Source organism: Pseudomonas sp., from assembly GCF_030150285.1.
Lineage (GTDB): Bacteria > Pseudomonadota > Gammaproteobacteria > Pseudomonadales > Pseudomonadaceae > Aquipseudomonas.
In genome coordinates, this window is the sequence record NZ_JASLGE010000043.1 from 1 (window position 1) to 57,671 (window position 57,671).

General features: G+C 59.7%; 43 protein-coding genes. 27 read left to right on the plus strand and 16 right to left on the minus strand.

The genetic code is table 11. The features are described from left to right. Positions 1 to 418: 418 nt before the first annotated feature. Positions 419 to 970 carry a cytochrome b gene (locus Q1W15_RS09895; protein ID WP_300727134.1) on the minus strand — a complete coding sequence of 184 codons (552 nt, stop codon included), beginning with the start codon at positions 968 to 970 and terminating at the stop codon, positions 419 to 421. 93 nt (positions 971 to 1,063) lie between these two features. Continuing rightward, the gene (locus Q1W15_RS09900; protein WP_300727136.1) at positions 1,064 to 2,020 is read right to left on the minus strand and encodes a DUF1853 family protein; all 957 of its coding nucleotides are present in this window, start codon (positions 2,018 to 2,020) and stop codon (positions 1,064 to 1,066) included. A gap of 116 nt (positions 2,021 to 2,136) precedes the next feature. Here Q1W15_RS09900 and Q1W15_RS09905 point away from each other — a divergent pair, with 116 nt between their 5' ends. The 6 genes from Q1W15_RS09905 (at position 2,137) to pepN (ending at position 8,711) form a co-directional block, all read left to right on the plus strand. Continuing rightward, positions 2,137 to 3,027 (plus strand): NAD(+) kinase, encoded by an 891-nt coding sequence (locus tag Q1W15_RS09905; RefSeq protein WP_300727138.1) that lies wholly within the window; start codon positions 2,137 to 2,139, stop codon positions 3,025 to 3,027. Continuing rightward, entirely contained in the window at positions 3,027 to 3,998 is a 972-nt protein-coding gene (locus Q1W15_RS09910; RefSeq protein ID WP_300727140.1) for a metallophosphoesterase, read from the plus strand. The genes Q1W15_RS09905 and Q1W15_RS09910 overlap by 1 nt, the downstream gene beginning before the upstream one ends. Beyond that, a complete protein-coding gene (locus Q1W15_RS09915; protein ID WP_300727142.1) occupies positions 3,995 to 4,864 on the plus strand; it encodes a rhomboid family intramembrane serine protease in 870 nt (289 codons plus the stop codon). Before Q1W15_RS09910 ends, Q1W15_RS09915 begins: the two co-directional genes overlap by 4 nt. A gap of 89 nt (positions 4,865 to 4,953) precedes the next feature. Beyond that, positions 4,954 to 5,214, plus strand: coding sequence for a DUF1315 family protein (locus Q1W15_RS09920; RefSeq protein ID WP_300727144.1), 261 nt, complete (start codon positions 4,954 to 4,956; stop codon positions 5,212 to 5,214). After that, on the plus strand, positions 5,211 to 6,041 hold the full coding sequence (locus Q1W15_RS09925; RefSeq protein WP_300727146.1) for a DUF2797 domain-containing protein: 831 nt from the start codon (positions 5,211 to 5,213) through the stop codon (positions 6,039 to 6,041). Before Q1W15_RS09920 ends, Q1W15_RS09925 begins: the two co-directional genes overlap by 4 nt. A 12-nt stretch (positions 6,042 to 6,053) precedes the next feature. Beyond that, positions 6,054 to 8,711: an aminopeptidase N gene (gene pepN, locus Q1W15_RS09930; RefSeq protein WP_300727148.1), complete on the plus strand. Its 2,658-nt coding sequence runs from the start codon at positions 6,054 to 6,056 to the stop codon at positions 8,709 to 8,711. A gap of 212 nt (positions 8,712 to 8,923) precedes the next feature. Here the strand turns inward: pepN and Q1W15_RS09935 are convergent, their stop codons facing one another. Together Q1W15_RS09935 and Q1W15_RS09940 are read right to left on the minus strand one after the other, a co-directional pair. Next, positions 8,924 to 9,637, minus strand: coding sequence for a FadR/GntR family transcriptional regulator (locus Q1W15_RS09935; RefSeq protein WP_300727150.1), 714 nt, complete (start codon positions 9,635 to 9,637; stop codon positions 8,924 to 8,926). A 130-nt stretch (positions 9,638 to 9,767) separates the two neighbouring features. Next, positions 9,768 to 11,504 (minus strand): IlvD/Edd family dehydratase, encoded by a 1,737-nt coding sequence (locus Q1W15_RS09940; protein ID WP_300727152.1) that lies wholly within the window; start codon positions 11,502 to 11,504, stop codon positions 9,768 to 9,770. 188 nt (positions 11,505 to 11,692) lie between these two features. Between Q1W15_RS09940 and Q1W15_RS09945 the strand changes: the two genes are divergently transcribed. The 8 genes from Q1W15_RS09945 to Q1W15_RS09980 all read left to right on the plus strand — a co-directional run bounded on the left by Q1W15_RS09945 (position 11,693) and on the right by Q1W15_RS09980 (position 24,333). Further along, on the plus strand, positions 11,693 to 13,015 hold the full coding sequence (locus Q1W15_RS09945; RefSeq protein WP_300727154.1) for an MFS transporter: 1,323 nt from the start codon (positions 11,693 to 11,695) through the stop codon (positions 13,013 to 13,015). 23 nt (positions 13,016 to 13,038) lie between these two features. Then, positions 13,039 to 14,031, plus strand: a complete 993-nt coding sequence (araD1, locus tag Q1W15_RS09950) for an AraD1 family protein (protein ID WP_300727156.1) — start codon at positions 13,039 to 13,041, stop codon at positions 14,029 to 14,031. 12 nt (positions 14,032 to 14,043) lie between these two features. Continuing rightward, positions 14,044 to 15,627, plus strand: coding sequence for an aldehyde dehydrogenase (NADP(+)) (locus Q1W15_RS09955; RefSeq protein WP_300727158.1), 1,584 nt, complete (start codon positions 14,044 to 14,046; stop codon positions 15,625 to 15,627). A gap of 94 nt (positions 15,628 to 15,721) precedes the next feature. Then, positions 15,722 to 17,038, plus strand: coding sequence for an MFS transporter (locus Q1W15_RS09960; RefSeq protein WP_300727160.1), 1,317 nt, complete (start codon positions 15,722 to 15,724; stop codon positions 17,036 to 17,038). A 20-nt stretch (positions 17,039 to 17,058) separates the two neighbouring features. After that, a complete protein-coding gene (locus Q1W15_RS09965) occupies positions 17,059 to 18,024 on the plus strand; it encodes a D-glycerate dehydrogenase (protein ID WP_300727162.1) in 966 nt (321 codons plus the stop codon). 119 nt (positions 18,025 to 18,143) lie between these two features. Further along, the gene (locus Q1W15_RS09970) at positions 18,144 to 22,814 is read left to right on the plus strand and encodes a DUF6543 domain-containing protein (RefSeq protein WP_300727164.1); all 4,671 of its coding nucleotides are present in this window, start codon (positions 18,144 to 18,146) and stop codon (positions 22,812 to 22,814) included. 72 nt (positions 22,815 to 22,886) lie between these two features. Beyond that, on the plus strand, positions 22,887 to 23,186 hold the full coding sequence (locus Q1W15_RS09975; protein WP_300727166.1) for a DUF5629 family protein: 300 nt from the start codon (positions 22,887 to 22,889) through the stop codon (positions 23,184 to 23,186). Beyond that, a complete protein-coding gene (locus Q1W15_RS09980) occupies positions 23,152 to 24,333 on the plus strand; it encodes a lactonase family protein (RefSeq protein ID WP_300727168.1) in 1,182 nt (393 codons plus the stop codon). Before Q1W15_RS09975 ends, Q1W15_RS09980 begins: the two co-directional genes overlap by 35 nt. A 160-nt stretch (positions 24,334 to 24,493) precedes the next feature. Here the strand turns inward: Q1W15_RS09980 and Q1W15_RS09985 are convergent, their stop codons facing one another. Then, the gene (locus tag Q1W15_RS09985) at positions 24,494 to 25,246 is read right to left on the minus strand and encodes an anti-sigma factor (RefSeq protein ID WP_300727170.1); all 753 of its coding nucleotides are present in this window, start codon (positions 25,244 to 25,246) and stop codon (positions 24,494 to 24,496) included. Next, positions 25,243 to 25,749, minus strand: coding sequence for a sigma-70 family RNA polymerase sigma factor (locus Q1W15_RS09990; RefSeq protein ID WP_300727172.1), 507 nt, complete (start codon positions 25,747 to 25,749; stop codon positions 25,243 to 25,245). The genes Q1W15_RS09985 and Q1W15_RS09990 overlap by 4 nt, the downstream gene beginning before the upstream one ends. 179 nt (positions 25,750 to 25,928) lie before the next feature. On the opposite strand from Q1W15_RS09990, the gene Q1W15_RS09995 reads away from it, so the two are divergent. After that, complete coding sequence (locus Q1W15_RS09995) at positions 25,929 to 27,011, plus strand: catalase family peroxidase (RefSeq protein WP_300727174.1); 1,083 nt, start codon at positions 25,929 to 25,931, stop codon at positions 27,009 to 27,011. Further along, positions 27,008 to 27,550, plus strand: a complete 543-nt coding sequence (locus tag Q1W15_RS10000; RefSeq protein WP_300727175.1) for a cytochrome b/b6 domain-containing protein — start codon at positions 27,008 to 27,010, stop codon at positions 27,548 to 27,550. Before Q1W15_RS09995 ends, Q1W15_RS10000 begins: the two co-directional genes overlap by 4 nt. A 141-nt stretch (positions 27,551 to 27,691) precedes the next feature. Here the strand turns inward: Q1W15_RS10000 and Q1W15_RS10005 are convergent, their stop codons facing one another. The 8 genes from Q1W15_RS10005 to Q1W15_RS10040 all read right to left on the minus strand — a co-directional run bounded on the left by Q1W15_RS10005 (position 27,692) and on the right by Q1W15_RS10040 (position 39,524). Then, the gene (locus Q1W15_RS10005; protein ID WP_300727177.1) at positions 27,692 to 31,333 is read right to left on the minus strand and encodes an AAA family ATPase; all 3,642 of its coding nucleotides are present in this window, start codon (positions 31,331 to 31,333) and stop codon (positions 27,692 to 27,694) included. Beyond that, positions 31,330 to 32,574 (minus strand): exonuclease SbcCD subunit D C-terminal domain-containing protein, encoded by a 1,245-nt coding sequence (locus Q1W15_RS10010; RefSeq protein WP_300727179.1) that lies wholly within the window; start codon positions 32,572 to 32,574, stop codon positions 31,330 to 31,332. Before Q1W15_RS10010 ends, Q1W15_RS10005 begins: the two co-directional genes overlap by 4 nt. A gap of 121 nt (positions 32,575 to 32,695) precedes the next feature. Continuing rightward, complete coding sequence (locus tag Q1W15_RS10015; RefSeq protein ID WP_300727181.1) at positions 32,696 to 34,330, minus strand: BatD family protein; 1,635 nt, start codon at positions 34,328 to 34,330, stop codon at positions 32,696 to 32,698. Beyond that, on the minus strand, positions 34,327 to 36,060 hold the full coding sequence (locus Q1W15_RS10020; RefSeq protein WP_300727183.1) for a VWA domain-containing protein: 1,734 nt from the start codon (positions 36,058 to 36,060) through the stop codon (positions 34,327 to 34,329). The genes Q1W15_RS10015 and Q1W15_RS10020 overlap by 4 nt, the downstream gene beginning before the upstream one ends. Beyond that, complete coding sequence (locus Q1W15_RS10025) at positions 36,057 to 37,133, minus strand: VWA domain-containing protein (protein ID WP_300727185.1); 1,077 nt, start codon at positions 37,131 to 37,133, stop codon at positions 36,057 to 36,059. The genes Q1W15_RS10020 and Q1W15_RS10025 overlap by 4 nt, the downstream gene beginning before the upstream one ends. Then, complete coding sequence (locus Q1W15_RS10030; protein ID WP_300727186.1) at positions 37,126 to 37,620, minus strand: DUF4381 domain-containing protein; 495 nt, start codon at positions 37,618 to 37,620, stop codon at positions 37,126 to 37,128. The genes Q1W15_RS10025 and Q1W15_RS10030 overlap by 8 nt, the downstream gene beginning before the upstream one ends. Then, entirely contained in the window at positions 37,617 to 38,561 is a 945-nt protein-coding gene (locus Q1W15_RS10035; RefSeq protein WP_300727189.1) for a DUF58 domain-containing protein, read from the minus strand. The genes Q1W15_RS10030 and Q1W15_RS10035 overlap by 4 nt, the downstream gene beginning before the upstream one ends. Before the next feature lie 3 nt (positions 38,562 to 38,564). Beyond that, positions 38,565 to 39,524 (minus strand): MoxR family ATPase, encoded by a 960-nt coding sequence (locus tag Q1W15_RS10040; RefSeq protein WP_048364979.1) that lies wholly within the window; start codon positions 39,522 to 39,524, stop codon positions 38,565 to 38,567. 412 nt (positions 39,525 to 39,936) lie between these two features. Between Q1W15_RS10040 and Q1W15_RS10045 the strand changes: the two genes are divergently transcribed. The 9 genes from Q1W15_RS10045 (at position 39,937) to Q1W15_RS10085 (ending at position 49,946) form a co-directional block, all read left to right on the plus strand. Then, complete coding sequence (locus Q1W15_RS10045; protein WP_300727199.1) at positions 39,937 to 40,671, plus strand: DUF1120 domain-containing protein; 735 nt, start codon at positions 39,937 to 39,939, stop codon at positions 40,669 to 40,671. A gap of 138 nt (positions 40,672 to 40,809) precedes the next feature. Continuing rightward, positions 40,810 to 41,517: a DUF1120 domain-containing protein gene (locus Q1W15_RS10050; RefSeq protein ID WP_300727202.1), complete on the plus strand. Its 708-nt coding sequence runs from the start codon at positions 40,810 to 40,812 to the stop codon at positions 41,515 to 41,517. A 21-nt stretch (positions 41,518 to 41,538) separates the two neighbouring features. Further along, the gene (locus Q1W15_RS10055; protein WP_300727205.1) at positions 41,539 to 42,369 is read left to right on the plus strand and encodes a DUF1120 domain-containing protein; all 831 of its coding nucleotides are present in this window, start codon (positions 41,539 to 41,541) and stop codon (positions 42,367 to 42,369) included. Between the two features lie 694 nt (positions 42,370 to 43,063). Next, positions 43,064 to 43,774 carry a DUF1120 domain-containing protein gene (locus tag Q1W15_RS10060; RefSeq protein WP_300727208.1) on the plus strand — a complete coding sequence of 237 codons (711 nt, stop codon included), beginning with the start codon at positions 43,064 to 43,066 and terminating at the stop codon, positions 43,772 to 43,774. Positions 43,775 to 44,239: 465 nt separating this feature from the next. Further along, positions 44,240 to 44,986, plus strand: a complete 747-nt coding sequence (locus Q1W15_RS10065) for a DUF1120 domain-containing protein (RefSeq protein ID WP_300727211.1) — start codon at positions 44,240 to 44,242, stop codon at positions 44,984 to 44,986. A gap of 416 nt (positions 44,987 to 45,402) precedes the next feature. Beyond that, positions 45,403 to 46,071, plus strand: a complete 669-nt coding sequence (locus tag Q1W15_RS10070) for a DUF1120 domain-containing protein (RefSeq protein ID WP_300727214.1) — start codon at positions 45,403 to 45,405, stop codon at positions 46,069 to 46,071. 95 nt (positions 46,072 to 46,166) lie between these two features. Continuing rightward, positions 46,167 to 46,865 carry a fimbria/pilus chaperone family protein gene (locus Q1W15_RS10075; protein ID WP_300727218.1) on the plus strand — a complete coding sequence of 233 codons (699 nt, stop codon included), beginning with the start codon at positions 46,167 to 46,169 and terminating at the stop codon, positions 46,863 to 46,865. 3 nt (positions 46,866 to 46,868) lie between these two features. After that, positions 46,869 to 49,337 (plus strand): fimbria/pilus outer membrane usher protein, encoded by a 2,469-nt coding sequence (locus Q1W15_RS10080; RefSeq protein WP_300727220.1) that lies wholly within the window; start codon positions 46,869 to 46,871, stop codon positions 49,335 to 49,337. Between the two features lie 12 nt (positions 49,338 to 49,349). Further along, the gene (locus tag Q1W15_RS10085; protein ID WP_300727223.1) at positions 49,350 to 49,946 is read left to right on the plus strand and encodes a fimbrial protein; all 597 of its coding nucleotides are present in this window, start codon (positions 49,350 to 49,352) and stop codon (positions 49,944 to 49,946) included. Here the strand turns inward: Q1W15_RS10085 and Q1W15_RS10090 are convergent. Further along, positions 49,939 to 50,826 (minus strand): LysR substrate-binding domain-containing protein, encoded by an 888-nt coding sequence (locus Q1W15_RS10090; protein ID WP_300727226.1) that lies wholly within the window; start codon positions 50,824 to 50,826, stop codon positions 49,939 to 49,941. The genes Q1W15_RS10085 and Q1W15_RS10090 overlap by 8 nt on opposite strands. A 224-nt stretch (positions 50,827 to 51,050) precedes the next feature. Between Q1W15_RS10090 and Q1W15_RS10095 the strand changes: the two genes are divergently transcribed. Further along, positions 51,051 to 51,881 (plus strand): DMT family transporter, encoded by an 831-nt coding sequence (locus Q1W15_RS10095; protein ID WP_300727743.1) that lies wholly within the window; start codon positions 51,051 to 51,053, stop codon positions 51,879 to 51,881. Between the two features lie 27 nt (positions 51,882 to 51,908). Here the strand turns inward: Q1W15_RS10095 and Q1W15_RS10100 are convergent, their stop codons facing one another. After that, positions 51,909 to 52,268: a hypothetical protein gene (locus tag Q1W15_RS10100; RefSeq protein ID WP_300727228.1), complete on the minus strand. Its 360-nt coding sequence runs from the start codon at positions 52,266 to 52,268 to the stop codon at positions 51,909 to 51,911. Between the two features lie 490 nt (positions 52,269 to 52,758). Between Q1W15_RS10100 and Q1W15_RS10105 the strand changes: the two genes are divergently transcribed. After that, a complete protein-coding gene (locus tag Q1W15_RS10105) occupies positions 52,759 to 57,615 on the plus strand; it encodes an NAD-glutamate dehydrogenase (RefSeq protein ID WP_300727231.1) in 4,857 nt (1,618 codons plus the stop codon). Positions 57,616 to 57,671 lie beyond the last annotated feature (56 nt).

Genomic DNA, 57,671 nt, shown 5'->3' on the forward strand with positions numbered 1-57,671 from the left:
CGTTCGGCCTTCGCTGCGCTCAGGTTCCCTCGCTCCGGTCCCGCTCCGAGGGCACGCCGAGACGGGCCATCCTTGGCCCGACACGGCTTTCCCGGCATCCATGCCGGTCAACCCTCTACGCAGAACCTGCTCTCGGCCTGCCGAAAGGGGCTTGTAGATCAAGATCAAGATCAAGATCAAGATCAAGATCAACGGCGCGTGCGGCGTGTTCCGTAGCAGTTGCCGAGCCTGGCGAGGCTACGTCCGATTGCGTAGCGATCGTAAAACCTAAGTCCCGGATCTATCAGGAACACTGCGCTGCATGGTTTCACGACGCCTTTGGCACCGGACGTAGCCTCGTTCTACTCGTCAACGACTCTATGTAGTCGCTGCCGCAGGCTGCGATCGATTGCGCAGCGATCGTCAACCCTGATGCCCATTAGCCGCGGCGCTCTGGCAGCATGCGCAACAGGGTGTTGTCTTTGATGAGGTAGTGGTGCGCCAGGCCAGCCACGGCGTGGAGGCCGATCAGCCAGTAGCCGAGGGTGCCGCCCAGTTCATGCCAGCTTTTGATCTGCCGGGCAAAGTCGGGGTCTTTGGCGGTGAGTACGGGCAGGTCCAGGCCGTAGAAGAATACCGGTTTGTCGTTGTAGCTCAGTACCAAATAACCCAGCACCGGCATGCCAATCATTAGTGCGTACAGGGCCCAGTGCATCAAGGTAGCAAGGGCGCTTTGCCAGGCCGGTGGCGGTGGGGTGATTTTGGGGGCAACGCCCAGTGTGCGGGCCAGCAGCCGTAACCACACCAGCGCGAAAACGGTCAGGCCGAACATAAAGTGTGCGTCTTTCATCAGGTTGCGGCCGATGCTGTCTTTCGGAAAGATTCCGCGCAGTTCTATCGAGGCGTAGATCAGGATAAAGAGCACGACGGTCACCCAATGCAGGGCAATGGACAGGCGGCTGTAGTGGTTGACGGTGCTTTTCCAGGACATGGTGTTTCCTCACAGGTCAGGGGTGAATCCCCGCTCTTGCTGACGGGGTACGTATCACTGTAACCGTACTGCGGGCAATTGCACTGCGGTGTGTCAGTTGTCGACGTGGGCCGGCAGGTTGGGCCATTGGTCGGATACCAGGAACAGGCGTTGCGCTTCTTCCCAGTCGCCGTGGCCGGTGGCCGTGAGGCGCACCATGAGTTGGGCGGGGGCCAGCGGGTGCAGTTCGGCCAGCCAAATGTGCAGTTGTTCTGTGCTCCATAACCCTTCGGGCCCGTAATGCGCGGGGGCCAGCCAGGCGTGCCGTGGCAGCGGTTGCCAGCAGCCCGGTTCGCTCTGGCGTATAAACGCCGGCCAGTCCCGCTGATGCAGCCAGTGCCCGCGCAAGTGCTGCGGGTGCGCGCCGGTGGGGGGCAGGGCGTGTCTGGGCCAGGGGTACAGCAGGTAACCGCCCAGCCAGACATGGGTCTGGAACGTGTGTACCCCCAGTTCAGCCAGGATGCGGCGGCTTTCGGGGCGGCTGGACATGGGCAGTTGGTGCTGGCTGAAGTGTTTGAGTTTGCGGTCCAGCCGGTCGTTGCTGCCAGGCCCCAGCCATTGCGCCGGGTCGCTGCCGTTGCCGTACGGGGGGCCCAGGTAGAGTTTGATCGCCAATTCGAAGTGGTGAGCGCCGTCGCGGTCACGCAGCACCAGGTCCAGTTCGCCCAGGGTATGGCCACGCTCACGGATGGGCAGGTTGGCCGCTATCAGTTCGACACCCGGTGCGTGCTGTATAGCAAATTGCCAGAGCCGCTCGTAGTAGCGGCCCAGGCGTCGGGTGGTGGCCAGGGCCAGCCAGGCTTGCAGCGGTTCGCTGTGTTGGTCCAGTGCGTGTAGCCAGTGCGCCAGTTGTTCGGGCGCGCGCACCCAGTCGCTGCCCGCCAGCGGGTGGCGCTGTGGCCAGGGCGTGTGGTCGAGCATGGGCGGGGCGAGGATCACCCACGCCAAATCGCGCACCTCGGGGTGACGCAATTGGCGGGGCAGGTTGAGCAGGTCGGGGAACAGGATCATCCTGCGAGCATAGCTGTTTGCCCGGCTGTTTGTCCGACAACTGAAAGGGTTTTGTCTATCGTCATCTTTCGCCCATAATCGCTGCTTTAGCACGCCTTGAACCCCGCAGGAGCCTCATGGAACACTTTCGTAATATCGGCATCATTGGTCGTTTGGGCAGTTCTCAAGTGCTCGACACGGTTCGCCGACTGAAAAAATTCCTGCTCGCGCGGCATATGCATGTGATTCTCGAAGACACCATCGCCGAGGTGTTGCCCGGCCACGGCCTGCAAACCTCGTCGCGCAAGATGCTCGGTGAAGTGTGTGACATGGTGATTGTGGTAGGCGGTGACGGCAGCTTGCTCGGTGCGGCCCGGGCGCTGGCCCGCCACAATGTGCCGGTGTTGGGCATTAACCGGGGCAGCCTGGGCTTTTTGACCGATATCCGCCCCGATGAGCTGGAAGTCAAAGTGGCCGAAGTGCTCGATGGCCATTACCTGGTTGAAAACCGCTTTCTGTTGCAGGCCGAAGTGCGTCGCCACGGCGAAGCCATCGGCCAAGGCGACGCCTTGAATGATGTGGTGCTGCACCCCGGCAAGTCCACGCGCATGATCGAGTTTGAGTTGCACATCGACGGGCAGTTTGTATGCAGCCAGAAGGCCGACGGCCTGATCGTGGCCACGCCCACCGGCTCTACGGCTTATGCCATGTCGGCGGGCGGGCCGATCATGCACCCCAAGCTCGACGCTATCGTGATTGTGCCGATGTACCCGCACACCCTCAGCAGCCGGCCGATTGTGGTAGACGGCAACAGCGAACTGAAAATCGTCGTGGCCAAAGACATGCAGATCTACCCGCAGGTTTCGTGCGACGGTCAGAACCATTTCACCTGTGCGCCGGGTGACACCATTACCGTCAGCAAAAAAGCCCAAAAGCTGCGCCTGATTCACCCGCTGGACCACAACTACTATGAGGTGTGTCGTACCAAACTCGGCTGGGGTAGCCGCCTGGGCGGTAGGAGCGACTGATGCTCGATCCTGCGCGCAGTTACGATTTGATCGGTGACGTGCATGGCTGTGCTCATACCCTTGAGCACCTGCTGGAGCGTCTGGGCTATCGCAAACTCGCCGGTACCTGGCGACACCCGCAACGGATGGCGGTGTTTCTCGGTGACATCATTGATCGCGGCCCGCGTATACGTGAGGCGCTGCATATTGTGTACGACATGGTGCAGGCCGGTCAGGCGCTGTGCCTGATGGGCAACCATGAATTCAACGCGCTGGGCTGGTGCACCCCGGCACCGGCGGGCAGCGGCAAGCAGTACGTGCGCGAGCACAACCCGCGTCACACCCGCCTTATTCACGAAACCCTGGAACAATTTGCCCTGTACCCCGGCGAGTGGCATGACTTTGTGCAGTGGTTTTACGAGATGCCACTGTTTGTCGATGCCGGGCGCTTTCGGGTGGTGCATGCCTGTTGGGATGCCGAGGTGATCGCCACCTTGCGGGCCCAGTTCCCCGATGGTTGCATCGATGAGCACTTTTTGCAGGCCGCCGCCGTGACGGACAGCTTCGCTGACCTGAGCTTTAACCGGCTGTTGCGCGGCACGGATATGCGTTTGCCCGGCGGCATGACCCTGACCGGCGGCGATGGCCTGACACGGGCGTTCTTTCGCACCAAATTCTGGGAAGACGACCCCAAGACTTACGGAGACATCGTGTTCCAACCCGACGCATTGCCTGAACGTGTGGCGCAACAGCCACTCACCTCGACGGAGAAAGGGGCCTTATTGCGTTACGCCAGTGACGAGCCCCTGCTGTTTGTCGGGCACTACTGGCGCAGCGGCAAACCGGCCCCGATCCGGCCGAACCTGGCCTGCCTGGATTACAGCGCCGTGTTGTACGGCAAGCTGGTGGCCTACCGGCTGGATCAGGAAACCCGTCTCGACCCGCGCAAGTTCGTGTGGGTGGATGTTGAACGCCCGGAGGCCCTGCAATGAGCCATGTCGAGGTATTGCGCCTGCCGTTGTCGGTCGACCTCAGTGGGTTTGTGAACTTGCTGCGCCGCTTGCAAGTGCCGCACCGGGTCACAGAGGAGGTGGGTAACCAAGTGCTGTGGGTGCCCGAACCTATCGCCGGCGATGTGTTGAGCCTGTACCAGCGCTACCCCGAAGGCGACCCGGCCCACGAACTGCCGATCGCCGAGCGCCCGCCTGCCATGGCTCGCCCCGGTATCGTCCAACAGTTACGCGCCAGCCCGGCCACGGCGGTGGTGCTGCTGCTGAGCGTGCTGGTGGCGGTGGTGACGCAACTGGGCGACAACCTGTCGGCCCTGCGCGCGCTGACGTTTGTCGACTTCAGCCTGCACGGCCCGTATATCCAGTTCAACAGCCTGTCAGACACCTGGGCGTCAGGGCAGTGGTGGCGCTTGTTCACGCCTATGCTGATTCACTTCGGTTTCCTGCACATCGCCATGAACGGCATGTGGTTCTGGGAGTTGGGGCGACGCATTGAAATGCGCCAAGGCAGCATCAACCTCATCGGTTTGAGCCTGTTGTTCAGCCTGGTGTCCAATTTTGCGCAATACCTGTTCGGTGGCCCGAGCCTGTTTGGCGGGTTGTCCGGCGTGTTGTATGGCCTGCTGGGGCATGTGTGGATTTACCAGCGCATGGCCCCGAACCCGCTTTATCACCTGCCGCGTGGCGTACTGGTGATGATGCTGGTGTGGCTGGCGCTGTGCATGTCCGGGCTGGTGTCGATGATCGGCTTTGGCCAAATCGCCAACGCGGCCCACGTAGGCGGCTTGTTGATTGGCTGCCTGACTGGTTTGCTGGGCGGCCTGTGGGCACGGCGCAAACCGGTATAAACAGTGTAGGAGCGAGCTCGCTCGCGATCTTTGAACGATCCAAAGGTCGCACCTACACCCTAGTTAACGTTCAAGAGCGGAATCGAACCATGTCCTCTTTCAATGAAATGATTCAAAACATCACCCCTGAAATCTATGAAAGCCTGAAACTGGCCGTTGAAATCGGCAAGTGGGCCGATGGCAACAAGCTCACGGCCGAGCAGCGCGAACTGTCGCTGCAGGCGATGATCGCCTGGGAAGTCCAGAACCTGCCTGAAGACCAGCGCACCGGTTACATGGGCCCACAGGAGTGCAGCTCCAAGTCGGCCCCCGTGCCTAATATTCTGTTCAAGTCGGATGCCATCCATTGATTGAGATGGGTCGCGGTGCAATCAGCAAAATGTCGGCACGCCTAGGGGCACCGACCGTTCAATATGCGTTTCGCTTGGGCGACCTGGAGGTGCCGGTCAACCCCTTGATCGGCAGCCGCCTGCGCCTGGAATTCCTGGGGGCGATCAATTGCACCCATTGCGGGCGCACAACCAAAAAGAGCTTCAGCCAGGGCTATTGCTACCCGTGCATGACCAAACTGGCCCAGTGCGACGTGTGCATCATGAGCCCGGAGCGCTGCCATTACGATGCCGGCACGTGCCGTGACCCGTCGTGGGGCGAGCAGTTCTGCATGACCGACCACGTGGTGTACCTGGCCAACTCTTCCGGGGTTAAGGTGGGCATTACCCGCGCCACGCAACTGCCCACCCGCTGGCTCGACCAGGGGGCTAGCCAGGCGTTGCCGATTGTGCGGGTTTCCACTCGCCAGCAGTCCGGCTTTGTCGAAGATTTGTTCCGCTCGCAAGTGGCCGACCGCACCAACTGGCGCGCGTTGCTCAAGGGCGATGCCGAACCGGTCGACCTGGTGGCGGTACGCGAGCAGTTGTTCGCCAGTTGTGCCGAAGGCTTCACCGGTTTGCAGGAACGCTTTGGCCTGCAAGCCATTCAGCCGCTGCACGACGTTACGCCCATCGAGATGTGTTACCCGGTGGAACAGTACCCGGCCAAGATCGTGAGCTTTAATCTGGACAAAGACCCGATCGTCGAAGGCACGTTGATGGGCGTCAAGGGTCAATACCTGATCTTCGACACCGGCGTGATCAATATTCGTAAATACACGGCTTACCAACTGGCCGTGCATCAGTAGAAGGATTCCCGCATGCGCACCGAACAACCCAAAATGATCTACCTCAAGGACTACCAGGCGCCCGAGTACCTGATCGATGAAACGCACCTGACCTTTGAGTTGTTCGAGGACCACACGCGGGTCCATGCGCAACTGGTAATGCGCCGCAACCCGCAACGCGGCGCGGGGTTGCCGCCGCTGGTGCTGGACGGCCAGCAACTGGAACTGGTGTCGGTCACGCTCGATGACGTGGAACTGACCGCCGCCGACTACCAGTTGAGCGACAGCCATCTGACCCTGCACCCTGCTGCCGAGCAGTTTGTGGTGGACACCAGCGTCATCATTCACCCCGAAAGCAACACCGCGCTGGAAGGCCTGTACACCTCTGGCACGATGTTCTGCACCCAATGCGAGGCCGAAGGCTTTCGCAAGATCACTTACTACCTCGACCGCCCGGACGTGATGAGCATCTTCACCACCACCGTGGTGGCCGAGCAGCATCGCTACCCGATCCTGTTGTCCAACGGCAACCCGATTGCCAGCGGCCCCGATGAAGACGGCCGTCACTGGGCGACCTGGGAAGACCCGTTCAAAAAGCCGGCGTACCTGTTTGCGCTGGTGGCCGGTGATTTATGGTGCGTGGAAGACACTTTCACCACGATGAGCGGCCGCGACGTGGCGCTGCGCATTTATGTCGAGCCGGAAAACATCGACAAATGCCAGCATGCAATGAACAGCTTGAAAAAATCCATGCGTTGGGATGAAGAGGCCTACGGTCGTGAATACGACCTGGACATCTTTATGATCGTGGCCGTGAGCGACTTCAACATGGGCGCGATGGAGAACAAGGGCCTCAACATCTTCAACTCCAGCGCCGTGCTGGCCCGCGCCGAAACCGCCACCGACGCTGCCCACCAGCGGGTTGAAGCCATCGTCGCCCACGAATACTTCCACAACTGGTCGGGCAACCGCGTGACCTGCCGCGACTGGTTTCAGTTGTCGCTCAAGGAAGGCTTCACGGTGTTCCGTGACTCACAATTCTCGGCCGACATGAACTCTGCCACCGTCAAGCGTATTCAGGACGTGGCGTTTCTGCGCACCCACCAGTTTGCCGAAGATGCCGGCCCCATGGCCCACGCCGTGCGCCCGGACAGCTTTATCGAGATCTCCAACTTCTACACCCTGACCGTGTACGAGAAGGGTTCTGAAGTGGTGCGCATGCTGCACACCCTGCTGGGGGGCGAGGGCTTTCGCCGCGGCAGCGACCTGTATTTCGAGCGCCACGACGGCCAGGCCGTGACCTGCGATGACTTTATCCGGGCCATGGAAGACGCCAATGGTGTGGACCTCACCCCCTTCAAGCGCTGGTACAGCCAGGCCGGCACCCCGCGTTTGGCGGTGAGCGAACAGTACGACGCGGCCCAGGGCAGCTACCGCCTGACCTTCAGCCAAAGCTGCCCGGCCACACCGGGCCAGGCTGAAAAACTACCGTTTGTGATCCCGGTTGAACTGGGCCTGCTCAATGCCCAGGGTGCCGAAATTCCGTTGCAACTGGCTGGAGAGCCGGCGGCCGTGGGCACGAGCCGCGTGCTGTCGGTCACCGAGGCCGAACAGACCTTCACTTTTGTGGGCCTTGGCGAAAAACCGCTGCCGTCCCTGCTACGTGGTCTGTCGGCCCCGGTCAAATTGCATTTTGCCTACACACCTGACCAACTGATGTTCCTCATGCAGCACGACAGCGACGGCTTCAACCGTTGGGACGCGGGCCAGCAACTGGCGGTGCAAGTGCTGCAAGGGTTGATCGGCCAGCACCAGCGCGGCGAAGCGCTGGTGATGGACCCGCGCCTGATTGAAGCGCTGCGCAGCGTGTTGGGCAACACCCAACTGGACCAGGCCATGGTGGCTGAAATGCTGTCGTTGCCGGGCGAGGCCTACCTCACCGAAATCAGCGACGTGGCCGATGTCGACGCCATTCACACGGCGCGTGAATTTGCCCGTCAGCAACTGGCCGAGCACCTGTTCGACGACCTGTGGGTCCGCTACCAGGCCAACCGCGACATTTCCCGCGTGACGCCTTACGTCGCTGAAGCCGAGCATTTTGCCCGCCGTGCCCTGCAAAACATTGCGCTGTCGTACCTGATGCTCAGTGGCCGGCCGCAAGTGCTGGCCGCGACCCTTGAGCAATTCGAACACAGCGACAACATGACCGAACGCCTGACGGCGCTGGCGGTGCTGGTCAACTCGCCGTACGACGCTGAAAAAGCCGTTGCGCTGGCCAGTTTTGCCGAACAGTTCAAAGACAACCCGCTGGTCATGGATCAATGGTTCAGCGTGCAAGCGGGCAGCCCGTTGGCGGGTGGTTTAGAGCGCGTGCAGCAGTTGATGCAGCACCCGGCATTCACCCTCAAAAACCCGAACAAGGTACGGGCATTGGTGGGCACTTTTGCTGGGCAGAACCTGATTAACTTCCATGCGGCGGACGGTTCGGGGTATCGGTTCCTTGCCGACCTGGTGATCGAACTGAACGGCTTTAACCCACAGATCGCCTCGCGGCAACTGGCCCCCCTGACACGCTGGCGCAAATACGACAGCGCCCGTCAGGCACTGATGAAAGCTGAACTGGAACGCATCCGCAACTCGGGCGAACTGTCCAGTGACGTGTTTGAAGTGGTCAGCAAAAGCCTGGCGTAAACCGGGCGTATAAAAAGGGCGCTGGTCGACTACACGGCCCGCGCCTTTTTTATTACCACCGAAATCCGGGATTTGGCAGGTGTACCGCGTGATCTGATTTGACGACGCCTTCGGCGCCGGACGTAGCCTCGCAAGGCTCGGCAACTGCTACGCAAAGGTTGGCGATCGGGGCCGATTGCGCAGCGATCGTAAAGGCTGTGGCCCAAATCGGACTATCCGTTACCCAGCACCACATCCAGCGCCGTGCGGGCGTCGTCCAGTTGTACCAGTGTCGCGTGGCGGGCACCCAGGGCGTCGTGGTTTTCGATAGCGGTCAAGATGGCTTTGTGCCGGGGCATGGCCAGTTCGTGCAGGTTAGGCCGGCGGTTGGAGGTTTTCAGCGCTTCACGCAGGGCCAACGCGAGCATGTTGCATAAGTTGGCCAACAAGTCGTTATGGGTCGCGTCGGCAATGCGGCTGTGGAAGTCGAGGTCCGGTTGCAGCAGGGCTTCAGGCGTGGGTGCACTTTCCATGCGTTCGTAGGCTTCGCGGATCGAGGCGATGTCTTCGTCGGTCGCATGTTGGGCGGCAAGGGCAGCCACGGCCGGTTCGATGATGCTGCGCACACTGGTCAACAAGCCAAAAAACTCGTTTTGCGGCGAGCTTTGCATTAACCAGTGCAGCACGTCCGGGTCGAGCATGTGCCATTCACGGCGCGGTTTGACCACGGTACCCACACGCGGTCTGGAATACACCAGCCCCTTGGCCACCAGCACGCGCGTGGCTTCGCGCAATACCGGCCGGCTGACCGCATACTCCTCACACAGCAAGGCCTCGGCCGGCAGTTTGTCGTCGGGTTTAAATCGCCCGGAGACAATCTGCAGGCCCAGTTCTTGAACGATGCGGGCGTGCATGCTTTTGCGGTCGGAGGGTTGACGGTAATCCATTGGGCGCAGGTTCATCCTGTGGGAGAAAAGCGCCGATCATAACAGGCGCGGGAAAAACTAGCGCCTGATGGCTGATTCTCCCTGTCGCCGCCGTCGCCTCAACGCCGGGCAATGGCGGCCAGGGCGTGGGTCAATGCGAGTGGCGCGGCACTTCTGAACCTCGGCAACCCACCAGGAAGTCGAAGTCGCAACCCTGGTCGGCCTGCATGACGTGGTTGATGTACAGCTGGCGATAGCCGCCCACGATCAGGTTCTCTGGCGGCTTGATGTCGGCCAGGCGCGCTGCCAGTTCGGCGTCGCTGATGTCCAGGTGCAAGCGCCCGCTGGCGCAGTCCAGTTCAATCCAGTCACCTTCTTGCACGGCAGCCAATGGCCCGCCCGCTGCCGCTTCCGGGGCCACGTGTAGCACCACGGTGCCGTAGGCGGTGCCGCTCATGCGGGCATCGGAGATACGCACCATGTCGGTAACACCCTGGGCCAGCAGTTTGGCCGGCAGGCCCATGTTGCCCACTTCGGCCATGCCCGGGTAACCCTTGGGCCCGCAGTTTTTCATCACCAGGATTGAGTCGGCGGTCACGTCCAGTTCCGGGTCGTTGATGCGCGCTTTGTACATGTCGAAGTTTTCGAACACCACGGCCTTGCCGCGATGTTTCATCAACGCCGGGGTGGCGGCCGAAGGTTTGAGTACCGCGCCCAAGGGGGCCAGGTTACCGCGCAGCACGCAGATGCCGCCGTCGGCTACCAGCGGGTTGCTCAGCGGGCGAATCACTTCGTCGTCACCGTAAATCGGTGAGTTTTTGACGTTCTCCCACAGGCTTTTGCCGTTGACGGTCAGTGCCTCAGGGTTGGGGATAAGGTTGTGTTCGCCCATGCGGCGCAGTACCGCCGGCAAGCCGCCCGCGTAGTAGAACTCTTCCATCAGGAAGCGCCCGGAAGGCTGCAAGTCCACCAGCGTTGGGGTGCCACGGCCGATGCGGGTCCAGTCGTCCAGTTCCAGGTCGACACCGATGCGCCCGGCAATGGCTTTGAGGTGGATCACGGCGTTGGTGGAACCGCCGATGGCGGCGTTGACCCGGATGGCGTTTTCAAAGGCTGCTTTGGTCAACACTTTGGACAGGCGCAGGTCTTCGCGCACCATTTCTACGGCGCGCATGCCCGACATATGGGCCAGCACGTAACGGCGTGAGTCCACGGCCGGGATGGCGGCGTTGTGCGGCAGCGAGGTGCCCAGCGCTTCGGCCATGCAGGCCATGGTCGAGGCCGTGCCCATGGTGTTGCAGGTGCCCGCGGAGCGGGACATGCCGGCTTCGGCCGAGAGGAACTCGTCGAGGCTGATATTGCCGGCTTTATAGGATTCGTGCATTTGCCACACGATGGTGCCCGCGCCGATGTCTTTGCCTTTGTGTTTGCCGTTGAGCATCGGCCCGCCGGTGACCACGATGGCCGGCACGTCGCAACTGGCGGCACCCATCAGCAGGGCCGGGGTGGTTTTGTCGCAGCCGGTCAGCAGCACCACACCGTCAATCGGGTTGCCGCGAATGGCTTCTTCCACGTCCATGCTCGCCAGGTTGCGCGTGAGCATGGCGGTGGGGCGCAGGTTGGATTCGCCGTTGGAGAACACCGGGAATTCCACCGGGAACCCTCCCGCTTCAATCACGCCGCGTTTGACGTGTTCGGCAATGGTGCGGAAGTGGGCGTTGCACGGTGTCAGCTCCGACCAGGTGTTGCAAATGCCGATGATCGGCTTGCCCTGGAACTGATGGTCGGCAATGCCTTGGTTCTTCATCCAGCTGCGGTACATAAAGCCGTTTTTGTCTGCGCTGCCAAACCATTGAGCCGAACGCAGAGGAGGGGTTTTATCAGACATGACGGGTTCTCTTATTGTATGACTAATTGATTTCAATGGTGCTAAGTTATCCTCAAAATGGCGTTCGTGGAAGTGTTGTTGAGTAAATAGTATTACTATATAGTCGGTTTCAACTGAGAGCTGATCCTGGCGTTTTCCTGCCTGAGGCCACTCCAGAGGTGATAACAAAAACAATGGGAGACCGTCATATGAGCCAGGAACTCGGGCTTATTCGTCGTATTACGTTAAAACTCATACCGTTTCTGATTCTTCTGTACCTGATTGCCTACGTAGACCGCTCTGCTGTCGGCTTTGCCAAGCTGCACATGGGTGCGGACATCGGCATTGGCGATGCGGCCTACGGGTTGGGTGCAGGGTTGTTCTTTATCGGTTACTTCCTGATGGAGATCCCCAGCAACCTGATGCTCGAGCGTTTCGGCGCGCGGCGCTGGTTTGCCCGGATCATGGTCACCTGGGGTGCAATCACCATCGGCATGGCCTTTGTGCAAGGGCCGTACAGCTTCTATGTGATGCGCTTTCTGCTCGGCGTGGCCGAGGCGGGGTTCTTCCCGGGTGTTCTGTACTACATCACCCAATGGTTCCCGGTGCGCCATCGCGGCAAGATCCTGGGGCTGTTTATTCTCTCGCAACCGATTGCCATGATGATCACCGGGCCCGTGTCCGGCGGTTTGCTGGGCATGGACGGGGTGCTCGGCCTGCACGGCTGGCAATGGCTGTTTATTGTCATCGGCATGCCCGCCATTTTGCTGACCTGGCCGGTGCTGCGTTACCTGCCCGATGGCCCGCAACAGGTCAAGTGGATGGACCAGCGCGAGAAAGACTGGCTGGTGGGTGAGCTGGAAAAGGACTTGAAAGAGTACGGCCAGACCCGTCACGGCAACCCGCTGCATGCCTTGAAAGACAAGCGTGTCTTGCTGCTGGCGCTGTTCTACCTGCCCGTGACATTGAGCATCTACGGCTTGGGCCTGTGGTTGCCGACGCTGATCAAGCAATTTGGCGGCAGCGACCTGACCACCGGGTTTGTGTCGTCCATCCCCTATATTTTCGGGATTATCGGCCTGCTGTTTATTCCTCGCAGTTCCGACCGTTTGAATGACCGTTATGGCCATTTGGCGGTGCTTTATGTGTTGGGTGCCATTGGCCTGTTCTTCAGTGCGTGGTGGTCGGCTCCCGCGTTGCAACTGGCGGCACTGTGCCTGGTGGCGTTCTCACTGTTTTCCTGCACCGCGATTTTCTGGACTTTGCCGGGCCGTTTCTTTGCCGGTGCCAGTGCGGCAGCCGGTATCGCGCTGATCAACTCGGTGGGCAACCTGGGCGGTTACATCGGCCCGTTTGTGATCGGTGCACTCAAGGAATACACCGGCACGCTGGCGTCGGGCCTGTACTTCCTGTCGTGTGTGATGGTGTTCGGGTTGATCCTGACCGGCGTGGTGTACCGCGTGCTAGAGCGCAAACACGCGCTCAAACCTGACGAGCAGGCGGCTTCTGCCCGCGCGGCTTCTCATTCTTAATCCGTGTGTAAGCGAGAATTTCTATGCGTTTAGTCCAGTTTGAAGTGAACAACGGTGAGCGTCGTGTCGGTGTGGTTGACGGTGCTCAGGTACGTGAAGTGCAGGGTGCCGCCAGCGTGCGCGAACTGGCCCTTGCCGCTATTAAAGCGGGGGTGAGCCTGGCGCAGCAGGTCGAGGGCTTGGGCCTGGGAGCCGGTCATGACTACGCCGAACTGCTGGCCGAGCTGCGCATTTTGCCGCCGCTGGACCACCCGGACCCGGCGCATATGTTGATCAGCGGCACCGGCCTGACCCACCTGGGCAGCGCCTCGGCGCGGGACAAAATGCACCAGCAAAACCACGATGAAGCCACCCTGACCGACACCATGCGCATCTTCAAATGGGGGGTGGAGGGCGGCAAGCCTGCGGCCGGCCAGGCCGGTGTGCAGCCAGAGTGGTTCTACAAGGGCGATGGCAGCATTGTGGTGCGCCCGGGGGCGGCGTTCCCGCTGCCGCCGTTTGCCGAAGACGCCGGCGAAGAACCCGAAATCGGCGGCCTGTACGTGATTGGTCATGACCGCAAGCCATACCGCGTCGGGTTTGCGGTGGGTAACGAGTTCTCCGACCACGTGATGGAGCGCAAAAACTACCTGTACCTGGCCCATTCGAAACTGCGCAGTTGCTCGTTCGGCCCGGAGCTGCGGGTCGGTGAGTTGCCGCAGCACCTGGCGGGCAGCAGCCGCATCATCCGCAACGGCGAAGTGCTGTGGGAACACGAATTCCTCAGCGGCGAAGCCAACATGTGCCACAGCCTTGAAAACCTTGAGTACCACCACTTCAAGTACAGCCAGTTCCTGCGCCCGGGCGACGTGCATATCCATTTCTTCGGTACCGCCACCTTGTCATTCGGTGACGGCATTCGCACGCAACCGGGCGACCGTTTTGAAATCAGCCAGGCCGAGTTCGGTGCCCCGTTGGTCAACGGTATTCAACCGGTCGACGGCGTGTTTGAACCCGGCGACGTCGGCACACTTTAAAAGGACAGTTTCATGACTCAGATTCTCGGTCACAACTACATTGGTGGCCAACGCAGCGCCGAAGGCAGCGTTATCGTCAAGAGCGTCGACGCCACCACCGGCGAAACGCTGGCCTACGACTTTCACCAGGCCACCCCGGCTGAAGTGGACCGCGCGGCGCTGGCGGCCGCGACCGCGTACCCGGCCTTTCGCGCTCTGAGCGCTGCACGCCGCGCTGAATTCCTTGACGCCATTGCTGATGAGCTGGACGCACTGGGCGATGACTTTGTGGCCGTGGTGTGCCGCGAAACCGCACTGCCAGCCGGGCGTATCCAGGGCGAACGCGGCCGTACCAGCGGCCAGATGCGCCTGTTCGCCAAGGTGCTGCGTCGCGGTGATTTTTACGGCGCGCGCATCGATCAGGCCTTACCGGACCGTGCGCCGCTGCCACGCCCGGACCTGCGCCAGTACCGCATTGGCCTGGGCCCGGTTGCCGTGTTCGGTGCCAGCAACTTCCCGCTGGCCTTCTCCACGGCGGGCGGCGACACCGCGTCGGCGCTGGCGGCCGGTTGCCCGGTGGTGTTCAAGGCCCACAGCGGCCATATGGCCACTGCCGAATGGGTGGCCAATGCGCTGGTCCGCGCGGCCGAACGCACCGGCATGCCGGCAGGCGTGTTCAACATGATTTATGGCGCGGGTGTGGGTGAAGCGTTGGTCAAGCACCCGGCGATCCAGGCCGTGGGCTTTACCGGCTCGCTCAATGGCGGTCGCGCGCTGTGCGACATGGCCGCGGCGCGCCCGCAGCCGATTCCGGTGTTTGCCGAGATGTCGAGCATCAACCCGGTGATCATCCTGCCTCAGGCTCTGGCCGCGCGCAGCGAGACGATTGCCCGCGAACTGGCCGCTTCGGTGGTGCAGGGGTGTGGGCAGTTCTGCACCAACCCAGGGCTGGTGATCGGTATCCGTTCAGCGGCGTTCAGCGCCTTTGTTCAGCAACTGGCGGCGCAAATAAACGATCAGCCGGCGCAAACCATGCTCAACGCGGGCACCTTGCGCAGCTACGGCAAAGGCCTGGACAAACTTCTGGCCCACGCCCGTATCGAGCACGTTGCCGGCACGGCGCAGCAGGGCAACCAGGCTCGGCCGCAACTGTTCAAAGCCGATGTCAGCCTGTTGCTGAACGGCGATGAAGTGCTGCAAGAAGAAGTGTTTGGCCCTACCACGGTCGTGATCGAAGTGGCCGATCAGGCGCAACTCAGCGCGGCCCTCAACGGCTTGCACGGCCAACTCACGGCCACCGTGATTGGCGAGCCGGACGACTTGCAGCAGTTCAGCGAGCTGACGCCGCTGCTGGAGCAGAAAGTCGGCCGCATCCTGCTGAACGGTTACCCGACCGGCGTGGAAGTGTGCGATTCGATGGTGCATGGCGGCCCGTACCCGGCCACTTCGGATGCGCGCGGCACGTCGGTGGGCACCTTGGCCATTGATCGCTTCCTGCGCCCGGTGTGCTTCCAGAACTACCCCGACAGCCTGCTGCCGGACGCCTTGAAGAACGCCAACCCATTGGGCCTGCAGCGCCTCATCGACGGCCAGTTATCTGACCGCGCGATTGGCTGATACCCGCCTGTAAACGGCGGCCGCCTGCATGGGTGGCCGCCGTGCCTCTGCCACATTCTGTGCAACGCCTGACAACAATAATCAAAGGTGCGCCATGACTGCTGAAACACTTACGCCTGCGCGCTCGCCCGCCGACACGCTGGACGATGCGCTGTACCGCAAAGTGAACTGGCGGATCATTCCGCTGTTTATCGTGTGTTTTCTGTTTGCCTACCTGGACCGGGTCAATATCAGCTTCGCCAAATTGGAGATGCAGAGTGATCTGGGGTTCAGCGATACCGTCTATGGCCTGGGGGCCAGCCTGTTTTTCGTCGGCTATTTTCTGTTTGAAGTGCCCAGCAACGTCTTGCTGCACAAGATCGGTGCCCGTATGTGGATCGCCCGCATCATGGTGTCGTGGGGCATTACCTCGGCGTGCATGATGTTTGTGGACAGCGAGTTCTGGTTCTACACCCTGCGGTTTTTGATCGGGGTGATGGAAGCCGGCTTTGTGCCGGGGGTGCTGTTTTACTTCACCCAGTGGTACCCGGGTAATCGCCGGGCACGCGTGAATGCCTATTTCAAAAGCTCCATTTGCCTGTGCGGCATTGTCGGTGGCCCATTGGCCGGGTTTATCCTCGGGCACTTCGATGGGGTGTACGGCATGGCAGGCTGGAAGTGGCTGTTTTTGCTGGAAGGTCTGCCGTCGGTGCTGCTGGGCTTTGTGGTGTTGTGGTTGTTGAGCGACCGCATCGAAGACGCCCCGTGGCTGTCAGTTGAAGAGAAAAAAGTGCTGCTGGCGCGGATGGCCAGCGAGCCCAAGCCTGAGTCGTCCAGCGCGTTTTCCGATATCTGGAAACACCCGACCACCTACGTGATGTCGGCCATTTACCTGTGCCTGGTCATGGCGCTGACCGGGCTGCTGTTCTGGATGCCGCAACTGATTAAAAGTGCCGGGGTGGCAGACACCTTCGATATCGGCCTGCTGACCATGATCCCGTATTTGGTCGCTGCGGCCGGCAACCTGGTGATTGGCAACAGTTCTGACAAACGCGGCGAGCGGCGCTGGCACATGGCCGGTTGCGCGTTGTTGACCGCCGCCGGTTACCTGTTGTGCGCCTGGTTCCCGGGGCAATTGCTGCCCTTGATGGTCGGCATGAGCATGGTGCTTACCGGGATCATCGCCTGGATGCCGATTTTCTGGACCATACCGCCGCGCTTTCTCACCGGTTTGGCGGCCGCAGCCGGCATTGCCCTGATCAACTCGCTGGGCCAGTTGGGCGGTATCATTGCGCCCTTTATGGTGGGGCGTATCAAGGACCTTAGCGGCTCGGCCACACCGGCTTTGTATGTGCTGAGCATGGTTTGCCTGCTGGCCACGGCGCTGGTGATCTGGGGTATTCCGGCGCGTTACTACCGGGTAAAACCATGACTGTTTCAAGGGAGGCAAGCATGACACCTCATCTGTTGATTTTCAGCCGCGTGTCCTCGGCACAGGTGTTGGCCGAGCTTGAGCAACGCTACCACGTGACGTACTGCCCCGACCCGTTGGGGGCCGATGAAGTGCGTTTCTTTGCGGCCTTGGGCGAGGCTGATGCCCTGATGGGCGCGAGCCTGAAACTGGACCGCACGCTGCTGGAACAAGCGCCAAAGGTCAAAGTGATCGCCAGTGTGTCGGCGGGGTATGACAACTACGACCTGGATTACCTGCGTGAGCGCGGCATTTGCCTGACCAACACCCCGGACGCTGTGACCGAGACCACTGCCGATACGGCGTTCTTGCTGCTGATGATGGCAGCCCGTCGCGCGCTGGAAATGGCCGACCTGGTGCGCAACGGCCAGTGGCAGGAGAAAAATATCCCGGAGTCGCTGTTCGGCACCGATGTGCACGGCAAACGGCTGGGCATTATTGGCCTGGGGCGTATCGGCGCGGCGATTGCGCGGCGTGCCCGGTTCGGCTTTGGCATGTCGATTATCTACAGCGGCCAGTCTGACAAACCGGCGCTGGAGCATGAGCTGGGTGCGCAACGGGTGGCGCTGGAGCAACTGCTGGCCGAGGCGGATTTCATTTGCGTGTGCGTGCCGTTATCCGATGCAACCCGTCACCTGATCGGGGCCCGTGAGTTTGGTTTGATGCGTCAGCAGAGCATCTTTCTGAACGTGTCCCGTGGGCCGGTGGTGGACGAGGCGGCCTTGATCGATACGCTGCAACGGGGAGGGATTCGAGCGGCGGGGCTGGACGTGTTTGCCCAGGAGCCGTTGCCCGCTGACTCACCGTTACCGGGCTTCAGGCAGGTGTGTGCGTTGCCGCATATTGGCTCGGCCACCGTTGAGGCGCGAGCGTTGATGGCCCGCACTGCGGCTGACAATCTGCACCGCGTTCTGCGCGGCGAGCCCCCCCTTAACCGCGTGGTGTAAGCCAGGTCCGGGCTGTTGGTAACGGAGTACCGCAGCCCGCACGGGTTTTTATTTTTAGATACCTGCACAAGGTTGGCGCACTGGCACCGACCGACTTTTCTACGTGCAGGTACCCGCTCATGACTGTTCCGGTCGCCCCCCCGTTGTCCCTCGGCCGCACTGAATTGCTTAAACACAGCCTTACCCATCTATTCGATGGCCGCCCAACGCTGCGTGTGGTCATTGCCAATGCGCTGGAAAAGGCCCTTGGACAGCACTTTACAGGCCTGTTCGAGCAGCTTCGCGTTGCGCAGTTACAGATCGTCTGGGCCGTTGACTCCAATGAAAAGCCTTTGCCTGCACTGCGCGCGGTACCGCTGCTGGACGCCATGCTTGAGCATATCGCCGTCGGCACACCGTTGAATTACAGCTACTACGAGCCAACACAATGCTATGTGGTGCGTTTGGCCGAGGGTGAAGTACTCAGCGCCCATACCCCTTCATTCCTGTACATACCTACGGTTGAACGGGCGATGCGGCAGGTGTTGCAGCACTGGGTCTGGTCATTTAAGCAGGCGTTGCTGGACTTCTGGAACCAGCCTGTGCCCGGCTATCGGAGCCGCACCTTGTGGTTGGGACAATGGCTGGCGGACACCTTGTTGGCGACAGTTAACACCGGCCCCGGCCTGAGTGCCAACCAGGTTGAAGTGGTGCGAGGCATGGTCCGAACGCCGTTGCTGGCCGAACGCCTACGACAGAGGCGCTATCAGGAGCAGCCCAAGGCGTATTTTGCCCAACTGGTCGTAGAAACGGGCGACTCAACGGTCAACCAGTTGTTGCCAGATCTGCTGATCGTGCATGCCGTCAACGGGCAGGAGCACTTATTGCGGTGCCAACCTTCAGGGCAGGTCGAGGCCTTTACCTCGCTCAGTGAGTATCTGCTAGAGCTGGGTGGGGTTTTGTCACACCGCTACCCGGGTAAAACCCTGACCTGCAAACGCTATGAACCGGTAGGCCATTGCTTTCAGGTCCAGGCCAGGATCATTCTCAACAACCAAGTGGAAAGTCTCGATGACGTGGCAAAGGCCGCGCCGAGCGATGCCCGTACTTTGGTTCAGTTGGAGCGCCAGTTGCGGGAACTGACAGACCCCAGTGCACTTGTTGATGACAATGAACTGCTGATGTCCGAGCCCTTGGCGCGACTCTACAACGCACTACCCCAGTGGTTGCAGACGGCGGATGCTGTTGATCGCCAGGCCTATCGCTCGCATTTGATCGACCTGGCCGATGTTCACCGCAAGGAGGGGGGACGTGCGTTCAACGAAGGTATCCCCGACGTGCACGCCTATGCCACGCAACAGTTGCACCAACAGATGCGTCGGGACCAACCGCTGGCGCCGGGGTACAACCCCGACGACCTTGTACTCGAGTTTGCGGTGCCCTTCGGACCGTTTGGTACTGCGGGGCAGGTGCATACCGTCAGCTACACCCTGACGGAACTGGCCCTGCAAAACCTGGTGGCCTGGCCGGGCGGCCATATGACCATTCGGCACAAGCACAACCAACTGATTCAAGACTGGTGGCTTACGCCGATGTACATCAGGCTTCTGATCGTGCGCGTCAATATCGGCGGCACCTACCCCCAATTGATTCGTCGCCTGTTGCTGGACGATAAAGCCGAGGCCCTGCGTCGCGAGGGTTTGTACGTCGAGCAGTTACGGGCGTCATTGCCTTTACTGGCGCTGGAAATGAAGCTGCAAGGGCAGGGCGGGTTGACGGACTGGGGCCACCGCTGTGTAGCGGCGTTGATGCAGCCCCTTGCCGAGCTTCGTGTGTTGGACGGGCAGAATGTGAACATATGCCCGTTGGGCTTTATGCAACGCCCTGGCAGCGCCCCGGATTTCGTGGCCAATATGTTCGTCATCGGCACCGGCAACCCGTTGAACGGGCGGTGTGTACTGTACCGGCCACTGTTCAAGGAGGCGTTGATTGAATATGCCTCGGTGCAAGAGATGCTGAGCGCCTTTACGCACGCCGGCACGCTACGCGACAGTGTGCTGGAATGGTTACCCGATGCGGTAAGAAATGACTATATCGAGGGGGCCTTTCGCCTTGCGCAGCGTCCTCCGCAAGCGCAGTTTTTTACCCAGCCGCTGAGCGCTGATTTTAAGCATCAACTGTTTGCCAGTACCGCCCAAGCGTTGCTGGTGCTGGCCGACCGGCAAACGGTTTCGAACGTGGAGAGCCGCTGGGCCAGTCTCAAGGCGGGTGGCTGGTTGCTGCTGAATAGCGTGTTGGGTTCGCCGTGGGTCAAAGGGCCGCTGGCGCTGCTGGGGTGGGTGTTTTTGACCTTCACGGCGGTGCGCCAGGACATTCATGTTCTGGAAAGCGATGACGAGCGGGGCCGTGCGCCTGCCATCATCGACCTGCTGTTCAATATCGCGCTGGTACTGCTGCATGGCGTGCAGCGATCGCCAGGGGTCAGCGTTTCGAAAGAGCAACTACCACCCTGGCAGGAGACTGCGGGAGATACTCCCGTAATTGATGACAATGTGCCGCCTGCCGAGGTCAAGCCCGGGCCGGTGTATTTTCTGGATGTCCCCGTGGGTAATGGCCTTAGCGCGCTGGATTTTACCTGGTTCAACAACCCGCGAATTGACTTTACGCCCGCTCAATTGACCTGGCTGGATCGCAATCGCGGCCCTGAAATCGGCCAAACCGAACCTGTCGCCCACGGTGAGCGAAAAGGCTTGTATGTGGTGGGTGGCAAGTGGTGCGCGCAGGTACGAGGCTTCGATTATCAGGTGTCCCTGGAAGACGAAGGCGTGGTGGCGGTCAACCCCAACAACCCTCTGGATACCGGGCCTTGGCTGCGCAGTGACGGGCGGGGCAAGTGGGACTTTGACACGGGCATGTACTTGCGCGGCGGCGGCCCCAAGCGCCGCCAGGCGCTGAATGAGCGGATTGCACAACGTAATCGTCAGGTGGATGAACTGACACGCAGGCTGAAAACGTTTGTGGAGGGCGAAAAAGCGACCAATGACAGCATCGTCGAAGAGTTGGGCAGAGCCCTGGAAGCTACAGAAGGCCAAAACAGTCAGAATTTTTCATACTTGGAAAAATCACTGCGGCTCAAGTATTTACGCACCGTACTGGACCGCGCCAAGGCGGATATCAGGGTGGGCCTGGACAGCGTTCAGGCTCGCCACGCCTTGAAACCCGATCCGTTGGACCACCAACTTCTCGGTGCTTTTTACCGCTCATTGTGCATGGTGTCGACCAATGTGCTGTTTGTGCTGAATGTGTCGGGCGGCCTCTTCAGGCAGTTGCACCCGACACTTAACGCCAGCGGACCCCTGGCGCTGGATGCTGAAGGCGCGGCGCTGTTTATCGGTTACAAACGTGAGTTATTGAAAATACAACTGCAGCAGGTCGAAGAGTTCCAAGCGCTCAAACGCACGCTTCAAGCACTCAAGGATGTGCCGCGTGTGGGGGCCAAAATGGCCAGTGAGCAGGTGGTCGGGCAATTTTTTACCGACGCCAGTGGCGTAGATCGCGAGGGCACGGAAATGGACTTTCAGAACATGGTGCTCAGCAGTCTCAGCGACCTGGTGCCCACACAGGTGTTCGGTGAGGTCTGGGAACGTTTGAGAGCCATTACAGGCCCCTTGGGTTACACCGTAGAGTCTCACTCCAGGTTGGCCGATACGGCACTTTTCACCTATCGCGAGCGCATTGAGATTCTGGAAAGTGTGCGCGAGCGGTATGCCAAGGCGCATGACGCGTTGGCCCTGTTGCAACTGGAGGTGGGCGATCAATTGAACATGGCTGATTACCATAGCCTGAACGAGGTGCTCGAACGGCTCAACGTCACGGTGCAGCAGCAACTGGCTCAGGAGATCCGGGAGCATGACGAGTGGCTGCCAGAGCAGCCCAGGCCGTCTTCCTCGCAGCGCACTGCGCAGCGAATCATCCGCACCCGCAAACAAGGCGTCCTGATTGGGGTCGCCCGTGCACGGGCGTCAGAGCAGGACCCGGAAATTGTTGAGGTGATGGCTTCAATCTCGGCGGTGGAGCGTCGTTCGCAAACCCCTGAACCCGAAAATCACAAGCTGGTATTCACCCGCTCACCTGAAGATGTGTGGGAGCAGGTGCAAACCCCCATGCCTCGTCATGAGGGTCGTTCATTGGTAACTATTCGAGAGCAGTGCAATACCTTGCTGGGCAAGCTGGACGAAAAAATAAGGTTGGTGAAAACCTATTCAAAGATCTCCCGGTACCCGCTGGAGCTTGAAGAAACCCTGGAAAAGGATGCGCAAAAACTGGACGTGCTGAGCGCTGAAATTGAGCGCACCTTTCCCGATGAGCCGGTGGTGGAGAAACCCAAATCGGGCACCCCGCGTTCCTTGCTTAAGCGCTTGCACGAGGGGGCCGCGCGGTTACGCGAACAGGCTCTCTGGATTCTCAAGTCGGTGCCGCCCACCACACCGGTGGTGGAGTTTTTGTTGAGCAAGGGCGAGCTCAACCTGGTACGCATCGGTCAGCGTGTGGCCTTGAAGGGCGAGCGTCAGGATGTGGTTCAGGAATATGAGGTGCGCACTCAAAAGAACCAGGTGTTGTGGTATGCGCATGTGCATTACCCCGACCTCAGCACGCCGGTTAAATCGCCGACGGCGGCCCATTTCAAATTCAAAAATCAGCGTTACGACAGCCAGGCCAGCCTGGCTGCCAAGGGGCAAGCGGCGACGGTGCATTACGGCAAAATCAGCGAAAAAATGCTCGATGAGCGTTTTTGGCCTTTGGAGGGGTAAACGTCGGTGGCGGGCGTAGGGTTGATGGCCTTTATGGCCTATCATTACGCCTTTCCAACAGGTGATTGATAAATGAACGATTCAAGCCAGACCTTGCCCATGGCCCTTCAAACCAGCGACATGCTGGTGATTGACGGGCTGCATGCCTGGGATTTTTCTCTGGATGAGCAGCAATTGTTGATCAAATGCATGGACGGGCGGGCTGAGAAGCGTTGGGTGTTCACCCCGGCGCAACTGAATGCGGCGGTGTTTGACGACAGCCTGCAAAGCTGGGTGCTGAACGGTGACGCGGGTGAGCACCGTCTGGTGTGCTTGAGTGCAATCAGCGGGAGCAATGATGACGACGATACAGAGGTGGCGGTTGAGGCTTAAATGGTTGCCCTTGTTGATGGCTTCCGGCTTTGGCGCGTTGTCGGCTCCGGTGTGGGCCGACAACGAACTTGACCTGTTGGTCGGCTCGTACACCCAGGGCAAGAGCCAGGGCCTTTACCGGCTGCAGTTTGACCCCCGCACCGGGCATATCACGCCTGCGCCGCGGCAAGTGTTCAAGGCGGCCAACCCTTCCTGGCTGACCTTGAGCAAAGACCGGCAACGGTTGTTTGTGCTCAATGAAAATGCCGATAAGGGGGCGGCCACCAGCCTGGCGATTGCCCCTGAAACCGGGCATTTGAGCCTGATCAACCAGGTTGGCACGCAAGGCGAGTCGCCCACCCATTCCAGCCTGAGCGCTGATGAGCGCTACCTGTTTGTCGCCAACTACGGCGCTAACACTGACCCGGGTGGCAGCCTGGTGGTGCTGCCGATCAACGCCGAAGGGCAACTGCAAGCTGTGACGCAGGTGAGCCGTCACGCCGGCAGCTTGGTCAACCCTGCGCGGCAATTGGCTTCGCATGTGCATTCGGTGGTGTCTTCCCCGGACGGCCGGTTTGTGTACGCCAGCGACCTGGGTGCCGACACCGTGTTCGTGTACCGCTACGACCCTGCGGCCAACCCTGAGCAGCCCCTGGTACCCGCCACGCCACCCGCCGTTGCCCTGCCGCCCGGCAGTGGGCCGCGCCACTTGTTGTTCGCCCCGGACGGCAAGCACGCCTACCTGACGGCAGAAATGAGCGCGCAAGTGTTTGTGTTCGACGTCGAAAACGGTCAGCTCAAACAGCGTCAGGTTGTGGAGCTGGCGGCGGGCCAACCGGCGCAAAACCGTGCAGCGGGGGCGTTGCATGTGTCGGCTGATGGTAAGTACCTGTACGTCAGCAACCGTGGCAAGGCCAATGAATTGCTGGTCTTTGCTATCGACCCGGGCAATGGTGAATTGACCCAAATTCAGCGCCGCTCGGTGGACGGTGATCATCCTCGCGAATTTGCCCTGAGCCCCGATGGCAAGTTCTTGTTGGTCGCCAACCAGATGAGCAACGCTATTGTGGTGATTGAACGGGATCCGGTTTCGGGCCTGTTGGGCAACACCGTGCAAACCCTGCCAATGGATTCGCCGTCAGACCTGCTATTCATTAAGCGGGCGTGAGGGGGGCCATCCATGCGACTGCCGGTGTGTAGTCGATGACGGGCTTTGCGAGGCTGCGTGCGGCACGCAGTCGTCGCGAAACCGGCGATGCGGTACATGCGGTACACCCGGGATTCAGGTTTGCGCTTGCTGCGCAACCTATCGCAGCCTTCGGCAGCGACTACAGGGTTGTGCTGCTTTCGACTATGCGGGCGGCGGGCCCGTCGGCCGGGCCGACCATGGCGTAGTTGTAGCCTGGGCCTGACCAGTAGTCGGCCTGCAAGTCGCCGTCCCGGCGGCTGCCCCGTGGCAGCAGGCTGTTCTGCGGGCCCGGTGGGCGGATGTAAAAGCTGATGCGTTCGCCGCTGGCGTTGGTGTACAGCACCATGGCGGCCGGGCCTTGGTCGGTGGACAGCAATCGGCTGCTGACCGCCTGAAACCCTGCACCGGACAAGTCCGGCAAGCGTTCGGCCCGGCTGAAGTAGCGGTCCACCCAGGCTTGCATGGTGGTGTCTTGTGTCACGTTGTAGTCCGCGGGCAATACGCCCTGTTCGGCAAACATGCGGTGCGCCACCAGGGCATCGGTCATGGGCAGGTTGCTGGCCAGCAGTGTCATTTGCCGGGCCTGCCAGCCCCCCAGCCCCCCCACGCTCACGGCAATCAATAACACCGCCGCCGTGGCCCATTGCCGATGGGTTTGCCGACGTTGGCGCTGGCGGATGGCCGCCGGGTCGAGTGCCGGGTTGTCGGGCTGTCGCAAGGTGTCGTGCAGGGCGGCGCGCAAGGCTTGGGCGTCACGTTGCCAGGCCTGCACTTGAGCCGCGACCTCAGGGTGTGTGTGCAAGTAATGCTCAACCTGCTGGCGCTCGGCGTCGCTTAGGGCATGGTCGATATAAGCATGCAAATCCCGTTCACTGGGCGGTGTGGTGATCATTTGAGTCTCCGCAGGGCGGGGCGGGTGATTTCGCCTTCGCTGAGTTGGCGCAGGGCCTGGCGCGCGCGTGACAGCCGCGACATTACCGTGCCGATGGGCACGTCGAGAATATCGGCCACTTGCTGGTAGCTTAAGCCTTCGACCGACACCCACAGCAGCAGCGCCCGTTGTTCAGTGTTCAACTGGTCGAACGCGGCGAGGGCCGACTGGGCGAGCACCGTGCGTTCGGCCGAAGGTTGGGTATCGTCACGCCCGCTGATGAAATCGAGCATCCGCGCATAGCGGCGGGAGCGTCGGTGCTGGTCGAGAAACTGGCGGTACAAAATGGCAAACAACCACGCCCGCAAGTCCCCCTCGGGCCGCTTGCTATCCAGGTGGGTGAGGGCACGTTCCAGGCAAGCTTGCACCAGATCATCCGCGTTGCTGGCGTGGCGGGTCAACGACAGGGCAAAGCGCCGCAGGTTGGGGATGAGTTCGCGCAGTTGCTGGTCAAATGAGGTCATGGTGCCCTGCACGGTGTGGGTCAGTCGGTGTTTGATCTACAGACGACCCGGCGGGCGGGTTATTCCCGGTGGTCGAAAAAAAAGACTGAAAAAATAATCGCAACCACCCGGGAATAAGCTTCGATGGGCTACGTCTTATTGGCCTATCCCCCAAACGGCCTGTGGCCCTGGAGTGTTATATGGTAGATCAATTGCCGCCCGGACGACCCGCCAGGCCTGCGTTGAGCCGTGCCAGCGTGATGTGGCGGCTTGCGGGCATCGGTGCGGTGGTCGCTGCACTGGCCGCAGCGTTTTACTACGTCAACGGCACGCTGGACTCACAGCGCTTGCGCCCCAAAACCCTGGTCGATGCGCTGGAACATAACAACGGCGTGCACCCGGGCTATCGACGCAATCATGCCAAAGGCCTGTGCGTGGCCGGTTACTTTGACAGCACGGGCGCTGCGCAAAGCCTGTCCCGCGCGCAAGTGTTCGAACCGGGGCGCACGCCCGTGCAAGGGCGGTTTGCTTTGCCCAGTGGCAACCCGTATGCCCCGGACAGCAGTGTGCCGATCCGCAGCCTGGCGCTGCGATTCACCCAAGCTAACGGCCAGCAATGGCGCACGGGTATGAACAGCATGCCGGTGTTCCCGGTGGGCACGCCCGAGGCGTTCTATCAAATGCTGCAGGCGGGTGCACCGGACCCGGCCACCGGCAAACCCAACCCCACGGCCATGCCGGCGTTCTTTGCCGCTCACCCGGAAACCGCCGCGTTTTTACAGTGGGTCAAAACGGCCAAACCGTCCGCCAGTTTCGCCACCGAACGCTACAACGGCATCAACGCCTTTTACCTGGTGAATGCGGCGGGGCAACGTCAGGCCGTGCGCTGGAGCGTAGTGCCCGAGGGGCAAGACGCTGCCGGTACCGGTGCCCCGAACGATGCGGATTACCTGCAGCAGGATCTGGTTCGGCGGTTGGCGGCGGGACCATTGAAATGGCAACTCAACCTGACCCTGGCCGAGCCGGGCGACCCCACCGGCGACGCGAGCAAAGCCTGGCCGGACGGTCGCACCGTGATCAATGCGGGCACCCTGGTTGTGCAGCGTGCCCACGCGCAGAACAACGGCGATTGCCGCGACATCAACTACGACCCCCTGATTTTGCCCGACGGCATTGAAGGCTCGGACGATCCATTGCTGGCGGCCCGCTCGGCGGCCTATGCCAGCTCATACCAGCGCCGTACCCGTGAAGTTGATCAGCTACCTCAGGAGCCCCGCCCATGAGCGCTTCCCCCTCGCATTTCGCCCCTGTGGCGCGTTTACTGCACTGGCTGATGGCCGTGATGATGATTGCCATGCTGTTTATCGGCGCGGGGCTGGCGGCCTCGGTTTCCGAGCGCCATACGTGGTTGTTGAACCTGCACAAACCGCTGGGCATTGCGATCCTGCTGCTGGTGGTGGTTCGCCTGATCGTGCGGTTCACCACCCGGCAGCCCGCACTGCCCGCCGACTTGCCCTGGGTTCAAGTGCTGGGGGCCAAGCTGTCGCATAGTGTGTTGTACGGGTTGATGTTCAGTTTGCCGTTAGTGGGGTGGGCAATGATCTCGGCGGCCGGCGACCCGGTGATGTTGACCCACAGCCTGCAATTGCCATCGATAGTGCCCGCCAATGCCAGCGTATTTGCCCGCTTGCGCCAGGCGCATACCTTTTTGGCGTACTTACTGTTCTTTACCGTATTGCTGCACCTGGCGGCTGCGCTGTACCACGGCTGGGTCCGCCGGGATGGCGTGCTCGACAGCATGCTGCGCAAACCCCGAGGCTGAAAGATCGCGAGCAATCGAGCGTCGATCGGCTGCTCCTACAGGGCGTTTTACCACGGCTGGATTCGCCGTGATAAACCTCGGAACTGAATGAGCCCTCTGTAGGCACGAGTTTGCTCGCGAGCTTTTCAGGCCCTCACACGGTCATTTGACTTCCACGGTGCTGAGCCCGTTGCCCTGGCGCTTGACCTGGATTTGCACGGGGATGCGTTCGTGCATCTCCTGAACATGGGAAATCACGCCGACTTTACGGCCCTGGGCTTGCAGGCCGTCGAGGGCGTCCATCGCCAGTTGCAGGGATTCAGGGTCGAGGCTGCCGAAGCCTTCATCGATAAACAGCGATTCGATTTTTAACGTGCTGGAGGCCATTGACGCCAGCCCCAGGGCCAAGGCCAGCGACACCAAAAAGGTTTCACCGCCGGACAGTGAATGCACGGAACGCAGTTCGTCGCCCATTTCGGTGTCCATCACCAGCAGCCCCAACAGGCTGCCGCCGCGTTTGAGGCGGTAGCGGCGCACCAGTTGGCGCAACTGGGCGTTGGCGTGGTGCACCAGCAGGTCGAGGTTGTAGGCCTGGGCGATTTTGCGGAATTTATCCCCCGTGCCTGACCCGATCAGGTCGCTGAGCCGTGCCCATCGCTGCCATTCGTCGTTGGCCTGGTGGATGCGTAGGCTCAGGGCCTGGTTGGCCTGTTGGCGGCGTTCATCTTCACGCTGGCGAGCACGCAGTTCGGCGCTGTGCTGTTCGCTGGCCGCCAGTTGCCCGTGGACCTCCAACAGGGCGGCTTCGAGGGCGTCGCTGTCGAGGTTGCCGTTGGCCTGGGCCTGATGCTGTTGCAGGCGCTGCTCGCGTTCGTGCAACAAAACACGGGCTTGCTCGACGGCTTTTTCACTGGCCTGCAAGGTCTGGCGCAGTTCGCGCACGCGGGCTTCGTCATGGCCGAGCAAGTGTTGCAAGCGCTGATCGTCCAGCCCGGGATGCTGCGCCCGCCACCCGGCAACCTGTGCGCTTAACGTGGCGTGTTCCTGTTGCAGCGTATGCAGCCGCGTCTGTTGCGCCTTGAGTTCGGCGGCCAGTTGAATCAACTGGCTCGCGGTGGCCTGGAGCGCTTCGCTGGCCTGAGCCTGGGCGAGGCGGGTGTGTTCGACGGCCTGTTCAAGCTGCTGCTGCCAGACCTCTGCGCTGGCGTAGTCACCGAGCAGGCTTTTGAGGCTTTGCTCGCAGGCCTGTTGCTGGGTGGCTGATTCGGCCACCTGCTGGTGCAGGCTGTCCCGTTGTTGCAGGTGGTGGGCCTGCCGGTCTGTTTCGCGCTCGATTTTCTGGGCGCGTTCAGTGTGCTCGGCCTGTTCGTCACGCTGCTGTTCCAACTGCGTCAGGCGCTGGCTGACCTGTTGATCCAGGGCCATGAAACAGGCGGAGGGCGTGTCGCACAGGGCCGCAAAGGTGGTCGCGGGCAACAGGCCCTCAAACGCGTCCTGCTGCTCTTTGAGTTGCTGAGCATCGGCCTTGAGGTGCACCTGTTGCTCGGCCAATTGGCGAGTGGCCTGCTGGTGGGTGTCGGTGCTGCGCTGGATGTGCTGTTGCAGGCCGGCGGCTTCTTTTTGCAGGTCGAGCAGCACGTTCTGGCGCGCTTCGTCCTGGCTGATGCTGTGCTGCAATTGGCTCAGGCGCTGGTTCAGCCATGATTCGCGCTGGGCCGGGGCCTGGGCTTGCCACTCGGTGAAGCGCGGGTGCGCTTCAAGGTGCGGCACCAACGCCTGCTGCTCTTGATGGAGGTGCTCGTGTTGCTGCAAAAATTCTTTTTGCTGGGCAATCAGCCCGCCGACTTTTTCACGTAATTGCGTCAGGGTTTCCTTGAGCCCATCGACCTCCTGGCGGGCGTTGGCTTCTTCCTGTTCGTCATGACGGCCGAGGCTGTGCAGCAGCGCTTCGGGCTGGTGGTACGGGTGCTCGTGGCTGCCGCAGACCGGGCACGGCTGCTCGTCCAGCAACTGCCCGCGCAGTTCTTCAACACTGGCGCTGCGCGCCAGCCGCTGGCGTTCCAGCAATTGGCGAGTGGTGTGCAGCGCCTGTTCGGCCCGTTCCAGCCGGGCTTTGGTCTGAATGCCTTGTTGGCTGAGGCGCTCGCGCTCCTGCTGAACACTGAGCTGTTTGTGTTGCACGTCTTGCAGGCGGGTGTCCAGCGCCTGCTGGCTGGCGCACAGGCGTTGCAGGTCTTCGAAGGCGCGCTGCTGCTGGCGGTTGGCAGTGAGCAGGCTGGCCAAGGTTTGCACTTGTTCGTTGATGGCCTGGGGTTCGGCCTGAGCCTCCTGGAACAGAATTTCCAGGGTGTTGCGCAGAGCGTTGAGCTGTTGCGCGGCTTCGGCGGCGCGCTGCTCAAGGGCGGGCAACTCCTGCTGGCCGGTGTGAAGGGTGTTGCTCAGGCGCACGAGCTGTTGCAGCCGTGAACGGTAAGCGTCCCAGGCCCCGGCCAAGGGGGCCAGTGCGTGGCTCTGTTCCAACTGCGTGGCCAAGGCCGCGAGCTGCGCCGTGCCGTGTTGTTGGCGTTCGATCAGGGTGTTCAGCGCCTGCTGGCCGTCACGGCACGCCTGTTCGGCGTGCTGCTTGAGCGCCTGCTGTTGGCTGAGTGTGTCATTCAGGCGTGTGAGGGTGGCCTGTTCCAGATGGGCCTGTTGCAGGCGCGGGGCGTTGTCGCGTTGTTGCGCTTGCGCCTGGCTGGCAGCCTGTTCTGCCGCTTCAAGCGCCTGTTGCAGATGGCTTTGGCGCTGGGTCAGGTCGGCGTGCTGGCGGGTTTGCGCTGCAATCTGCTCGGCCAGCGGCGTCCGTTGCGCGTCCAGCTCGGCCAGCCGGGCGAACTGATGGCGCTGTGGGGCCAGTTGCTCCAGCAGGTCGAGGGTTTCACGCGGCTCGGCCTCGGCCTGCCAATGGTTTTGCGCCTGTTGCAGCTGCTCGGCGGCACTGAGCTGTTGCGCCTGTAATTCGTGCAGGGCCTTGAGCCAGGTGTGCTGCTGTTCCAGTTGCTTGAGCTGCACCTGTTGCTGTTTAAGGTGCTGTTGGGCCTGGGCGTGCTGCTGGTCCAGCTCGGCACGGGCCTCGGGTTCCAGCGGCGTGAGCCCTACCGCCTGGTCTTGCAACAGCTTGTGGGCTTCCTTGGCCTCTTTGGCCTTGTCGAACGCGCGCTTGCCCAGGCGCGTATAGAGTGCGGTGTCGGTGAGCTTTTCCAGCAGTTCGCTGCGTTCGTTGTCGTCGGCCTTGAGAAAGGCGCTGAACTCGCTTTGGGCGAGCATCACCGCCCGGGTGAACTGTTCGAAGTTCAGCCCCAGGCGCGCTTCGAGCTGGACTTTGTAGTCGCCTTTCTGGCTGGCCAGCAGTTGGTCGCTGTCCAGGTCGCGCAGGCTCTGGCGGCTGGCCTGAAGCTTGCCGGTGGCTTTTTCACGGGCGCGATTGGCCTCCCAGCGGGCGCGGTAACGACGGCCGTCGATGCCCAGGAAGTCGACTTCGGCAAAGCCTTCGCCGGTGCCTCGGCGCAGCAGGGTGCGCGGGTCGCCGGTGGCGATTTCACCGTCGGCATCCGGCACCTTGGCGTCACGGCCGGTGTTGTTCAGGCGCGGTACGGCCCCGAACAGTGCCAGGCACAGGGCGTCAAGCAAGGTGCTTTTACCGGCACCGGTCGGCCCGGTAATGGCAAACAACCCGGCACTGGCCAGCGGCTCGGCGGTGAAGTCCAGCTCAAAGGGGCCGGCCAGCGAGGCAAGGTTTTTCAGGCGAATGGCGAGGATTTTCATGGCTGTTCACCTTCCAACTGCACGTCTTGCACCAGCACGGCAAAGTCCTGGAGCGTTTGTTCGCAGGCTTCGCTGCCGTAGCTGTCCAGCCAGGCGCGGCTGAACAGTTCCTGGGGGGTCAACTGGTCGAGTTCGATCAGCCCGGCACTGCCGTCATCGCTCGCGCTGCGGCCCGCCCCGGCGTATTCGGCGCTGATGCGCACCAGCCGCACCGACTTGCCTTGCAGGGCCGTCTCGATTTGCTGGCGCAGGTCGGGTTGCGGCTCGTCCAGCACCACGCGCACTTCAAGCCATGGCTGGCGCTGGGTGTCAGCCAGCAGGTCGACGTCGGGCAACTCGGCCACTTGCTCAAGGATCGCCGCCAGCGGTGCCGGGCCCATGCGTTGCAGGTTGACGGCGCGAGGAATCACGCGTGGCTCGACGCTGACCAGGGTTTCGCCGTCCAGCCGCACGTCGAGAATCTGGTGCACGTAGCCGATTTCGGAGAACGACAGCGGGATCGGTGAGCCGCAATAGCGGATGCGCTCTTCACTGTTGACCCGCTGCGGCTTGTGCAAATGCCCCAGCGCCACATAGCTGATGCTGGGGCCGAACAGGCTGGCGGGCAGGGCTTCGGCGTTGCCGATGATCAGGCTGCGCTCGGAGTCTTCTGAGACGGAACCGCCCGCCATATGGGCGTGGCTGATGGCAATCAGCGCCTGGCCGGGCTGGCGCTTGGCAGTGGCTGCCGCGATCAGCCATTCATGCACCTGGCCAATGCCGCGCAGGTAGTCATCGCCCAGGTGCGCGCCAGTGACTTCGGCGGGGCGCAAGAAGGGCAGTGCCAGGCACCAGGCGGCGATGGCACCGCTGGCGTCAGGCAAGGGGATCAGCAGGCGTTCGGCGTCCAGTTGCCCATCGTCGAGCCACAGCACCCGGCCCAGTGCATGGGCCCGCAAGCGGCGCATCAACGGTGCGGGCAGTTCGATGCGCGACCCCGAGTCGTGGTTGCCGGCGATCATCACGATGGTCAGTGCGGGGTGTTGCTCGTGGGCGCTGACGATAAAGTCGTACAGGCGTTCCTGGGCTTTGACCGAGGGGTTGACGGTGTCGAAGATGTCCCCGGCAATCAGCAGAACGTCCGGGCGTTCACTGGCCAGTTGGGCGAGCAGCCAGGCCAGGAAACAGGCGTGTTCGAAGTCGCGTTCCTGGCCATGGAGGCTTTGCCCCAGGTGCCAGTCGGAAGTGTGAAACAGGCGCATGAGAGAGTCCGTAAAGTGTTTGACCCTGTAGGAGCGAGCTCGCTCGCGATCTTTTGATATTTTGATCTTTAAAAAATCGCGAGCAATCGAGCGTCGACCGGCTGCTCCTACAGGGTAGAAATTATTTAGGGTAGAGCGGCGGCAGGCTGCTGGGCTCACTGCCTGTCTCTTGTTCGCGTTCGGTGGCCGGGATGCTGCCGATGGCTTTCCACAGTTCTTCACCTTGCCAGTACTGGCCGGTTTCGCTGTACAGCGCGCCATTGAGCCCGTCGAGGGCGTCCGAAAGCAGTACAAAGCGGGCGGCCATGTCCGCCAGGGTTTCCGGTTGTTGCCGGGCCCAGGCGTCCAGCGCCTGGCGAGTGGCCTGGGGGTCGTTGGCCAGGCACGCACGTTTGAGGTCATCGAGCAGGCTGCGCGGGCTGGGTCCGGTTTGTGCTGCACGCAAAATGGCCGGTTGCCGGCGGGCGCGCCACCACAGGCCAACACCGGCCAGGGTGGTGCAGGCGAAAAACAGGGTGCTCAGTTGCCAGAGCCACAGCGGCGAGGTGGCCGTGAGCGACGAGGACGCGGCGTTGACCGGTGTTTCGACGGCCTGATTCGGGTTGGCCGCCACCTGCAACGTGCGCGCGGGCAAGTAAGTGCGCTCCAGGCGGTCGACATGGGTGTTCCACCACACCACTTCCACGGCGGGCAGCTCGACTTGGCCGACGCGCGTAGGCACCAGGGCTTCGCGTTCTTCGCGGCTGCCAATCAAACCGTTCTCGGTGATCTGGTTGCTCAGTTGTGGCATGTCGGGGTAGCGCCGCAAGCTGTTGACGTCGGTGGCGGGCAGGGCCGGCAATTGCGCGCTGGACAGGCCTTCGGCCTTGAGCGTGAGGGTGCGGGTCAGCGAATCTCCGACCTGGCAATGGTCAGGCTCGGGGTTCCAGGTTTCGCTGAGGCTCAAGCTGCGGGCCGGCAACCACGGCGCGGTGGCCGGGTAGTTCTCCGGTTTGGGCTTGACGTTGAGGGTGACCTCGGTGGAGCTGATGTGCACCAGTTTGCCGGGTTTGGGGCCCAGCGGGGCCGGGGTGCTGGCGGGTTGGCTGTCGACTTGGGTGGCGCTGAAGGTTTGCGCCGGGATGACCAGTTCGCCGCTGTGCTGCGGGTACACGCCATAGCGCACTTCAATCACGCCGTGGCGCACGCCGTTGATCATTTTCTCGTAGGTGCGCGGCTCGCCCAGTTGCTCAACGAGGGCGTCGGGCACGTGCATCGGGGTCAGGCTGCTGTCGTCGTAGAGTGCCACTGAGTGGTAGAGGCGCAGGGTCAGAATGGCCTGGGCCTGGACGTACACGCTGGGCTGATCAAGGCTGACTTCGCTGAAAATCGGGGCCAACTCGCTGTCGCTGGTGGCACCTTGGGTGACGGTCAGCGTGATCGGCAGGCTGCGAGAGTCGCCCACTTGCAACGGCGGCAACGTCAGCGTGCCGGTTTTCCGGGGTTGCAGGGTGATGATCCAGCGGGTGCCGGCTTTATTACTGTCACTGAGGTTGGTGAGCTGGTTGACCTGGCGGGTGCCGCGCACTTCAAACAGGTTGTCCAGTGGGGCCAGGTCCGGTTTGCCAAATTGCGTGGCGTCGGTGGACTCCAGAGTCAGTTCCAGGGTTTCGCCCAGGTTGAGCTGATCGCGGTCGACACTGGCCACCAGGCCTTCGCCATGGGCGCTCAAGGACCAGCTGCATAGCAAGAGAAGCAGGGCGCAGATGCGGTTCATTGGGGCGTGTCCTGATGCTGCTGTTGTTCGTACCAGAATTTGCGTCGCAACAGTTCGCTGGGGTTGTCAGGGATCTGTCTGAGCCATTGTTCCAGCGCCTGGCGGTGTTCGTCATCGAGGGTGTCGGACGTGGCCGCAGGCGGCGCGGTGGTGGGTTCATCGGGTTCGTCACCCGGCTCGGCGGTGTGCGGTGACGGTTGGGGTGCGTCGTCGCTGCCGGCCTGTGCGGCGGGGTCGGTGGCCGTCGCACTGTGTTCCTGGGGTTGCTGCTCGCCGCTGGCGCTGCTGGTGCCGGTGCTGATGGACGGCTCGGGCTCGTCAGGCGGGTTGGCGTCGGTGTTGGCGGGCGGCTCGGGGGTGTTGTCGACGCGTTGCTGTTCAAGCAACTGCTCGACCAAGGCTTTGTTGTGTGCGGCTACCTGCAGGTCCGGTTGCCGTTCCAGGGCTTGCTCGTAGGCATCGATGGCGGCTTCGAGTTCACCGTTCATGGCCAGGGCGTTGCCGCGGTTGTAGTGGGCGCTGGCGGTGTTGGCTTCGGCGAAGCGCTGGGCGGCACCGGCATAGTCGCCCGTCTGGTAGAGCGCAATACCTTGCCACTGCACGTCTTCAAAGTGCTGTGCCGCTTGCAGCGGTTTTTTTTGTTCCAGCAAACGCTGGCCCTGTTGGTCGGGGCGCAGCCAGAGGTCGGTGAAGCTCAGGGCATAGCTGGGTTGGGGCAACATAAACAATAGCGGTAAACAGAACAGCCAGCCCCGGCGCCCGGCACACGCGGCCAGCAGCAACAGGGGCAGCAGCAACCAGTAACCCTGATCGGCCCATGTGTCGAGGCGCAGGGTCTGGCCGTCTTCCCGCACCCGCGAAGGCCCTTCCAGCAGGCCCAGGCCGCGCAAGTCGTTGTCATCGAGCCGCGCCTGACGATAGCGACCGTTTACGTCCCGGGCGAAGGCCCGCAGGCTGGGGCTGTCGAGGCGCGGCAACAAAATTGCGCCCTGTTCGTCCTTGAGCAGTTGGCCGCTTTCGTCCATGACCGGCGCCCCTTCACGGCTGCCGACGCCGAGCATCAGCAGTTGCGGCGCGTGGCCGCTCAAGGCCTCGCGGATGCCGTTGCGTTCTTGTTCGGACAGCGCTGAGGTAATCAACAGCAAGCGGCCTTGCCCCAAGGCACCCTGATCCAGCAGTTCAACGGCTTTGGCCACCGCGAGGTCAGCGCGATGGCCCGGCTGCGGCATGATCGAGGGCTTGAGGGCTTCGAGCAGGTTACGGCTGGTGGCCAGGTCGTCGGACAGCGGCACCAGCGTGTGGGCGCTGCCGGCGTACACGATCACGGCCGTTTGCGCATCGGCGCGGCTTTGCAACAGGTCGTACAGCTTGCGCCGGGCCTGCTCCAAGCGGTTGGGCGAGGTGTCGGTGGCGAGCATGTCGGGGGTGAGTTGCAGCATCACCACCAGCGGATCGACGGGTTTTTGGCTGACCTGTTCAAGGCGTTGCCAGCTCGGCCCGGTCAGTGCCAGCACGGCCAGCAGCCAGGCCAGCCCCAGCAGCACCCACGGCGACTTGCGGTCACGGCTGTCGCCGGCGCTGAGCAAGGCCTGATGAAACGCTTTGGGCAGGATCATCTGCCAGCGCCCGATGCGCTTTTTGCGGTGCCAGAGTTTCCACAGCAATACGCTGAGCAGCGGCAGGGCCAGCAGCCACTCGGGGCGCAACGCGTGGGGCCACAGCGCGTTCATCGGCGTGTCCGCAGGCGCAGGCGTTTGAGTCGGCTGCGCCAGTGGGTGTGTTGTTGCACGACGTGCTCCTTGCTCAGCCAATGGCGCAGCGGGTGGTTGGGCCAGCGTTCGCGGATGACCAGCAGCACGCTCAGCAGCAGGGCACCTGCCAGTGGCCAGGAGTAGAGCGCGCGCGTAGGGCGCGCCTGGGTGGGTTGCTGAGCCACGGGTTCGAGTTGGTCGAGGGTGTCTTTGATCGCGGCCAGTTCCTGACCATCACGGGCGCGGAAATACTGGCCGCGGGTGATCTGGGCAATGTTCTGTAGTTCGGCTTCATCCAGATCCACGCCGGGGTTGAGGCCGAACACGCCTTGGGCGCTGCTGTCCTGGGGGTCGGCACCAATGCCGATCGGGTAGATCCGCACGCCTTCCTCGGCTGCCAGCCGGGCGGCGGTCAACGGGGCGATCTGGCCGCCATTGTTCGCGCCGTCCGTGACCAGAATCAGCACGCGACTTTGCGCCGGGCGTTGGCGCAGGCGTTTCAGGGCCAGGCCGATGGCGTCGCCAATGGCCGTGTTCTTGCCGGCAATACCGATGCGCGCTTCGTCGAGCCAGGTACGCACGGTGTGGCGGTCGAAAGTGAGCGGTGATTGCAGGTACGCCTGGCTGCCGAACAGGATCAAGCCCACGCGGTCACCTTCACGGTTTTCCAGAAAGTCCCCGAGCAGGGTTTTCACCAGGTCAAGGCGGGACAGGTCTTCGTTTTGCCAGTGCATGTCCGGGAAATCCATGGAGCCCGACACATCCACCGCCACCAGCAGGTCGCGGCCACTGGCGGCAATCGGCAGCGGTTCACCGAGCCATTGCGGGCGAGCGGCGGCCGTTAACAGCAGCAACCAGAGCAACCAGTACGGCGCTTGCTGGCGCCAGGAGGGCAGCGTGCTGCGGGCCTTGCGCCGGGCCAGCTCTTCAAGGTCGGCTAAAAAGCTGACCTTCAGCGCGGCTTCGCCACTGTCGGCGGGCGGCAGGATGCGCCGCATCAACCACGGCAGTGGTAGCAGGGCGAAGAGCCAGGGCCAGGCGAACTCAAACATGTTTGCGAATCCAGATCTCTACCGCCTGGTTGAGCCCGGCGATGGCCTTGTCATCGAGTGTGCACTCGGGTTTGTAAGCGCCTTCGACCAGCACCATCCAGCGGGTCAGCCCGGCGGCCGGGCAGCGGTTGTCCAGAAACGCCAGCCATTTGCGGCCATTGAGCGTGTGGCTCTGGCTGTAGGGGTAATGGTTGCGGCACAGGCGCTTGAGCAAGCCGTTGAGTTGCTGCAGCCAGGCCCCGGCGTGTGCGCCGTCGTAGGGTTTGGCAAAGCGCGCGAGTTCTTCGAGGGCGGCCATGCGCACCGGGTCCAGCGGCTGCTCGACGGGCTCTGGCGATTGGCGGCCCGGCAGGTAACGGCGCAGCCACCACAGGCCGCCAACCACGGCGGGGATCAGTACCAGCAGCAGCCACCAGCCCGGTGCGAACGGCCATATCCCAATGGCGGGAGGGTCAATCAGCGGGTGCAAGTGCTCAAGGCCTTTCATAGCGGTTTGCCGGGACGTTTGGCGTTCAGGTATTCACGCAGTTGTTCGATCATTTCGCTTTGGGTGCTGAGGGGCATCAACAGCACCCGTAATTTTTGCGCCAGAAGCTCCCAGCGGGCAATACGTGCCTCCGCCTGGGCGCGGTAGGCCTGGCGCACATCATAGCTGAGCGTGTCCAGTTCCAGTTGGGCACCGCGTTCGGCAAAACGCAACAGCCCGGCGGCGGGCAAGGCGTGGTCCAGGGGATCGGACAGCGGTAGCAGGATCAGGTCGCAGTGACGGGACAGCAGGCTCAGTTGTTGCTCGGCGGCATCGGTCAGGGCCCGTTCATCGCAGATGACGATCACCAGGCTGCCGGGGCGCAGCACTTCACGGGCCCGAATCAGGGCCATGCCCAGCGCATCGCGGTCGGACTGCACTTCGGTGTGCAGCGACTGGTTAACCCTTACCAGCCGGTTGAGCAGTTGCAGCAGGCTTTGTTTACTGCGCCGGGGTTTAATCTCGTAATGCTCATGGTCGCCGTACACCAACCCGCCGACACGGTCGTTATGGCCCAACGCCGCCCAGCCGATCAGGCTGGCCGCCTGGGCGGCCAGCACCGATTTAAACATCAGGCCCGAACCAAAAAACAACCGGCGGCTTTGCTCGGCCAAGATGAAAATCGGCCGCTCGCGTTCTTCATGAAACAGCTTGGTGTGCGGTTCCTGGGTGCGCGCCGTCACCCGCCAATCGATGGTGCGTACATCGTCCCCGGCCTGGTACACCCGCACCTGATCGAAATCGACCCCGCGCCCGCGCAGTTTTGAGTGGTGCAAGCCCACCAGCGGGCTGCGCTGGCCGGGCGAGGAAAATAATTGCACTTCGCGCACCCGATGGCGCATCTCGATCAGTTCGGCGAGGGTGACGCGGATACCGGGTTCGGCGGGCAAGGGGGTGGTCATCGGTCAGGCAACGGCCACGACATCGAGGATGCGCTGCACCACGCGGTCCTGGTCGATCCCGGCGGCTTCGGCTTCGAACGACAAAATGATCCGGTGGCGCAACACATCGAACAGCACCGCCTGAATGTCTTCGGGGCTGACGAAATCACGGCCGGCCAGCCAAGCATGGGCGCGAGCGCAACGGTCCAGAGCAATCGAGCCGCGCGGGCTGGCCCCGTAGGCAATCCAGTCGGCCATTTCGGGGTCGAATTTACCCGGGGTGCGGGTGGCCATGATCAGTTGCACCAGGTATTCCTCCACGGCATCGGCCATGTATAGCCCGAGGATTTCCTTGCGCGCCGCAAAAATCGCCTGCTGGCTGACCCGGCGTTCGGGTTTGGTTTCGCCATTAAGGGCTTCGCCACGGGCCTGTTGCAGAATGCGCCGCTCAACCGCTGCGTCGGGGAAGCCGATTTTAACGTGCATCAAAAACCGGTCGAGCTGGGCTTCGGGTAGTGGGTAGGTCCCTTCCTGCTCAATCGGGTTTTGCGTGGCCATCACCAAAAACAGCGGCGACAGCTCATAGGTGCTGCGCCCGACACTGACCTGGCGCTCGGCCATCGCTTCCAGCAAAGCGGACTGCACCTTGGCCGGAGCACGGTTGATTTCGTCCGCCAACACCAGGTTGTGGAAGATCGGCCCCTGCTGGAACACAAAGCTGCCGGTTTCGGGGCGGTAAATTTCGGTACCGGTGATGTCGGCTGGTAACAGGTCGGGGGTGAACTGAATGCGATGGAACTGCGCTTCTATCCCTTCGGCCAATTCTTTAATGGCTTTGGTCTTGGCCAACCCGGGCGCGCCCTCCACCAGCATATGGCCGTCGGCCAGCAAGGCAATCAGCAGGCGGTCGATGAGTTTTTCCTGACCGAGAATCTGCGTTGAGAGAAAGGTTCGCAGCGCGAGCAGCGCTTCACGATGTTCCATCGATGACTGTCCTAAAAAGGAGACCTTGGGCGTAAGAATTATGCCGGGGCTGGGGGCGATACTTTAATCCATTGCAGGCCTGTCGGACTAATGGCTGGGGGGCTTTTTTGCGCAAATAAACGAAATGGACAGGGTTGTTGAGAATGGTACGCATCTGTCTCGCCGGCGAGTGCGTGCTTGGGTGGTCAGAGGTGCGCAAGCAGGGGGCGGGCCTAGAGTGGACGCCTAAGCGGTAGTCGCTATTTAAAGCCGCCAACTATCTGTAGGTGTATTCCTACAGCTCTCTAAGCCTATCCTTACTAATGCGTAGGGTTAGTTTGATGTTTGCTGTAGGTGTTTGTAGGTAAAGTTCGCCGCATGTTGCAAACAACCTAAGTTCTCATCCACGCAATTATGAATAAGGTAAACGATCATGAAAGGCAAATTTAACGGTTCCATGAAAAAAAATCTGACACTCTCGGCCTGTGCATTGGCGATGTTGGCGGCCACTTCAATGCCTGCTCTGGCTGAGAGTGTTGAGTTGGCAGTTAAAGGCACTATCATCCCGGCGGCGTGCACGCCTAGCATTACGGGCGAGATGAATTATGGCAATGTGACGGCGGAACAGTTGAGTGCGACTGATTACACCGTACTGGATAAAAAAGAAGTGGACTTCGCGATTAACTGCGATGCGCCGGTTAAAGTGGCTATTAAAGCGATTAATGGCCAGCCAGGCACGGTAGCGGGTGGGAGCTCTGTGGTTACAGATGGCAGTCAAAAATCTCCAGTTGATCTTTTGGGTATGGCAAGACCACAAATCGTCGGTTTGGGTGTTGATGAGGGCGATAAAAATATTGGTGGGTATGCTGTTGGTCTGGTTGCCTCAGGGTTGTCAGCGGACGGTCAGGGTTTGACAGTCAAAATAAATCATGATGGGACAGGTCGCGACTGGGGCGTCACTGGAGGTGATATTGTTTCTTTATTTATGAATACAGTCACCCACCCTATTTACTCATGGTCGGCTTCACCTGGCGCTAATCCAGGTGCAATTAAAGACCTCACTGGCAAGTTGGCAGTCCAGGCGTATCTGAACAATACTGATGAACTTAAGGTTGATAAGGCCGTCCAGTTGAACGGCTTGACCACGATTGAATTGGTTTACTTGTAAGTGTGTGGGTCGCGTTATAGATTGAATATTGTTCTGTGGCGCGACCCACGATTCTCTGTTTGAATGAACTTATCTTGATTTGACTGTGAAAGCGGCATTGCTGTTTTTAACTGTCTTTAATGAATGAGCGAGAGCGAAATGAAAAACTTCAAGCTGTCTTTTTGCGCCGTGACCTTGATGGCCGTTACTTCCACACAGGCTATGGCTGAAAGTGTTGAGCTGGCTGTTAAAGGCACTATCATCCCGGCGGCGTGCACGCCTAGCATTACGGGCGAGATTAATTATGGCAATGTGACGGCGGAACAGTTGAGTGCGACTGCTTACACCGTGCTGGATAAAAAAGAAGTGGACTTCGCGATTAACTGCGATGCGCCGGTTAAAGTGGCTATCAGGACCATTAATGGGCAGCCTGGTACGGTGGCGGGTGGCGGGCCAATCTTGGCAAATACCAGTCAGCAATCGCCAGTTAATCTTTTGGGTATGGCAACCCCCACTGTCGTTGGCTTGGGTGTTGACGGTGAGGCCCCTATTGGTGGGTATGCGGTTGGTCTTGTTACGGCTGGTATGATAGCGGACACCGTTGCTGCCGAACCTTTATACAGCGTAGACGCCGGTAGCAACTGGAGTGCGTCGGTTAACACTATTTCTAATCTGTACAGAGCTACCACGGCAGGTACTGCGTTGCTGTATTCATGGAACAAGGCTGATGGGTTGGCACCTGCTGCGATCAAGGATTATTCCGCCAAGCTGGCTGTTCAAGCTTTTCTGAATAAAAAGCCAGAGCTTGATACCAACAAAGCTATCCAATTAAATGGTTTGACCACGATTGAATTGGTTTACCTGTAAGTAGCAAGTCTTGAGGGTGGATTGTTTTCTGGGTTCGGTACACCTTCTTTTCGAACGAAGATTCGGCGAGGCGAGAGCGGGCGGGGTTGCGAAAATATTCAGAACTCAGTGGTTTTTACAGGTGCCTTTAATTTATTAGTGGTGATGATGAAAGTTTTCAAATTGTCTGCGCACACACTGGTCATGCTGATAGTCATATCCGAGCCCGCTCAGGCGGGCAGTGTCGATTTAAGCGTTAAAGGTAGTATTAACCCAGCGGCGTGTGCAGTTAGGTTGAGCATGGGGGATTACTTTGAGTATGATTTGTCGGAAGTGGAGTTGAGTGAAACTGACTTCACCGTGCTGGATAAAAAGGAGCTTGATTTCGCCATTGAGTGTGCCGCGCCTGTAAAAGTAGCCATTCAGGCGATCAATAATCGGCCGGGTACAGTTGCAGGGGGCATAGAGACGGGGCCCTCCAATACAGCGACTGTTCCCGTCCAGCTGTGGGGGCCCATTTACTCAAGAGTCGTTGGTCTTGGCGGTGACATGTACAAGGTTGGGGGGTATGCGATTGGGCTGGTGACGGACAGCCTGTTGGACGGTACCCAAGCTATGCAAGTGCAGGTAAACACTACAAATGACGTTAAATGGACAGGGTTTTCCGGGGATATAGTGGGGTTGTATGGTGATAATTATGTCAACAAAACATCTTGGGCTCACAGTAATTTACCCGTGTTTGGACCGTCGGCTATCAAACATTTGACTGCAAAGCTGGTGATTCAAGCTTATCTGAATAAGTCGGTTGAGATGGACCTGACCAAGCCCATTGTCCTTGATGGCTCGACCACCCTCGAACTGGTGTATTTATAAAGTGCCAGGTGTGATCTGCTGGTCTTGGATCATTCCCTTCGCGTGTTAGCTTGAGATCGATGGGTAGCAGGGGGTGGAGGAAACAATAGTCATGCAGCATCACTGAGCGCAGACACCTTTCGTGCACAGCCTGATCTCTGTTTGAAATTGCGTATCGGTCCTGTTACCCATTCAAATGCTCACCGGCCTGGGAGAGCGTCGCCTGACAGGCGCTCGCTCTATGCAAAGAGATGAAGCGGGGTCTCTATGCCCCGATGGACCGGCTTGGCACACCCTTCTGTTGTTAAATATCCAAGGCGATTTTACTGCATTTGAATATTAAAATTCCGCCAGATCGCTGTTGGGGTGTGGTGGTTACACTGTTTGAATAGGTTGATGTCAATGCGGTGATACTCAGGTTGTTTGTACTTAATCACTATTAATGGTTGATATGGCTCTCGCAAAGCTTACAGAACGTAGCTATTATTCTATTGACTGATTAGGTGCCCTGCGAAATATTTTCACTTTTTCTGATGTTCGCTCGAAAATATTTTATGCAGCGACTAAAGTTCATCGTGGGCCTCCGAGAGTGGGGTGTGCGGTTGTAGTCATTTTTAAAAGTGTTTCACTCATTTGAATCAATAAAGGTTGGTGAGCTGGATGCGTCAGGGCTCCCATCCCTTCCACTGTCGCTAATGAATGAGTAACCATTGTCATGAACTATAAGCGCGTTATTGTTGGCTGTGTGGCCATTCTGATCGCTCATTCCATGTTGGCTCAGGCTGAAAGCGTGGATTTGCGAGTGACAGGTACACTCATTCCCGGGGCTTGCACGCCCACGTTGAGCGGCGAAGGCGTAATTGATTATGGTTACATTACGGCCGACAAATTGAGTCTGGATTCGTATACCGCCCTAGACGTCAAATCGTTGGCATTTACCATCATCTGTTCAGCTCCCGCCAAAGTCGCCATAAAAGCAATCAACGGCCGCCCGGGCACAGTTGCCGGTGCGACTGAAGTCGGGCCCTCGCATGCGGCATCATCGCCGGTTGTGTTATTTGATGGGATTATTCAAACGGTTGTAGGGCTGGGTCTTAGTGGTTCGACGCCCATTGGCGGTTATTCGGTAAGAGCTGTGCCAGGCAGTTTTAAGGCCGACGGCAATGACGTGGTCAATATCTGGCAGAATTCTGATAACGATCCGGATAATTGGGATCTTACCGCAAGTAATGTCAGTTTATACACGCTTAATGCGGTGGCTCGTTATATTTCCTGGGCCGAATCTGGAGTCGGTCTTCCGTTGGCTTTTACGGTGCTTAATGGTCAGCTTGAAGTTCAAGCTTATATTAATAAACTTGAAGACCTTGATGTGAATGGTGCTATTCAGTTGGATGGTCAGAGCACCATTGAGATCGTTTACTTGTGATGTGTATGTTGTTTCAGCGTTTGCAAACCATGCTGTGATTTACATGAGTGCCGGCGTTGGTTTTTTGAGTGCTTGTTTTCAACCCATACATCATGCGCTACCCCGGCCGTTTTCTTGCTTGCGTTCACTTTTCCTGATCTTCGCTAAACCTTGGATTTCTGTGGTTAACGTTGAAGAGAACGGTTAGCGCGCGGTTTGAAACTGAAACGATAGTGCCTGATAGTGCCAGGCGCGGGTCAAAGACCTGGGCGTTTTGAGAAAAGTATGCTTCTGTCGTGATGATGCCCTGTCCAAGCCCTTCCGATGTGCCTGAGCAGAAATGTAGGTTTATCCCTACAAGCGCGTAGCTCAACACCTACATTCTCGTAGGGTTAGTCCGATATGTACTGTAGGTATTTGTAGGTAAAGTTTACCAAATATTATCGCAGCATGATTTTTTTAATTCAGGCAGGTTGGCAAGGGTGAATGACTATGCATTTAAAAGGCAACGTTTTTTTCAGTAGGGTACTTAAGGTGTCTATTTTCAAATTAGCCATGTTGGCAGCTATTTCCATGCCGGCAATGGCTGAAAATGTAGACTTGAGAGTAGAAGGTACCATCATTCCAGCGGCGTGCACGCCGGGTATTAGTGGCGATATTGATTTCGGGTATATTACGGCTGATAAGCTGAGCAAAACTGAGTTCACGGTTTTGGAACAAAAGGAATTTGATTTTACTATTAAGTGTGATGCGCCGGTTAAAGTCGCCATTAAAGCGCTTAATGGTCGCCCGGGCTCGGTAGCGGGCGCAGTGGAATCGGGCCCCAACAGTACGGCAGTTTCGCCGGTGGGGTTACTGGGCATTGACGTGATTACTGTGGCAGGTCTGGGTACTTCGGGGGGGAAGAATATCGGCGGATACGCAGTCGCAGTGATCAATAATACGCTGATGGCAGATGGCAAGGAACTCTTTTTCAAAATTCATTCTTTTGCTGATACGTGGGCAGCCTTTCCGCCTGGAACGGTATCGCCTCTTTATTATCTCTACTATGTCCCCGGAGGGATATTGACATATTCATGGGGTGACTCGGCGACGATACACACTCCGATAGCTATCACCAACCTCAGTGCAAAGTTTGCGGTTCAAGCGTACTTGAACAATACCACTGAGTTGGATACCAACAGTGCCGTTCAGTTGGATGGCATGACCACCCTTGAGTTGGTTTATCTGTAATCAGGCGCATCAGCTTCTGCTGGCGGACGTTTACTTCATTTGAGTGTGGCGGGCCGGGTGAATTGTGTAAGGGTGCGCGGCATTCCACTGTTTGAATAAGTCTATACTCGCCGGGTTTAACATGATGTTGCCAGCTAATTTGTCGTGCGAAGGGTTGGTGCGGCGCAGTATGAATTTTATTAGCCAAAAATTGAGAGCTCGACTACTGTTTAAGTCAGTGTTGGGTTTTTTGAAATGTTATTTTAACGATTAGGGATGGTCGGCTTTTTGTTGTTTGCCCGTGATTGATTCATTTGAATATGAGCGATGCACGTAGTCACGAACAACAGATTTGATCAAGGCTTGACTGTCGTTAATGAATGAGTGATTACGTCATGAGTTGTAGAGGTTTTGTTGTTGGGTGTGGGGTTTTTCTAATGGCTCATGCCTTATCGGTACACGCTGAAAGCGTGGACCTGCGCGTTACGGGTACGCTGATCCCTGGTGCATGTACACCCACCTTGAGCAGCGACGGCGTTATTGATTACGGTTATATCACTGCGGACCAGTTGAGTGCGAAATCGTATACCCCGCTGGATGTCAAAACGCTGGGGCTTTCGATTAGTTGTACGGCCCCTGCCAAAATTGCAATAAAGGCCATTAACGGTCGTCCGGGGACAGTTGCCGGGGGAACTGAAACCGGGCCTTCACGTGCTGCATCTTCACCGGTTGAACTGTTTAATGGCGTCTCTCAAGCGGTGGTCGGGCTTGGCGTTAACGGTGGAACGCCCATTGGCGGCTATGCACTCAGACCTGTTCCCGGAAGCTTTACGGCCGATGGCAATAATGTGGTTAATATTTGGCAGAACTCTGATAATGCCCCGGATAATTGGGATCCCACGAGGGCTACTATCAGTCTTTACACTGTTTTTTCTGCGATTCGTTATATGTCATGGGCCACCCCGGGTACTGAACTTCCGCTGCCATTTACGGTACTTAATGGTCAGCTTGAAGTGCAGGCTTATATTAATAAGCTCGAAGAACTCGATCTTAATAGTGCTATTCAATTGGATGGGCAGAGCACAATTGAGATCGTGTATCTGTAATGCGCGTCGCTGTTTGCAGTGTTCGTCCTTGATGCGTCGTCCATGATTACGGTCATGTGCAAGCCAGTGCTTGTTTTTGTAAAGGTGAATGTATAATGAAAGTATCCAGGTTGTTGATGGCTGGCGTGTCTGCCTTTTTATTCACCCCGCTTTACGTTCAGGCCACGGGCATGGTGCCTGAAACGTCCGTTGTTATTGTTGAAGAGGGCGATGGCGAAGGTTCTATTAACATCAAGAACACAGACGACACCCCGGTCATGTTATTAACCTCGCTGGCGTATATTGCGGAGGATAAACAGCAACTGTTAAACGTGACGCCCCCGGTAGCACGGGTTGAGCCGGGTAAAAACCAGCGCGTGCGTTTTATCCTGACCTCTAAAGAACCGTTGAAAGCAGAGCGTTTGCAACGTGTGATCTTTGAAGGGATGCCGCCGCAACAAAAAGGCAAAAGTGAAGTGCGCATGACGGTGCGCCAAAACTTGCCGGTGCTTATTCGCCCCAAAGGCCTGGAGAAAGATCCTGCACCCTGGAAGCGCTTGGTGTGGAAGCAAAGCGGTAACAACCTGGTTGTTAACAACCCGTCCGCCTATGTGGTGCGTCTGGGGCAAGGTGTCAAGACCCTGCCTGAGGGTGCCCATTGGAACCTGCCTAACAGCTATGTGCTGCCGGGCCAGACATTGACCCTTGAATTGCAAGGCAAGAAACCCGCCGGTTCAGCACAACAGGTACAAATCTCACCCGCAACAACCTGGGGGTTCACGGTCAACACCTACGATGCCCCGCTGAGTCAATGACACATGCTGCTCTCGCCCAATCTGCGCGGCACCTCTGCGCCTGGTGTTTTCAAACGTTCATCGCTTTCGCTGGCACTGGTCGCCGTGATGGCAACGTCAGCCATGTCAATGGCCGCCGAGCCCCTTGAGCCTTCCGATGAAATGACCTTCGATGTGCAGGTACTCAAGGCTCGGGGGATTGATCCCAAGGTGGCGGAGTGGTTCCGTCATGCGCCGCGCTTTTTGCCTGGTGAGGCGACCGTGGTGCTGACGGTCAACGGCAGCGCTCGCGGCAGGACGACGGTGCAGATCGGGCAGGATGGCCAAGTGTGTGTCGATGCTACCTTCTTGAAAGCCGCCGGGTTGATCACCCCTCCCGAGTTTTCTGAGCACGCTTCGTGCTTTGACCTGAAAACCGCATGGCCACAAACTGAATGGCTACTGGATCCCGGCGCAGGGCGCGTGGAACTCGTGCTACCAGCGCAGGCGGTTGCAGCTCCGGGCATCGAGAGTGGTAACTGGACCCGTGGCGGTTTCGCCGGAATGCTCAACTACGACGCGTCTTATATGGACTCGGGTGGTGCGGCGGCGGGCGTGAAATACATGCAAATGAATACTGAAGCCGGATTCAACTTGAGCGACTGGATTGTGCGCAGTCGGCAAACCTTCTCGCGGCTGGATGGCCAAGACCGCGTTCAGCACCAGGCTGCCTATGCCCAGCGCAGCTTCACCGATATCAAGCAGGTGTTGCAGACGGGCCAAATCAGTTTGTCCAACTCGCTATTCGGTACCGGTCAGGTCTTTGGCCTTCAAGTATTTCCTGAGGCCGCCTTGCAAAGTGGCAAGGGCGGGGCAGGCCTGGTTGAAGGGCTTGCCGACAGCCAGTCCGTTGTAGAAGTCCGCCAGTCCGGGGCGCTGGTTTACAGCACGACCGTACCGGCCGGGCCTTTTCGGTTGGAGGGTTTTCCTCTGCTCAATACCCGTTCGGACCTGAATGTGACGGTCACTGACAGCAGCGGCACTAAGCGTGAGTTTGTGGTGCCGGCCTCCACGCTGTTGATGAACGGTGCGGCGGTGGCTCCCGGTTTATCGTTCGGTGTCGGCAAGCTTGATCAGGAGGGCAGCAGTGAATCCCCGATCATCGGCACGGTTGCCAACGGCTGGGTGCTGAACCCCAGGACTACGCTCAGTGCCGGCCTGCTGGGCTCCACGCCTTACCGGGCAGGAGCACTGGGCCTGGATACGCAGCTGTCTGGCGCGACTACGCTTTCGGTTCAGGCCCGCACAGCGCAGGATAATCGGCACGGTACGAAGGGGCTGTCGGCGACGGCTTCATTGAGTCAGCGCTTAAGCGAACGTGTGGGTGTGAGCCTCAATGTTTCCCAACAGACATTCGGTTACAGCGAGCTCAGCGATGCCTTGCAAGAGGACCAGACGTTGACCGACGGGCGCAGCCGCCAACAAGTGGGGGCCGGTATCAACTGGTCGCAACAGGCACTGGGTAACTTGTCTTTTTCATGGGCGCGGGGCAGTGCCTTTGACGGCAGCAGCACGCAGTATTTACGCGGTAACTGGAGCAAGTCGTTTGGCAAGGTGTACGTCGGCGCGAGCGTAGAGTATGACGGCGGCCGTCAGGGGCAGGATGTGAATGGCCTGAGCAGCGACGGTGACAAGCGTATTTATTTGACGGTAAACATTCCGTTTGGGGAGAGCCGTAGCGTCAGCAGTTACGCCAACAATTCGAACCGGGGTAGCCGCGCCGGGATGCGCTACAGCGACCGCAGCATTCAGGACTTCGGATGGGGTGTTTCCACGGACCGGGACTTTGAAAACCGGCGCACGTCGACCACAGCCAGCATGGACATGGCGACGTCTGTTAGCCAGCTCAGCGCCAGTGTCAGCAGCGACTCCAATAACTTCAAGTCTTGGTCAGGGCGAGCGAGCGGGGGCGTGGTGGTCCATGACGGTGGGGTGACGCTGTCGTCACGGCGCGTCAGCGATACATTTGGTATTGCCAAGGTGGGCAATGAAGGCGGTGTCCGCGTGGACACGCCGGGTGGCACCACCTGGACTGACCGCCGTGGCTATGCCGTGTTGCCGTCCTTGAGCAGTTACAAGCAGTCGTCGATTCAGGTGGATACGCGCAGCTTGCCCAAGAATGTCGATATCGCTAACGCCTGGCAAGACACCGAGGCCGCCCGTGGTTCGGTGAGTTATGTGAATTTTGATGTGGTACGTACCCGTCGCGTATTGGTCACTGTGTTGGACCGCCAGCATCAGCCGCTGCCGCGCGGTGCCAGTGTGTTTGATGCGAAAGATGCCTTTGTGACCGTGGTGGGCGATGACGGCACTGTTTTTGTGCCGGATGCCGAGGCCGACGTTGATTATGAGGTGCAATCATCCGGGCACAAGCTCTGCACATTTACCCTTCAGTTGCCTGAAGAGGCGCAGTCCAGCGAGTTGTATGAAACCGCTGATGCGGTTTGCCGCTAACAGGAGAATGATGTGAAATTTTCAGTGCTTAAAATAGTGCTCGGGCTGGCGATGGCTCAGTCAATGACAGTGCTGGCCGCTGTTAGCACGATACTCCCGCAGATGCCCGGTACCTTGCCGGTGGACACACGCTGCGTCATTTCGGTGGGGGCTCCGGTGATTGATTACGGCAGCCTGACGCGTTGGCAGCTAGAAGAGGCCGGTAACCGGCAAACCCTGACGTTTGGCAAGCGTACGCTGATGCTGAGCGTCGTGTGCCCCTACAGCCAGCCTTTGCGGCTGGGTTTGCGCAGTAGCCATGCGGCCAATGGTGATGTGCAATATGGCAGCCGTGGAAGTCTCACGGTTCAGGTGATGGACGCGCAGGTGGACGGCCACGCCGTTCTGTTGAACAGCATCCGCCCAGAGGGTGTTATGGAAGGGGGGGCACAGCCCAGTGTGCGATGGCGGCCGGGTGAAAGCCTGGTCGCTACGCGAAATGGTCAGGTGATTGAAGGGAAAACATTTAACGCCCGCGTTGAAATTGAACCACTCCTGTCTGAAAGCGCTGCGCGCGTGTCAGGGCGCGAGGTGTATGAGTCTATGCTGTCGATTGACTTGATCAATTGAATTCAGCGGGTGCGACAACGCCCAGTTGCTCGGTGAGCAGCGCTGCGAACGCATCCCGCGCACCGTGTGAGCCACTTTCGCTGTGCCACACAAAACGATTCAGTACGGGCGTCAGCGCGTTAAAGCCATAGCGTGTTACCTGAGCTGATGATCCAAGGTGTTCAAGCATCCCTTGGGGGACGAGCGCGATGCCTGCCCCGGCGCTTACACAGCCAATAATGCTGCCCCAATTGGCGTAGGTAATCTTGTGGGTGTCGAGTTGATGCGTGTCCAGCCAGTTTTCGAGCGCGGCGCGGTAGGGGCAGCCGCGTGGCCACATAAACACCGTGTGTTGAGGCACATCATGCAGGCTTGTCAGCGGTGCGGCCTGGGCACCGGCAATGATTACCAGCTCTTCATGATACAGCGCGGTTGTAGACAGTTTGGGCTGATCGACATCGACAGCCACCACGGCACCGTCCAACCGATGATGCAGCACATCGTCCAGCAACTGTGCCCATTGGCCGGTGACCAGTTCCAGTTGCACGTGCGGGTAGCGTTGATGGAATGTGGCCAGCAATGACGGCAGTCGGCCGGTCGCGCAGGATTCGATGGCACCGATGCGCAAAGTGCCAGTGGGCACGGCCTGTGGCTGGACGGCACGTTTGGCCTGTTCGACCAGCGTGAGGATTTGCTCGGTGTAGCCGATAAAAACCAGGCCTGCTGCGCTGATGCGCAACCCCCGGCCTGAACGGGTGAACAAGGCTGTGCCCAGTTCACTCTCCAGCTGTTTGATCCGGGTGGTGATATTGGACGGCACGCAATGTAACTGCCGGGCCGCCCGCGCAATGCTGCCGCACTCGGCTACAGCCTTGACCATGCGTAACTGGCTTAATTCCATTGCTCACTCCACCAGAAGGCTGAAGTCTCTATTAAACACTTGTTGTGCAGAGGGGGCTGACAAAAAATCGAGCCTGGTCCACAGGCTCGCTGACGCACGTCAATGAGCACTGTGCTCATGAGCCCTCAGAAGGCGTGGACACGATGCACAACATAAACCCCATCAATACTATTTCGTCCAACCTTGCGCGACAGCGTTTCAACAAGCTGCCGCTTTTCGCCGCAATGGCAGCGGTGGTGCTGTGCTGGGCCTATTCCCCGATAGGTATTCACGTCGGTTTGGGCAGTTATTCGCCGGGGCACTTGGCCTTGCTTCGGTTTCTCATCGCGTCGGCCTTTATGGCGGCGGTTGCGCTGGTTTTGCGGGTTGGGCTGCCACGGCTCAGGGATGTGCCCTGGCTGATGATGCTGGGTTTTTTCGCCATTGTGTTGCATCACGTGGCGCTTAATGTCGGGCAGCGTTGGGTCAGCCCTGGGGCGTCCAGTGTGTTAGCGCAGTCCGCGCCAGTGTTCAGCACATTGATTGCCCATGTGTTTCTAAAAGAGCCCGTCAGTGGCTGGCGCTGGTTGTGGGTGGGCGTCGGGTTGTCGGGCGCGCTGATGGTGATCGTGGCTGATAAAGGGGTGGGGACGTTCCATCCCCAGGGCCTGTTGATTCTGCTAGCGGCCTTGTCCTGGAGCGTTTATTTCACTTTGCAAAAGCATTATTCAAACCGCTACAGCCCGCTAACCCTTGTGTGCTACACGATCTGGACCGGAACGTTGCAGTTGAGTGTGTATTGGCCGGGATTGTTGGAGCAGGTCATGAATGCACCGGCGCGGGTCAATGGGGCCGTGCTGTTGCTGGGGGTGTTCTCCAGTGCGCTGGCGTACCTGTTGTGGGCTTATGTGTTGGCGCACACGCAGGTTAGCCGCTCGGTGAGTGTGATGTACCTGGTGCCCCCGGTGGCGATGGTGATGGCCGCCGTTGTACTGGGCAGCACGGTCTCCATGGGGGTGGGGGTGGGCGCGGCAATTGTGGTGGGCAGTATGCTTGCCATGAGCCGGGTGCGATAAGCCCGGCGCATGGCAACGGCGGGCGAATCAGCTCAGTTCGCTGATATAGGTGCCGGTACCGTCCAGAATGATTTTCAGCGTTTGTTCGACTTCGTCCAGGTCGGTGGCCGCCGGGTCGAAGCGGATGTCCAGGTGGTCCTCACCGTTGAACGCGTCGCTGTCTTGGGCGGCGACTTCAATCAGCAAGCGGCCCGCGCTCAAGGTGACTTTCACGCCTTCAACGGTCGAAGGGTCGTTCTCGCCCAAGGTGATATCCAGTTCATCTTCGTCGGGGTAGCGGCTCATCATGAACATTTCGCCCTGCGCGCTGAGGCAGCACAGCATGGCCAGGTTGTCTTCTTCGTCGTCGCACGGGTTGGCGATCAGGTGGTCGGTGGTCATCAGCATGGGGTAATCCTGGCGCCTGGGGCGCGGGTAAGGCGAACAAAACGCCAATTTTGCCAGCCTGCGCCTGTTTGTGCTGGGCTGAATGGCGATTTGTAGCAAATGAAGGGTAATCAGCTGTAAGCCAATTCCTTGTTTGATGTCTGATTATCAGGCGTTTTTATGAAGTTTATGGCCTGTGGCTGCTAGGGTTGTTCTATGGCGGGCCGTTGTGTTTCGACACGATGACCGAATATGTCGCCGCATCGCAAGCAGGCTGTACCGCGCACTCGTTAAGCTGCACCCGGGACCGTTATGTGTAAAGACACAGCCGCTCGTTGGGCAGTCGTTTTTACAGATAACCCTTCTGGAATGTGGGTGTGACCCCAGGTTCACGCCTGGCTTCATCACCTTGTCACGCTGTGTTTTCAAGGTGTACTGCCACGATGCACCTTGCGCAGTAGGGCAACACGCGACGCTTCTCTCAATAACAAGCCCAAGCGGAGTACCACAGATGGCGTTCTTCACCGCAGCCAGCAAGGCCGACTTCCAGCATCAACTGCAAGCGGCACTGGCGCAGCACATCAGTGAACAGGCACTGCCACAAGTGGCACTGTTCGCAGAACAATTCTTCGGCATTATTTCTCTGGATGAACTCACACAGCGGCGGATGTCTGATCTGGCAGGTTGCACGCTGTCGGCCTGGCGCTTGCTGGAACGTTTCGACCCGGCCCAGCCTCAGGTTCGGGTCTACAACCCTGATTACGAACGCCATGGCTGGCAGTCCACCCACACGGCCGTGGAAGTGCTGCACCACGACCTGCCGTTTCTGGTGGACTCGGTGCGCACCGAGCTGAACCGGCGCGGTTACAGCATCCATACCCTGCAAACCACGGTCTTGAGCGTACGGCGCGGTGCCAAGGGCGAATTGCTGGAGATTCTGCCCAAGGGCAGCACCGGCGAAGGGATCTCGCAAGAATCGCTGATGTACCTGGAAATCGACCGCTGCCTGAACGCGGCCGAGTTGACCGTGTTGAGCAAAGAGCTGGAAGAGGTATTGGGTGAAGTGCGCATCGTGGTCGCGGACTTCGAACCGATGAAGGCCAAGGTGCAGGCGTTGTTGAACAGCGTCGACAATGGGCCCTATGCCGTCGACAGTGATGAAAAAGCCGAGATCAAGAGTTTTCTGGAATGGTTGGTGGGTAACCACTTCACCTTCCTGGGCTATGAAGAATTTGTGGTACGTGACGAGGCGGACGGCGGGCACATCGAGTATGACCCGCAGTCGTTCCTGGGCCTGACCAAATTGCTGCGCGCCGGCCTCACGGCCGAAGACCTGCGCATCGAAGACTACGCCGTCAGCTACTTGCGTGAGCCCACGCTGTTGTCGTTCGCCAAGGCGGCCCACCCGAGCCGCGTGCACCGCCCGGCGTACCCGGACTACGTGTCCATTCGCCAGATCGATGCCGACGGCAAGGTCATCAAGGAATGCCGCTTTATGGGCCTTTACACCTCCTCGGTGTATGGCGAAAGCGTGCGGGTGATTCCTTATATTCGCCGTAAGGTCGCTGAAATCGAACGCCGCTCGGGCTTCCAGCCCAAGGCTCACTTGGGCAAGGAACTGGCCCAGGTGGTGGAAGTGCTGCCCCGTGACGACCTGTTCCAGACCCCGGTGGATGAGCTGTTTGCCACAGTAATGTCGATTGTGCAGATCCAGGAACGCAACAAAATCCGTGTATTCCTGCGCAAAGACCCTTACGGGCGTTTCTGCTATTGCCTGGCCTATGTCCCGCGGGACATTTATTCCACTGAAGTGCGCCAGAAGATCCAGCAGGTGCTGATGGAGCGTCTGCAAGCCTCGGACTGCGAGTTCTGGACGTTCTTCTCCGAATCGGTGCTGGCGCGGGTGCAGTTGATTCTGCGGGTCGATCCGAAAAACCGGATTGATATCGACCCGTTGTTGCTGGAAAAGGAAGTGATTCAGGCCTGCCGCAGTTGGAAGGACGATTACGCGAGCCTGGTCGTCGAAAGCTTCGGTGAAGCCAATGGCACCAAGGTGCTCAGTGATTTCCCGAAAGGGTTCCCGGCCGGCTATCGCGAGCGCTTTGCGGCGCATTCGGCGGTGGTCGATATGCAGCACCTGATGAACCTTAGCGAAAACAATCCGCTGGTCATGAGTTTTTATCAACCGCTGGGCCAAAGCGCGGGCCAGGAGTTGCATTGCAAGCTGTACCACGCGGACACACCGCTGGCGCTGTCCGACGTATTGCCGATTCTGGAAAACCTCGGTTTGCGCGTGCTGGGCGAGTTTCCGTATCGCCTGCGTCACGTCAATGGCCGTGAGTTCTGGATCCACGACTTTGCCTTTACCGCCGGTGAAGGCCTGAACCTGGACATCCAGCAACTCAATGACACGCTGCAAGATGCTTTTGTGCATATCGTCAGCGGCGATGCCGAAAACGATGCATTTAACCGCCTGGTGCTGACCGCCGGTTTGCCGTGGCGCGACGTGGCGCTGCTGCGTGCGTACGCCCGCTACCTCAAGCAAATTCGCCTGGGCTTCGACCTCGGTTACATCGCCAGCACCCTGAACAACCACACCGACATCGCCCGCGAGCTGACCCGGCTGTTCAAAACCCGTTTCTATCTGGCGCGCAAACTGGCCCCCGAGGACCTGGACGACAAGCAGCAGCGGCTGGAGCAGGCCATTCTTGCGGCCCTGGACGATGTGCAGGTGCTGAACGAAGACCGCATCCTGCGCCGTTATCTGGACCTGATCAAAGCGACCCTGCGTACCAACTTCTACCAGCCGGACGCTAACGGTCAGAACCGGTCGTACTTCAGCTTCAAGTTCAACCCGCACTTGATCCCCGAGCTGCCTAAACCGGTGCCCAAGTTCGAAATCTTTGTGTATTCGCCACGGGTCGAAGGCGTGCATTTGCGTTTTGGCACGGTGGCGCGCGGCGGTTTGCGCTGGTCGGACCGTGAAGAAGACTTCCGTACCGAAGTGCTGGGGCTGGTGAAAGCGCAACAGGTGAAAAACTCGGTCATCGTGCCGGTGGGGGCCAAGGGCGGCTTTGTGCCGCGTCGCTTGCCACTGGGCGGCGGCCGTGACGAGATCCAGGCCGAAGCGATTGCCTGCTACCGCATCTTTATCTCGGGCCTGTTGGACATCACCGACAACCTGAAGGACGGCGCGTTGGTACCGCCGTTGAACGTGGTGCGCCACGACGATGATGACCCGTACCTGGTGGTGGCCGCTGACAAAGGCACGGCGACGTTCTCGGACATCGCCAACGGCATTGCTATCGATTACGGCTTCTGGCTGGGCGATGCGTTTGCCTCGGGCGGTTCGGCCGGTTATGACCATAAAAAAATGGGCATCACGGCCAGGGGGGCCTGGGTGGGTGTGCAGCGCCACTTCCGTGAGCGTGGCATCAATGTTCAGAAAGACAGCATCAGCGTGGTGGGCGTTGGCGACATGGCCGGTGACGTGTTCGGTAATGGCTTGTTGATGTCCGAGCAGTTGCAACTGGTGGCGGCGTTTAACCATTTACACATCTTTATTGACCCTAACCCGGAGCCTGCCAATAGCTTTGCCGAGCGCCGGCGCCTGTTTGACCTGCCGCGTTCGGCCTGGTCGGATTACGACACGAGCATCATGTCGGCAGGCGGCGGGATTTTTTCGCGCAGCGCCAAAAGCATCGCCATCTCGCCCGAGATGAAAGAGCGCTTCGCAATCACGTCCGATAAACTGACGCCGACCGAGTTGCTGAATGCCTTGCTCAAAGCACCGGTTGACCTGCTGTGGAATGGCGGCATCGGCACCTACGTCAAGGCCAGCAGCGAAAGCCATGCCGATGTGGGCGACAAGGCGAATGATGCGTTGCGCGTGAATGGCAACGAGTTGCGCTGCAAGGTGGTGGGCGAGGGCGGCAACCTGGGCATGACCCAATTGGGCCGTGTGGAGTTTGGTCTGAATGGCGGGGCCACCAACACCGACTTTATCGACAACGCCGGGGGCGTGGACTGCTCCGACCATGAAGTGAACATCAAGATCCTGCTCAACGAAGTGGTGCAGGCCGGTGATATGACCCAGAAACAGCGTAATCAGCTGCTGGGCAGCATGACCGACGAAGTCAGCGCGCTGGTGCTGGGCAATAACTATAAGCAGACGCAAGCCATCTCGTTGGCGGCTCGTCGTGCTTACGAGCGCATTGCCGAATACAAGCGCCTGATGAGCGACCTCGAAGCCCGTGGCAAGCTGGATCGCGCCATTGAGTTCCTGCCATCCGAGGAACAGCTTAACGAACGCATTGCGGCCGGCCATGGGCTGACCCGCGCCGAACTGTCGGTGTTGATCTCTTACAGCAAAATCGACCTCAAGGAAGCGCTGCTCAACTCTCAGGTGCCGGATGACACCTACCTGGCCCGCGACATGGAAACCGCATTCCCGCCGATGCTGGTCAGCAAATTTTCCGAGGCCATGCGCCGCCACCGTCTGAAGCGCGAAATCGTCAGCACCCAGATTGCCAACGATTTGGTCAACCACATGGGCATCACCTTTGTTGAGCGGCTCAAAGAGTCGACCGGCATGAGTGCGGCGAATGTCGCCGGCGCGTATGTGATCGTACGGGACATCTTCCATCTTCCGCATTGGTTCCGTCAGATCGAAGCGTTGGACTATCAGGTGCCGGCTGAAATCCAGCTGGCGTTAATGGATGAACTGATGCGCCTGGGGCGTCGCGCAACCCGCTGGTTCTTGCGCAGCCGTCGCAACGAACTGGATGCTGCGCGGGACGTGGCGCACTTCGGCCCGCACCTGGCCGCGCTGGGGCTCAAACTCGACGAACTGCTCGAGGGCCCGACCCGCGAAGGCTGGCAAACCCGTTACCAAGCCTATGTGGCGGCGGGTGTGCCGGAGCTGCTGGCGCGCATGGTGGCAGGTACGACGCACCTGTACACCTTGTTGCCGATCATCGAGGCCTCGGATGTCACGGGCCAGAACGCCGTCGACGTGGCCAAGGCATATTTTGCCGTGGGCAGCGCGCTGGACTTGACGTGGTACTTGCAACAAATCAGTAATTTGCCGGTGGAGAACAACTGGCAGGCGCTGGCACGTGAAGCCTTCCGCGACGACATCGACTGGCAGCAGCGTGCAATCACGGTGTCGGTGCTGCAAATGGCCGATGCTCCGGCGGATATCGAAACGCGTCTGGCGCTGTGGCTTGAGCAGAACAGCTCGATGGTTGAGCGCTGGCGCTCGATGCTGGTCGACCTGCGGGCCGCCACTGGCAATGACTACGCCATGTATGCGGTGGCCAACCGTGAGTTGCTGGACCTGGCCCTGAGTGGCCAAACGGGGCTCTGATAGCCCGTAGCATTACGCAAAGCCCCGGCTAGCAATGAGCCGGGGCTTTGTTGTTT

Excerpts from the sequence above, each read along its gene's own strand:
- Q1W15_RS10095 (WP_300727743.1), top strand. The coding sequence starts at position 51,051 with ATGGCAGCGGTGGTGCTGTGCTGGGCCTATTCCCCGATAGGTATTCAC.
- Q1W15_RS09990 (WP_300727172.1), bottom strand. The coding sequence starts at position 25,749 with ATGACCTCATTTGACCAGCAACTGCGCGAACTCATCCCCAACCTGCGG.
- Q1W15_RS09915 (WP_300727142.1), top strand. The coding sequence starts at position 3,995 with ATGAGCCATGTCGAGGTATTGCGCCTGCCGTTGTCGGTCGACCTCAGT.
- Q1W15_RS09965 (WP_300727162.1), top strand. The coding sequence starts at position 17,059 with ATGACACCTCATCTGTTGATTTTCAGCCGCGTGTCCTCGGCACAGGTG.
- Q1W15_RS10005 (WP_300727177.1), bottom strand. The coding sequence starts at position 31,333 with ATGAAAATCCTCGCCATTCGCCTGAAAAACCTTGCCTCGCTGGCCGGC.
- Q1W15_RS09985 (WP_300727170.1), bottom strand. The coding sequence starts at position 25,246 with ATGATCACCACACCGCCCAGTGAACGGGATTTGCATGCTTATATCGAC.
- Q1W15_RS09940 (WP_300727152.1), bottom strand. The coding sequence starts at position 11,504 with ATGTCTGATAAAACCCCTCCTCTGCGTTCGGCTCAATGGTTTGGCAGC.
- Q1W15_RS09995 (WP_300727174.1), top strand. The coding sequence starts at position 25,929 with ATGGTAGATCAATTGCCGCCCGGACGACCCGCCAGGCCTGCGTTGAGC.
- Q1W15_RS10015 (WP_300727181.1), bottom strand. The coding sequence starts at position 34,330 with ATGAACCGCATCTGCGCCCTGCTTCTCTTGCTATGCAGCTGGTCCTTG.
- Q1W15_RS09900 (WP_300727136.1), bottom strand. The coding sequence starts at position 2,020 with ATGATCCTGTTCCCCGACCTGCTCAACCTGCCCCGCCAATTGCGTCAC.
- Q1W15_RS09975 (WP_300727166.1), top strand. The coding sequence starts at position 22,887 with ATGAACGATTCAAGCCAGACCTTGCCCATGGCCCTTCAAACCAGCGAC.
- Q1W15_RS09935 (WP_300727150.1), bottom strand. The coding sequence starts at position 9,637 with ATGGATTACCGTCAACCCTCCGACCGCAAAAGCATGCACGCCCGCATC.
- Q1W15_RS10080 (WP_300727220.1), top strand. The coding sequence starts at position 46,869 with ATGCTGCTCTCGCCCAATCTGCGCGGCACCTCTGCGCCTGGTGTTTTC.
- Q1W15_RS10030 (WP_300727186.1), bottom strand. The coding sequence starts at position 37,620 with ATGAAAGGCCTTGAGCACTTGCACCCGCTGATTGACCCTCCCGCCATT.
- Q1W15_RS10065 (WP_300727211.1), top strand. The coding sequence starts at position 44,240 with ATGACTATGCATTTAAAAGGCAACGTTTTTTTCAGTAGGGTACTTAAG.
- pepN (WP_300727148.1), top strand. The coding sequence starts at position 6,054 with ATGCGCACCGAACAACCCAAAATGATCTACCTCAAGGACTACCAGGCG.
- Q1W15_RS09895 (WP_300727134.1), bottom strand. The coding sequence starts at position 970 with ATGTCCTGGAAAAGCACCGTCAACCACTACAGCCGCCTGTCCATTGCC.
- Q1W15_RS10105 (WP_300727231.1), top strand. The coding sequence starts at position 52,759 with ATGGCGTTCTTCACCGCAGCCAGCAAGGCCGACTTCCAGCATCAACTG.
- Q1W15_RS10100 (WP_300727228.1), bottom strand. The coding sequence starts at position 52,268 with ATGCTGATGACCACCGACCACCTGATCGCCAACCCGTGCGACGACGAA.
- araD1 (WP_300727156.1), top strand. The coding sequence starts at position 13,039 with ATGCGTTTAGTCCAGTTTGAAGTGAACAACGGTGAGCGTCGTGTCGGT.
- Q1W15_RS09905 (WP_300727138.1), top strand. The coding sequence starts at position 2,137 with ATGGAACACTTTCGTAATATCGGCATCATTGGTCGTTTGGGCAGTTCT.
- Q1W15_RS10075 (WP_300727218.1), top strand. The coding sequence starts at position 46,167 with ATGAAAGTATCCAGGTTGTTGATGGCTGGCGTGTCTGCCTTTTTATTC.
- Q1W15_RS09910 (WP_300727140.1), top strand. The coding sequence starts at position 3,027 with ATGCTCGATCCTGCGCGCAGTTACGATTTGATCGGTGACGTGCATGGC.
- Q1W15_RS10050 (WP_300727202.1), top strand. The coding sequence starts at position 40,810 with ATGAAAAACTTCAAGCTGTCTTTTTGCGCCGTGACCTTGATGGCCGTT.
- Q1W15_RS10000 (WP_300727175.1), top strand. The coding sequence starts at position 27,008 with ATGAGCGCTTCCCCCTCGCATTTCGCCCCTGTGGCGCGTTTACTGCAC.
- Q1W15_RS10070 (WP_300727214.1), top strand. The coding sequence starts at position 45,403 with ATGGCTCATGCCTTATCGGTACACGCTGAAAGCGTGGACCTGCGCGTT.
- Q1W15_RS10090 (WP_300727226.1), bottom strand. The coding sequence starts at position 50,826 with ATGGAATTAAGCCAGTTACGCATGGTCAAGGCTGTAGCCGAGTGCGGC.
- Q1W15_RS10040 (WP_048364979.1), bottom strand. The coding sequence starts at position 39,524 with ATGGAACATCGTGAAGCGCTGCTCGCGCTGCGAACCTTTCTCTCAACG.
- Q1W15_RS09970 (WP_300727164.1), top strand. The coding sequence starts at position 18,144 with ATGACTGTTCCGGTCGCCCCCCCGTTGTCCCTCGGCCGCACTGAATTG.
- Q1W15_RS09960 (WP_300727160.1), top strand. The coding sequence starts at position 15,722 with ATGACTGCTGAAACACTTACGCCTGCGCGCTCGCCCGCCGACACGCTG.
- Q1W15_RS10045 (WP_300727199.1), top strand. The coding sequence starts at position 39,937 with ATGAAAGGCAAATTTAACGGTTCCATGAAAAAAAATCTGACACTCTCG.
- Q1W15_RS09945 (WP_300727154.1), top strand. The coding sequence starts at position 11,693 with ATGAGCCAGGAACTCGGGCTTATTCGTCGTATTACGTTAAAACTCATA.
- Q1W15_RS10025 (WP_300727185.1), bottom strand. The coding sequence starts at position 37,133 with ATGTTTGAGTTCGCCTGGCCCTGGCTCTTCGCCCTGCTACCACTGCCG.
- Q1W15_RS10060 (WP_300727208.1), top strand. The coding sequence starts at position 43,064 with ATGAACTATAAGCGCGTTATTGTTGGCTGTGTGGCCATTCTGATCGCT.
- Q1W15_RS10035 (WP_300727189.1), bottom strand. The coding sequence starts at position 38,561 with ATGACCACCCCCTTGCCCGCCGAACCCGGTATCCGCGTCACCCTCGCC.
- Q1W15_RS10010 (WP_300727179.1), bottom strand. The coding sequence starts at position 32,574 with ATGCGCCTGTTTCACACTTCCGACTGGCACCTGGGGCAAAGCCTCCAT.
- Q1W15_RS09955 (WP_300727158.1), top strand. The coding sequence starts at position 14,044 with ATGACTCAGATTCTCGGTCACAACTACATTGGTGGCCAACGCAGCGCC.
- Q1W15_RS09980 (WP_300727168.1), top strand. The coding sequence starts at position 23,152 with ATGACGACGATACAGAGGTGGCGGTTGAGGCTTAAATGGTTGCCCTTG.
- Q1W15_RS10020 (WP_300727183.1), bottom strand. The coding sequence starts at position 36,060 with ATGAACGCGCTGTGGCCCCACGCGTTGCGCCCCGAGTGGCTGCTGGCC.
- Q1W15_RS09920 (WP_300727144.1), top strand. The coding sequence starts at position 4,954 with ATGTCCTCTTTCAATGAAATGATTCAAAACATCACCCCTGAAATCTAT.